This window comes from Flavobacterium sp. AED, from assembly GCF_000812945.1.
GTDB lineage: Bacteria > Bacteroidota > Bacteroidia > Flavobacteriales > Flavobacteriaceae > Flavobacterium.
In genome coordinates, this window is record NZ_JSYM01000001.1 from 1,095,760 (window position 1) to 1,153,430 (window position 57,671).

The following is a 57,671-nucleotide window of genomic DNA, read 5'->3' on the forward strand; positions in this document are numbered from 1 at the left end:
TACAATGTGAGAATGGGTGATCCGGAAACGGAAGTGGTTGTTCCAAGATTGAAAACAGATTTAGTGGAATTATTTTTGGCAGTAGCCAATGAAAAACTAGATGAAATCACACTGGAAATTGACGAAAGAAGCGCTACTACAATTATGGTAGTTTCTGGCGGATATCCTGAAGATTTCGAAAAAGGAAAAGTGATTTCAGGATTAGAAAATATTCAAGATTCTATTGTTTTTCACGCAGGTACAAAATTAGAAAATGGAAATGTTGTTTCTAATGGGGGAAGAGTTTTAACTGTAACTTCTTATGGAAATGATTTCGAAGAGGCCATAAAAAAATCTTACCAAAACATAGATAAACTAAATTTTGATAAGATGTATTTTAGAAAAGATATTGGAAACGATTTAAAATAGTTTCCAATTATCGTTCACTTTTTTTTAAATATTACTTTAAAAAAGAGTGAGCGGTAGTATCTTGATTTTCTGTTCCGTTTGCTTCAAAAATTTTCAATTGTTTGATCCAATATACCATTGCAGACGCACAAATAATCATGAAAATCCAGTTGATAGTATTAGCAGCAAACCAAGATTTAAGTTCCAATGAACGTAAAAAATCTAGAGGAGCAAATAAAATATTTACAAATAAGTATTGTATTCCTTCGAAAAATGCTTTCATAATGTATAAAATTAATTTTATTAGTTGTTTTTAAAGGGCTCTGGAAAGTAGAAAGGTCTTATTTAGTAAGAATCTTTTTGAACTTGCAGGGTTTCCTTTTTAAACAAGTATTATATTTACAATCACAAAAGTATAAAATATCCTTATGATAACAAGTGTTTTTAAAAAATCTACACCATTAAATTTTTCATTGGTAGTAATTTTAATGCTGGTTTTCTTTTTAATATATCAATTTCAAGATTTATCTTGGACTAATTCCATTTTTTTGATTTTAAAAAAAGTGGCATTGTTCTGTGTTTTATTGGCTTCTGTTTTTATTACAAATTTCGTTGTAAAGAAAAACGGACTCAGTAAAGACAGTACATACACCATTTTTTTCTATTTTTTATTGTTGCTTTTTTTTCCTTCGGTATTAGACAACACGAACCTAATTGTTTCAAATTTCTTTATACTATTAGCCCTTCGCCGATTGATTTCATTGCAATCACTTAAAGCTTCCAAAGAAAAAATATTTGATGCTTCATTGTGGATTTTTTTAGCCTCATTATTTCATTTTTGGAGTATTATTTTTATTGTATTGGTTTTCATATCAATAATTTTCCATGTTTCCAGAGATTATAGAAACTGGTTCTTGCCGTTTATTGCCTTTTTTACAGCGGCAATTCTTTTCCTGTTATATGCGGCAGTATTCAATGTAAACGTAATCGAATATACAACAAGGAGTGTAACGACGGATTTTAGTATTGATTATTTTACTAATAATTACCAAAACGCTGCTTTTTCGATCTATGCTACTATTGCATTATTTTTCGTTATTTCCATGTTTGCAACATTGTCTAACAGACCACAACTTTTACATGTTTCTTTCAAAAAAATAATAGCTTCCTTCTTTATTGGAATCGTAATTTTCTTGATTTCCTCCAATAAAAGCAATGATTTATTGCTGTTTACCTTTGCGCCATTAGCAGTGATGGCAACAAGTCATATTGAAATTGTGCAACTAAAATTGAAACAGGAAATTGTATTGTTTGTTTTTATTCTATGCAGTCTTTTTGCATTTTTCTCTCAATTATAGTTTATTCCCAAAAGCTAAATCTCCCGCATCGCCAAGTCCGGGAATAATGTAACTGTGTTCATTTAGTTTTTCGTCTAATGCAGCAATCCAAAGATGACACGTATCGGGTAAATGTTGTTTAAGGTGTTCAATTCCTTCTGGGGCGGCAATTACAACTGCAATGTGAATTTCCTTTGGAGTTCCTCTTTCCATTAATTTATTAAAAACAGCAACTATAGATTGTCCGGTAGCAAGCATGGGATCAATCAATAACACATTTTTGTTGTTTATATCAGCGATTGCTTGGTATTGAACAACAATGTCAAAATAATCATCATTATTAGGATGGTGCCTAAAGGCCGAAATAAAACCGTTTTCTGCATTGTCAAAATAATTTAAAAAACCCAAATGCAAAGGCAATCCTGCGCGTAAAATGGAGCACAGCACCAATTGATCTTCAATTTCGGTAGTTTTCTTGATGCCAAGAGGCGTTTGAATTTCGATGTTTTTATAATGCAATTCTTTACTCAATTCATAAGCCATGATTTCACCAATACGTTCAATATTTCTTCTAAAACGCATGCTGTCGTTATGAACATTGACATTTCGAATTTGTCCTAAAAAATGGTTCAGAACACTATTGTTTTCTGATAAAATATGGATTTGCATGGTTTTAATTTTGGAATTAAACTTCTAAAGTTTTTTTTATCTATAAAAGTATAAAAAAGTATCTTTGCCTTTTAATATATAAAGATATGTTTTCAAAATTAGCTTATTCCGTTTTCGAACAAAGTATTAAAGATTATCACCAATTTGATAATGTTGATCAGCCTATAAATAATCCGTTTCCTAAGGACAAATTTGAACATTTATTGTATCATAAAAACTGGATTGACACAGTGCAATGGCATTTTGAAGATATTATCCGTGACCCAAATATTGACCCGGTTGCTGCTTTGACTTTGAAAAGAAGAATCGATGCTTCTAATCAAGAGCGTACAGATATGGTGGAATATATTGACAGTTATTTTCTTCAAAAATACAGCCATGTAGTAGTAAAAGAAAGTGCTAAAATCAATTCAGAAAGTCCTGCTTGGGCTTTTGACAGATTATCAATTTTAGCCTTGAAAATTTATCACATGAATGAAGAAGCGACTCGTGCAGCAGCTTCACAAGATCACAGAGATAAATGTCAGGCAAAATTAAATATTCTTTTAGAGCAAAGAACTGATTTGTCAACCGCAATTGATGACTTAATAAAAGACATTGAAAATGGTGATAAATTCATGAAAGTGTACAAGCAGATGAAAATGTACAATGATGATGATTTGAATCCTGTTTTGTACCAAAACAAGAAGTAATTGTTATTTTAAATTGTCCCAAAAAATCAAACATATAGCCGTCATGAGACTTTCCGCAATGGGAGATGTCGCCATGACGGTTCCTGTTTTACGCGCTTTTGTAAACCAGCATCCAGAAGTTAAAATTACGGTCGTTTCCAGACCGTTTTTCAAACCTTTTTTTGATTCCATCCCCAACGTTTCTTTTTTTGCTTTCGATGAAAAAGAACGGCACAAAGGGTTTCTGGGATTGTTGCGTTTGTTCCATGATTTAAAAGCACTTCATATTGATGCTTTCGCCGATTTGCATAATGTTTTGCGGTCTAAAATCGTCAGAAATCTTTTTGCTTTAAGCGGAAAAAAAGTGGCCTCGGTTGATAAAGGAAGAGCAGAGAAAAAAGCATTAACCCAACCCGAAAATAAAGTTTTCAAACAACTTCCAACGATGTTTGAAAGACACTGCAAAGTATTTGAACAACTTGGTTTTACAGTTGATTTATCTCATCCGATTTTCCCCAAAAAACAAACTTTAGATATTGAAATCATTAGTTTGACTGGAGAAAAAAACCAGAAATGGATAGGAATTGCTCCTTTTGCACAATATGACTCTAAAGTGTATCCTTTGGATTTGATGCAAGAAGTCATCAACCAATTAGCCAAAAATGCGGACTGTAAAATACTGCTTTTTGGTGGTGGAAAAAAGGAAATAGAACTCTTAAATTCGCTTTCTTCCAACAAAGAAAATGTCATTACTATGGCAGGGCAACTCAAATTTCAACAAGAATTGCAACTCATCAGTAATCTTGATGTGATGCTTTCTATGGATTCCGGAAATGCGCATATTGCTGCTATGCTTGGTGTGAAAGTCATTACGCTTTGGGGTGCAACACATCCTTATGCGGGATTTTCACCGTTTAATCAACCTTTAGAAAATGCGTTGGTTTCGGATAGAAATTTGTTTCCTAAATTACCGACTTCGGTGTATGGAAATAAAAAAGTCGAAGGGTATGAAGATGCCATGCGAACGATTGCTGTGGAGAAAATAGTCCTCAGTGTTCAGTAAACAGACTCCGTTTATTATGTTGTGTTTAATAGGCAACAGTTAGTTGAAATTCTAAGACGTGAATACAAGTATCAAACAAGAAAATAGCAGGTGAAAACAACCGGAAAAGTAAAAACGTACAGTCCACAGGGTTTTCGGGATAGATTTCTTGAAAATGATAACTCCAAAGACTATCTTTTTAAATCAAACTCAGAACATTTCTTTTGCCTGAAATTGGAAGAAATTAATCAACTTAAATTTCCTGTACCACCATCCAAACACATTTGTCACACGTTACTATTCATTACCTCTGGAACCCACAAAATAAAGATTGGGTTCGAGGAATATACGACACAATCCAATGAAATTATAGTAATTCCGGCGGGACAGATTTTTTCAATAGACTCCATAATTACGGAAATAGAGGGGTTTATTTGTCAGTTCCATCCCAATATTCTAATAGGAAAATACGGGAATCCAGAAATGGTAAATGATTTTGATTTTTTAAAAATTTGGGGCAACCCTGACCTTTATTTTCCAAATAAGGAACCTCAGTTTATCATACAGCTGTTAAATCGTTTACAGGTTGAATATACGGAATCAGGTGTCACAAATTTGGATATTATACAGCCTTATTTGATTGCTTTACTTTGTGAAATCAATAAAAACGGATTAAAAACAGATAAAAATGGAACAGCTGCCACTGTGCTCACAACTAAGTTTAAAGAACTTATTTATGCTCACATCAATCAACAGCATCAGGTTAATTATTATGCTTCAATACTTAATGTCACTCCAAATCATCTCAACAAATCTATAAAATCCGCTACAGGAAAGTCACCTACCAAATGGATTGAAGAATCCATTTTACTGGAAGCTAAATATTTATTATATCAAACCAATCTGAGTGTCAGTGAAATTGCAATGCAGGTAGGTCATTATGACCAGTCTTATTTCAGTCGCATATTCAAAAAAAACGAAGGTGTATCACCAATGCAGTATCGAAAAATGATTGATAAATCCTAACTATTGATTATGGAATCCTACTATCCTCCTGGGTAATGAATGAAATTTGCATGCTATAAAAAAAGCAAAAATGATTTATATTTTTAAAACATCAGTAGATACAAAATTGAAATTTGAGTTAGCAACAGTCTTATTAAATGGGTTGTTACCAACTGCCAGCTGGAATTTTGATCTTGAAGACTGCGATAATATTTTAAGAATAGATAGCGAAACTGAAATAATGGAATCGATATTAAATAATGGAACTTTTGACTGTATAGAATTAGAAGAATAATCGCATTAGCAAAATAAACTTTACTCCCACACTTTATGGATACGGTACTTCACCAAAACAAAACATTTGAAAACATTGATTATTCAGAACAAAAAATAACGGACAGTGAATTTTTTAAATGTGAATTTGTAAACTGTAACTTTTCAAAAAGTGATTTAAGCCATAATGATTTTATGGAGTGTAGTTTTAAAAACTGTAATTTTTCTTTAGCTGTACTTTATAACACAGGATTGAAAAATATTCAATTTATTGGGTGTAAATTAATGGGTTTGGATTTTACAATATGTAATAACTTCTTATTTTCTATGAACTTTCAGGATTGCATTCTGGACTATTCAACTTTTCTGCAAAAGAAAATGAAAAAGACCAATTTTGTGGATTGCTCCTTACAAGATGTAGATTTTTCAAATGCTGATTTAACGATGGCTTTGTTTAAAAATTCCGACCTCTCGAACGCTACTTTTGCAGGGACAATTCTTGAGAAAGCAGATTTTCGTACTGCGAAAAACTATTCTTTTGACCCAGCAGATAATAAAATGAAGAGAGCAAAATTTTCACAGGGACAGCTTGCGGGGCTATTAGATAAATTTGACCTTGATATTGAATAAATATACAAATGAATCTACCAATAGAAAAATACTTTGGTTTCCGATAGAAATCAGTTTCCAAAATTGCCTACTTCGATTTATGGAAATAAAAAGGTGTTGGATTATTAAGATGTCATGTGAACGATTGCTGTTGATTCTATCGTAAAGGCTTTAAATGTCTGTAAAAGAATAAATTAAAAAATTATACATAAATATGGTGTTTTAATTTTTTCAAGATTCTATTATTTTATGTAAGAATAATTTTAACTTTTTTATAACTAAAAAATTTGAAATTTTTAGTGAGAATAATACTATTTTTGGTTTAAGTGCGTTAAGTTTTACACTCAAAACTAACCTGATGTGAAAGAGGATTGCTTTTTTCGGTGAAGTTGCTTTTATAAAGCTTGAATGCTAATCCAATAAAAATAGAAACTATTTATGCCAAAAATTACAGCAACAATTGCAATTTTGTTCTTATTTTCTTTTTCAGCGTTTTCTCAAAAAGCAAACCTTTCGGGTGTTTTAACGGATGGTAGCGAAAAAAAACCTGTTTACAATTCAGTTATTGCTTTATTAACTCCCATAGACTCTATTTTATACAAGTTTACCCGATCGGATAAAGAGGGAAACTTTAATCTCAAAAATGTAAAAGCAGGAAACTATATATTGATGACAGCGCATAGCCAATATGCCGATTATGTAGATGCCATAATCGTTAATGAAAATGAGAAAAACTTAGGAACAATTGCTTTGATAAGCAAAATAAAACTGCTGCGAGAAGTAATTATAAAGACGGGTTCCATTAGAATTAAAGGAGATACTACCAGTTATAGAGCGGGTGATTTTAAGGTTGATGCCAATGCCAATGTAGAAGAATTACTAAAAAAACTACCAGGGATACAAGTAGATAAAAATGGTGTCATAAAAGCCATGGGGGAAACTGTAGAAAAGGTATTGGTTGATGGCGAAGAATTTTTTGGCGATGATCCTGGCATGGCGGTAAAAAACTTACGAGCAGATGCGGTAAAAGAAGTACAAGTTTTTGATAAGAAAAGTGATCAAGCCGAGTTTACAGGAATTGATGATGGCAACACAAAAAAAACAATTAACCTAAAATTAAAGGAGGATAAGAAGAAAGGGTATTTTGGCAAAATAGACGCTGCAAACGGACCATTAACAAATGTAGATTCTAGATACAATACGAATCTTATGTTTAGTGATTTTAAAGGCAAAAGAAAACTATCTGCTTTTTTATTAAATGGTAATACGGGTCAAGATGGACTTGGTTGGCAAGATAGCGAAAAATTTGGTGGACGAGAGAATGATATAAGTATGAGTATGGATGATGATGGAAATGTAAATTATGAATGGACAGGTGGCAATACTGATGATGAACCTTATGTTGACACTCAAAATGGTTTTATCAAAAACACCAATGCAGGATTGCAGTACAGCAACAAGTGGAATGATAAACAAACATTGAATTTATCGCCAAAATATAATAAGCAAATTTACACCAACAATAATAGCAGGATTACCCAAACACAAGTAGGAGAAACCCAATTAAACGAAAACACATCAACGATAAGTAATGTAAACAGAAGTAATTTTAAACTAAATGCTACTTACGACGTAAAATTAGATTCTATAAATTCCATAAAATTTACCGCGAAAACCAATTTTTATACTACCGATAGCGATGAATTTACAAACGGACAGACTACGGGAAATGATGGATTGTTAAAAAACAAACAGGAAAAAACATTTACTACAAATTCGGATAAGGAATCATTGTTTGCCAGTATTTTGTATAAACATAAATTCGCCAAAGCCCGTCGAACATTTTCTGTAAATAGTAGTTGGAATATTTTGAATACGAATGTAAATAATTTTTTGAAGTCTTTTAATGAAAGTTATGATGGAGGTGTTTTTTCCTCTAGGGATGATGTGGATCAAAACAAAATTGGAGAGAAAACAAGTCAAAACCTTACTGTAAACGTTGCCTATACGGAGCCTATTGGTAAGAAATTTGCATTGCAATTCGCCCATCAAGTAACTTATAATAGTGGCGAAAGCAATTATTTAACGTATGGTTATTCAGATGTTACAGGCAAGTATGATTTGATTGTAAATTCTTTATCAAACCAGTTTAAACAAACAATAACAACAAACAAACCCAATATAAAATTGAGTTACAATGCCAAAAAAATAAATTATAGTTTTGGAAGTGGTTTCGGTTTTACTTCGTTTGATTTGCAAGATCAAACTTTAAACAAAGAATACAAGCGCAGCTATACTAACTTTTTTCCAGCTGCAAATTTCTCTTATAAATACAAAAGCAATAGTAACCTGCGTTTCAATTATCAAGGTGCAACCAAACAGCCTACCATCGATCAATTACAGCCTTTGAGGAACAATCAAGATTTTTTTAATCAAATTGTAGGTAATCCAGATTTAAAGCAATCCTTTACCAATAGTATAAACCTATCAAACAGTAGTTATAGTATTTTGACAGAATCGCAATTTTACCAGAGTATTTCTTTTAGAACTACTTCTAATTTAATTTCTTACAACAAAGATATAGATCCAGAAAGTGCTAAAACAATTACCAAACCCATAAACACAAACGGTAATTTTTCTGGAAATTTTTATTTTGGATATGGATTTAAGATAAAAAAAATAGATTTACAAGTTAATCTTAATCCATCTGTTAACTATAACAAATCAGTACTTAGTATTAATAACAAAACTAGTAATTCTAATACTTTAAATTCAGGATTTTCAATTTATTTATATAAATCAAAAGAAAAGAAATACGAATTTAGTTTAAGTAATAATTTTTCAAATAGCAGAAACAGTACTTCTCAAAACGAGGAAATAAAATCATTTAATACCAATAATTTGGGCTTGGATATAGGGGTTTATTTCAGAGAAAAATGGAAACTATCCACAGACTACAATTTATATTCTAGGCAAAAAACAATCGATTTTCAAACCAATCTTACCAATCAATTGTGGAATGCAAGGCTGCAACGTACTTTCAAAAATGATGAGTTTACGGCTTATATCATGGTACGAGATATTTTGAATCAAAATATAGGCATAAATAGATATGTTCATGAAAATGTAATAGGTGAGGAACGAAATGATAGGCTCAAAAGATATGCTATGATAGGCTTTACCTGGAATTTTAAAAACAAAGGCGAAACAGCAAAAAAATAAATTTGTAACTGTTCTGAAATAAAACATACAAATTTGACAACGTCATTTTGCTTTTTTTAACGCAGAATAAAAGCAAAGAACGAGACAAAACGAGTTCACGGAATAACAATAAATAGTAACATATGAAATCAATACTTTTTTTTATTACTGTACTAATTTTTACAACTACATCAAAAGCACAACAATTTATAGATAAAGCTGTAATTGAATATGAAGTAAATACCAATCTCAAAAAAACGATGAGCAATGATAGTTGGGATGAGATGATGAAAGACAACCTGTCGGACCTAAAAATATCCTATTTCACCTATACTTTTGCTGACAACAAAAGTATTTACAAATTTGATAGATGGAGCCCAAAAACAAGAATACCAAAACATGAAAAAGATGCAGATGAAGAAAACACTTGGTATTTTGATTTTAAAACAGGAAAAATGAATATGCAAAAACAAATAGTAGGAACTAATTTTGTAATAGCAGATAGCATACCAAATATACAATGGAAAATCACAAATGAACATAGAGAAATAGCCGGTTATAATTGCCGAAAAGCCGTAGGCAAAATAATGGATGACGTATATGTATTTGCTTTTTACACAGACGATATTACCATTTCTGGCGGTCCATGTTCTATAAGCGGTTTACCGGGTATGATTTTGGGACTTTCAATACCAAGATTATACACCTCATTTATCGCGACCAAAATAGATTTAAATAGCAGCACCACATCTGACATAAAACCCATTACAGCCAAAAAAACCTATGACTTAATGGGGCTAAAATCGTTGATAGAAGAAAAAACAAAGGATTGGTACACCTATGGCGAGGATAAAGAAGAAAACAAAAGACAAAAAAATCTTTTTTTGTGGAATGCTTTTCTATAATTGGGTAACAACTTGATTTTGAATAGTGTTACGGAAACAGAATTTTTTTCAGTTGTAGCTTTTGTTTGGTCCTTTAGTTTGTGGGCACAGAATGCGCTATCGAGGTGGCGACATATCCAAACAGGTCGGGTGAAATTACATATTAGTTTTTTTAGCAGAACCAATTAGAGTTACATCTATTAATTCTAAAGATTTTACCATGTCTTTCACAGTCTCTTTATATTTCTTAAAATGATTTGTTTCAATGTGTGCTTTGTAGGCATCTGTATCGGCATAAATTTCAAGTATTGTGATTTCTGAAGGATTACTTTTATTCGCAACAGCATAATATGTTAACACACCAGGTTCTAGATTAACTGCTTTAGTCATCTGTTCTTTTAGTGCAGTGTTATATTTTTCCAATTGTAATGGGTCAACTTTAATTTTTGCTAATCTAACCATTTGAATTTTTTCTTGCATCATAGTGTTTTTGCTAAATGAAAGGGTTAATATAAATAGGGCAACCAAAACAGTTAGCAATTTAACTCGATTTAATTGTATTTTACTAATAAGTTTAATGGTTTTCATGTTTACTATTTTTAGTTTAAATTATTATTTTCAACGCATCAATTTAGGTTTCTTGTAGCTTGTTTATATGTGTGACTCTATAACACAAATCTATCCTAAATCTTATAGATTATAATCTGCTAATATACTAAAAATCAAAACCTCCCTAAAATTAAAACCTTCCCTTTTCAGAGAAGTTTTCGTTATAATTGAAACGTTTTCTAAACGTCATCATAATCTACATAAATAGTTTCTGACGTTGGGTGCGCTTGACAGGTTAAGATTAAACCATCGGCGATTTCTTTATCGGTAAGAATAGAGTTTTTAGTCATTTCGGCAGTTCCTGAGGTAACACGAGCCAAACAAAGCGTGAATGAAACTAACACCAAAACGGTTGCTACTACATATTTCATAAGATTAAGTTTTAGGTAATAACAACCTACTTTAAGTGCTGTTTGAAAAACGTTTCCAGCTTGTCAAATGGAATAATATTCACTTTATCATACAAATCCACATGAACAGCGTTAGGGATAATCAATAACTCCTTTGGTTCGGAAGCCATTTCATATACATCTTCGCTCATATATCGTGAATGTGCATTTTCTCCAGCAATTAACAGGATTGGTCTTGGAGAGATTTCTTTTAGATAAGTTAGAATTGGCATATTCATCAACGAAATTGCAGAAGTATTTGCCCAAGCACCGTTTGAATTAATTGAACGAGGATGAAAGCCACGTGGCGTTTTATAATAATCGAAATACTCTTTTACAAACTGTGGCTCGTCTCCTGCTAAAGTATCCTTATTAGGTTTTGCACCATATTTAGGTGCTCCGGTTTCAGCATCTTTCCATCGTTGTATGCTCAACAATTCCAACATTTTAGTGCGTTCTTCAAGTGTCGTTTTATCATAATAACCTTTTGAGGAAACTCTAGGAATATCATACATACTTGTTGTGGCTACAGCTTTTACTCGTTTGTCTACAGCTACAGCGTTTAACGCAAAACCACCAAAACCACAAATTCCAATGATGCCAATTTTATTTCTATCCACGTTTTTCTGTAGCCCTAAAAAATCCACCGCTGCACTAAAATCTTCAGTATTGATTTCTGGGGATGCAATATTACGAGGTTCTCCACTACTTTCTCCAGTGTAAGAAGGGTCAAAAGCCAAGGTAATAAAACCACGTTCAGCCATTTGGTTGGCATACAAACCTGATGATTGTTCTTTTACGGCACCAAAAGGTCCACTGATTGCTAATGCTGATAAAGTCTTAGTTCCCATATTTTTTGGTAAATATAAATCGCCCGAAAGTCTGATACCGTATCGATTTTTGAAACTCACTTTTTGACGTGTTACTTTATCACCCAATTGAAAAGTATAGTGTTCTACCGTTTCTGTTGTATTCATTTTTGCTGTATTTTCTGTTTTTAATTTTTGACCAAAAGCCTGTCCAGCTATCATAAGAATAGAAAGGGCTAAAATTGATAATGTTCTCATATTTATTTTATTATTTAGAAATTGATTTGATGAATTTAGCAGGCACACCACCTACAATAGAATTGTCAGGAACATCTTTTGAAACTACTGCACCTGCTGCCACAATTGCGTTTTCACCAATGGTTACTCCTGGTAAAATAGTTGCATTAGCTCCAATCCACGCATTTTTTTTGATGTGAATTGGTTGCGGAATGAGTGAATGTCTGTCTTCGTGCGAAATGGGATGTCCTTCTGATAATAAACTGACTTTGGGAGCAATAAGTACATTATCTTCTATAGTAATACCACCCAAATCCAAGAAAACACAGTCAAAGTTGATAAATACATTTTTACCAATTTTGGTGTGTTTTCCGTAATTGATGTGAAAGGGAGTAAACACAGTTGTGCTTTCATCGATTTCGGTGTCTGTAATTTGGCTCAACAAATCCCTTATTTCTTTTGGATTTGAAGAGTTGTTCATTTGAACGAGTACTTTATTTGTTTCAAATGAGGCTTCTATCAGTTTATAAGCTTGCGGATCGTTAGGTGATATAGTTTTACCTGCTTTTAACTTACTGAATATGTTTTCTGTTGTTGTTACTTCCATTAGTTCTTAAACTATTTGTTTATGAAGCAAAATTAAAAATAAAGCCTCGCAGTAACTTTACTGCGAGGCTCAAATAATCTTTCTGAGAAGCTCAATTTTTAATTAAAAATCAAATATCTGTTGGTGATATTCCGTATTGTTTTTTGAATGCGGTAGAAAAATGCGAAGGGTTTTTAAAACCTACTTCCACATAAACATCCTGAACTTTTTTGCCTTCGTCTTTTAGTTTAATGTATGCAGCTTCAAGCCGTCTTTTTATCAGCCATTTTTGAGGTGTATGATTGCTGATTTTCTTAAAATCTCTTTTGAATGTCGCCAAACTTCTCCCAGTAAAAGACGCAATCTGTTCCATTGTAAGTTCATCTGTATAATTTTCATTCAAAAACTCTAATATGTCCACTTTCCAAGGTTCTGCAAAGTCAAATAAGATGGGATAAAGTTGTTTATTGCTGTTCAACAAAGCATAAATTCCTTCCAATAATTTCAAATGTGTAACACCTTCCGTTGGTTTTATGTTACTATCAAAATAGGGTGTAAGCGATTGAAACAAACTTTCTATAGCTGGCGAAGGTTGTAATTTAAAAACATAATCATCTGAAACAGCTATGTTTTTCGGGATTTCTGCTTTATCCATTTTACTGTAAAATTCACGCAATATACTTCGTTTAAACGTAAGCGAAATGCCTTTGTATAACGCTTCGTCTTTGCTGTTTTTGTACATTTTCAAACGGTGGTCTCTTCTGATAAATGCACAATCACCTGCCTGTAACGTTATTTTCCTATTTCTATCTTCAATAACTTGTTCTCCCGAATATAGATAGACCAAAACGTGTTCTGGAGTTGCGTGAATACATTTTTCGCTGTAATCTGAAAAGCAGGATAAAAATATACCAGAATAAGATATGGTTTTTAAACTATCGTCTTGTTGCACATTCATAATTTGCTGATGTTAGATTATTAACGAACAAATTTAAGGTTTTTGCTTTAGTCTGACTTTATTGTAAGGTTCATTTTGTCTTTCTGTAAGGCTCACTTTAAAATTGTGTCTGGTCAAGTTGTAATGGTTTGCGGTGTCGCTTTACAAAACCTCCCTAAAATAAAAAAACTTCCCTTTTCAGAGAAGTTTTCGTTATAATTTTTTTTACGTTTTCTAAACGTCATCATAATCTACATAAATAGTTTCTGACGTTGGGTGCGCTTGACAGGTTAAGATTAAACCATCGGCGATTTCTTTATCAGTAAGAATAGAGTTTTTAGTCATTTCGGCAGTTCCTGAAGTAACACGAGCTAGACAACTGCTGCATATTCCGCCTTGGCAAGAATAAGGAGCATCAAGACCTTGTTTTAAAGCTGCTTCAAGAATCGTTTGTTTTTGTGACATTTCAAAAGTCGTTTCATCATCATCTACCATAACAGTAATTTTCGAATGACCTTCTAATGATTTTTCGATTTTATGTTCTTTAGAAGAAGTTGTAAACAATTCGAATTTTATGGCTGATTCTTTGATGTTTTTTTCTTTTAATACACCAGAAACGGTATTAATCATTTCCTCCGGGCCACATAAATAGAACTTATCAAATTCCAGTTCCTTGTGTTTGTTATTCAAAACAAAATTTACCGCCGATTTATCTATTCGACCAAATAATGCATTTTCTGCTTTGGCTTGACTGAAAACATAATGCACAAAAAGACGGCCTACATATTGCAATTGCAAATCGTGTAATTCTTGATGAAAGATTGTTTCCTCAGGAGATTTGTTACCATAAACAAGGACAAAAGAACTTTTAGGTTCACTTTTCAATACTGATTTCAGGATAGAAAGTACGGGTGTGATTCCGCTTCCGGCTACAAAAGCCACATAATTTTTTTGTCGGTCAGCTTGTGGTTCAAAAGTAAATTTCCCTTCTGGTTTTCCTACTTCCAGTGCATCACCTGCCTTCAATTTTGTATTGGCAAACTGAGAAAAAGCACCGTTTTTTACTGCTTTTACAGCAATTCGCAATTCCCCGCTTTCTGGAGCGGAACAAAGAGAATACGCACGGCGAATTTCCTGATTGTCTAAGGTAAGTCGAAGATTAATATATTGACCAGCAACAAAAGTATAGTTTGGTTTTAATTCCTCGGGAACATTAAAAAGTATGGAAACCGCATCTTTGGTTTCACGTTTTACTTCTTTTATAATAAGTTTTAAAAAGGATGGCATGTGATTAATTTTTTACAAAAGTAGGAAACGACAAATAAATGGGGATTATAATTGCCGATTTTTTTATATTAGATGTAACATTTCAAGAATTTTACTACCAATTACGAAACCAAACTATAAACCATGTTCAAAAAATTTATCTATCTCGAATGGAAGGCTTTCACGAGATCAGCTTCCTTCGCAACAAATTTAGGTTTAAAAATCTTGATGCTTTTTGTGGCGATTTATTTTGCTTTAGTTTTTTTGGCTTTGGGAATTGGAGCCTTTTATATTATTAAGAAAATGAATCTGGAACCATTGGTAACCGTTAATAAATTCCTGATTTACTACTTTTTATTTGATTTAATTATTCGTTTGCTCTTGCAAAAAATTCCGGTAATGAACATTCGTCCTTTATTGGTTTTACCGTTTATGAAACCTACAATTGTTCATTTTTCGTTAGGCAAAACCATGTTGTCTTTTTTTAATTATGCACATGCTTTTTTCTTTTTGCCTTTTTCGGTCGTATTAATCATGGAAGGATATGATGTGGTGAGCGTATTGCTTTGGCATTTAGCCATGATTTCGTTGATTTACATCAACAATTTTCTAAATATTGTATTGAATAATAAAGACAATTTGTTTGCCATTTTCGTGGGAATTATTCTTGTTTTGGGTGGCTGTCAGTATTATCATGTTTTTGATATTACTACTTATACCACGGTTTTCTTTGAGGGTTTATTTCACACAAAATGGATGTTTTTACTGCCAATTTTCGCTTTGATGGGGTTGTATTCTGTTACGTTCACCTATTTCAAAAACAACTTGTACCTTGATTCGGGACTTTCAAACAAACACCAAATCGCCAAAACGGAAGATTTAACCTGGTTGAATCAGTTTGGAACTTTAGGAACATTCTTGAAAAATGATATTAAACTCATCAAAAGAAATAAACGATCTAAAACTACAGTGATTATGAGTGTGGTGTTTTTATTCTATGGTTTTTTATTCTTTACCAATGGAATCAAAGCCTACAACAATCCCATAATGCACATTTTCGCAGGTATTTTTGTTTCAGGTGGCTTTTTATTCACTTTCGGACAATTTGTACCTAGTTGGGACAGTTCGTATTATCAATTAATGATGACGCAAAATATTCCGTATCGAGGATATTTGAGTTCAAAATGGTGGTTGATAGTTATAGCAACCGTTATTTCTACGATTTTAGCATCATTCTATTTGTATTTTGGATGGCAAGTGTATCTGACAATTGTTGTGGGCGCCATTTATAATATTGGAGTCAATTCCCATTTGGTGCTTCTAGCGGGTGTTTATACAAAAACGCCAATAGATTTGGATTCCAGTAAAGGCGCTTTTGGAGATAAAAAAGCCTTTAACGTAAATACCATGTTGATTTCGTTGCCAAAATTGCTATTGCCATTGGGACTTTATTGGATTGGTTCCACATTAATGAGCCCTAATTTAGGATTAGCAATGGTTGCCATTGCCGGAATAATAGGTTTTGCTTTGAGAGATAAAGTTTTCACACAAATTGAGAAAATTTACAAAACCGAGAAGTACAAAACCATAGCGGCATACAAACAAAAGAGTTAACAGTCAATTTTCATAAAGCGATTAACCAAATCAACAAATAACCGATTAAACTTTTTTAAAAATGATACAAGTAAACGATCTTTCAAAAATATATAACCGCACAACGGTTCTTAAAATCGAAAATCTGGAAATCCCAAAAGGGCAAAGTTTTGGATTGGTAGGAAATAATGGCGCCGGAAAAACCACATTTTTCAGTTTGCTATTGGATTTAATCCAGCCTTCAACCGGGCACATTATCAATAATGAAATTCAAGTGAATGCTAGCGAAAACTGGAAACCTTTCACCGCTTCTTTTCTGGACGAAAGCTTTTTAATTGGCTACTTAACCCCCGAAGAATATTTTTATTTCATAGGCGATTTACGCGGACAAAACAAAGCGGATATTGATGCCTTGCTGGTCAAACACGAGGAGTTTTTTAATGGTGAAATCCTGAAAAACAAAAAGTATTTGCGGGATTTATCCAAAGGAAATCAGAAGAAAGTGGGAATTATTGCCACGCTTATAGGAAACCCTGAAGTGGTAATTCTTGACGAACCCTTTGCTAATTTAGACCCAACAACAGTCAATAGATTGAAAAAAATCATCAAAGAATTAGCCGAAAATCCGGATGTCACAGTGCTGGTTTCCAGTCATGATTTAATGCATACGGTGGAGGTTTGTAACAGAATTGTGGCGTTAAACAAAGGCGAAATCGTGAAAGATATTCAAACATCTGCTGAAACGTTGCAAGAACTGGAACTGTTTTTTGCAGTTTAAAATTTAATTTGGGCGTGACCCGGAAAGAAAAATTCCGGGTCGGGCTTTTCGCTCTCAATCTTTTTTATTCTTGAAAAAAGAATAAAAAAGGATTTCCGCTACTATCCCTCACGCAAAAGCAAAACCGGCAATCAAAAAGAAACCTAATAATTTCCTCGATATCAAAAAGAAACGTATTTTTACAAGTCATTATACTAAATAGTATTTTTAGAAGTTAATTGATAAAAAACGTTTACCATTGAAAACCAACACATTCAAACATATATTTTCGCTAGGATTTTTATTGTTTTTGGTAGCGTGTTCTACTAAAAAGGACACTTTTTTGGCGAGAAAATCCCATGCTTTGAGCACGAAATATAATATTTTATATAACGGGCAAATAGGTTTAGACAAAGGTGTTAATGGTATAAAAGCAAATAGTAAAGATAATTTTTGGAAGCGTTTGCCTATCGAAAGAATGCAAATGGAGGAGGATATTTCACCAGATGGAAAATCTAAAAATGCCGATTTTGAATTGGCCGAGACCAAAGCCACAAAGGCAATTCAAAAACACTCCATGAACATTGGAGGAAGAGAAAGAAACAGTCAGATTGATGAAGCGTATTTACTGCTTGGTAAATCCCGTTATTACGACCAAAGATTCGTTCCGGCACTAGATGCATTCAATTATATTTTATACAAGTATCCCAATAGCAGCAGAATTTATGAAGCCAAAATTTGGCGTGAAAAAACCAATATGCGGCTTGGAAACGATGCTTTGGTAATAAAAAACATGACTAAAATGCTGAAGGAAAAAAAGCTAAAAAAACAAGTTTTTGCTGATGCGAATGCTCTTTTATCAGAGGCTTTTTTAAACTTAGAAGAAAAAGACAGTGCTTTAGCAAAATTAAAAATAGCTCAGAAATACACGAAAGTAAATTCCGAAAGAGCGAGATATCGCTTTATTCTTGGGCAATTGTACGAGGAATTAGGCAAAAAAGACAGCGCCATTTACAGCTATGAATCCGTTATAGCTATGAATAGAAAATCCGAAAGAAAATATGTTATTCAGGCTTACGCCAAAAAAGCGCAATTATTCGATTATAAAACGGGAGATACCACTGCGTTTTTAAAAACATACAATAAACTAATTGCCGACAGGGAAAATAGACCGTTTCTAGATGTAATTTATAGAGAAAAGGCGGTGTTTTATGATAAAAACAACAAACAAAAAACAGCTTTAAATTTTTACAATGCTTCGCTGAAAAAAGCAACAACAGACCAATATTTGATTGCTTCAAATTATAGGGATTTAGGGAATATGTATTTCAAAAATGCCGATTATCCGGTTGCCGCTAAATATTATGACAGTACTTTAGTAAAGCTGGATGTTAAAACCAGAGAATTCATTCACATTCAAAAAACCAGAAAAGATTTAGACGAAGTAATACAACTCGAAGCTATTGCTAAAACGAACGACAGTATTTTGCATGTGGTTGCTCTGTCAGAAACAGACCGGGTTTTATATTTCGAAAATTATATCGACAAGTTAAAAAAGGAGGATGAAGCCAAAAGAATTTTAGACGAAAAACTCAAAAAGAAACAAGAAAATATAGAAAGAAATGCAAAAACGGCTTCTATTGATGCGGCTTCTCCTAATCAGGAACCAGGAAAACCAGCGAAGAAATCATCATTAGCGCCACCTACTATGGCCAGTATTTCGGGACAACAGTCAGCGAGTGTTTTCTATTTTTATAATCCTACGACCATTGCTTTTGGAAAATTAGAGTTTAAAAAAATATGGGGGGACCGCTCTGCAAATGGGAATTGGAGATTGTCCGCTAACAAAACTGATTTTGCTGTGAATGATTCCATAGGTGGGGACAAAGCAAAATTGGAAGACAAATTAGCAACAGATAAACCGGTTGAAAAATACACCACCGATTATTACCTAAAACAGCTTCCCACAAAGCAAACCGCGATTGACAGCATTGCAAAAGAGCGTAATTTTGCCTATTACCAACTTGGGATTATTTATAAAGAAAAATTCAAAGAATATCAATTGGCCAGCGCTAAATTGGAACAGTTATTAAAAAACAATCCAGAAGAAAAATTCATTCTTCCGACACTCTATAATTTATATAAAATTTATCAAATTACGGATGCTGCCAAAGCGGAGGAAATCAAAAATAGAATTTCGGCCCAGTATCCAAATTCTCGTTATGCACAAATAATAAACAATACAAATTCGGTAGCTGTAGATAATGAATCACCGGAGAAAGTCTATAATAAATGGTATAAACTGTATCAAGAGGAACAATATACTGTAGTGTTAGCAAAAATTGACGATTTGATTAATCAGTTTTCCGGAGATGAAATTGCTCCTAAATTTGAACTGTTAAAAGCAACTACTCTTGGAAAACTTAGAGGGTTAACAGCATATAAAAATGCGCTACAGCAATTAGCGGATAATTATCCTAACAGTGAAGAAGGCAAAAAAGCAGTAGAAATCCTGACCACTCAAATTCCGTTTTTGGAAGAGAAGAACTTTAGTACAGTTGATGCCAAGAATTGGAAAATTATTTATAAAGCAGCAGCAAGAGATGATAAAACTACAAAAGCAATCGAAGAAAAAATCAAGCTGTTTATTGCTAGTGAAAACATTCAAAAACTAACGTATTCCTTTGATATTTATACTGAAAAAGAAAATTTCATTACCATTCACGGAATTAATTCGGAGGTTTATGCAAAAGATATTGCACAAACAATGAAAGAGAATATTAAATATAAAATTGATGAACCTGCAATAGTTGTTTCTGCTGAAAACTATAAAGTAATTCAAATCAAGAAAAACTTGGATGCGTATTTAGCACCTAAAAATCAATAATCATGTTTGATAAAAAGCCAAAATCATACACAGATCTTTTGGGTAAAACCAATAGAATAGTGGAGGGAACCACCATAAAAGGTGATATTATTTCTCAGGCTGATTTTAGATTGGATGGAGAATTAATTGGTAATTTTCAATCCAGTGGAAAAATAGTTATAGGACCAGCAGGAAGTGTTACCGGTGATATAGTTTGCAAAAATGCTGATATAGAAGGAAAGTTCAACGGTAAAATTCATGTCACCGAAATATTAAACGTGAAATCGAAAGCAAGTATTCATGGCGAAGTTTCAGTAGGGAAGCTATCGGTGGAGCCGGGTGCTGATTTTAGTGCTTCTTGTACAATGAAGACCAATATAAAAAATCTAATGCCGCACGATGGACAACAAACCCAACAAAAAACAAGCTAGTAAGTGGCTCGCCTTGATTAATATCCCGATTCAAATGGGAGCAATCATCTTTCTGTTTTCCTATCTGGGAAATTGGTTAGACGAAAATCATCCCAGCCCTAAAGTGTATTACAATAAAATTTTAGTGATGGTTGGTGTTGCGTTAGCGTTATATAATGTGATCAGACAAGTTAACGAAATCAATAAATCGCAATGATTTTTTTTTAATATAAAGATCAGTACGAATCAATAGTAGACCAAATAGGTTTGTGATAAATTAAATTTAAAATAACTTTGCCCCTAGTGCCTTCTCGGCAAAAACCGAACCCAATGAATTTAAAAAATTACAAACCGCTCTTAAACCTATTGTTACTTGCCGGATTAGCTTACATCCTTCACAAAGTTGTTTTTTATGCTTTTGACATAAATGACAAAGCTTTTCACTATTCGATAGAAACCCTTTATTTACTGTTTTTAGGTTTATCAATACTAGTCTTTATTGTTTTGTTGAAAGTCAAAGAGCGTAGTTTTGACAACATAGGAATGTCGTTTCTATTAAGTACAAGCGTTAAGATGATTTTTTGCTACTTGATTCTAAGACCTTTATTACAGGTTTCAAACCAAAATAGCACAATAGAGAGAAAGAATTTTTTTGCGATGTTTATTCTCTTTTTAGCAATTGAAACCGTTCTAACGATACGCATACTAAACGAAAAGCAATAAATATGATGTTTATGTATCAAATGCTTCAAAAAATAAATTTTTATATGCTTTTGAATATTAATAAAAAATGTACATTTGCACCAAATTTCAGAAACGTAATAAATTAAGATAATTAACTGTTATGGTGATTTCAAACAAACCACTTAGATTTATATTAGTAGCTTTAGTAGCATGTCTTCCATTAATTAGTTTTGCAAATCCTGAAGTGGATACTGTGAAAGTAAAAACAGAAGTTGCTCATGAAGTGTCAGAAGAAGCTCATGCTGAACCAACAGATGTAAAATCTAAAATCAAGGAATTTATCAATCATCACCTTTTGGATGCTCATGATTTTACATTTTCTGTAAATGAAGAAACTGGTGAGCATTATGGTTTTTCATTACCAATTATTCTTTGGGATAATGGATTGCAAGTTTTTTCTTCTTCAAAATTCCATCATGGTGAAGAAACGGCTGAGCACAATGGTAATTATTATGTGTTACACCACGAAAAAATATATAAAACAGATGCTTCTGGAGAATTAACAGAAGGAGAAAATGGTCATCCTACAAATGCTAGACCGATAGATTTCTCAATCACTAAAAGTGTTATTGGTATAATGTTGGTTTCCTTGTTTATGTTTTTGTTGTTTTCAAGTTTGGCAAAATCATACGCTAAAAATAACGGAATCGCTTCAGGATTAGGACGTATTTTTGAACCTCTTGTTTTGTATGTACGTGATGAAATTGCAATTCCAAATATTGGAGAAAAAAACTATAAAAAATACATGAGCTATTTGCTTACTATATTTTTCTTTATTCTTTTTCTTAATATTTTAGGATTGATGCCACTTGGATTTAATGTAACTGGAAATATTGCTATTACAGTATCGTTGGCAATTTTAACGTATATCATTACAACCTTAACAGCTAATAAAAATTATTGGGGACACATTTTCTGGATGCCAGGTGTGCCAACTCCAATGAAATTTATCTTGGCACCTATAGAATTGTTAGGAACAATAATCAAACCATTTTCATTAATGATACGTTTGTACGCTAATATGTTAGCTGGACACGTAGTTTTAATGAGTATCATTGGTTTAATGTTTATCTTTAAAAGCTGGATTGGTAGTACGTTATCTTTTGGATTGGCGTTTGCGCTTTCTATCCTTGAAATATTGGTTGCGTTTTTACAAGCTTATATTTTCACAATGTTATCTGCACTTTATTTTGGAGCAGGAAACGAAGAGCATCATCACGACGAGGCTCATTAAAAAAGTTTAATCGTTTTTTGTTTAACCGTTTCAACGAAAAAACAAATCATAGATTAAACCATAAAAAAGAATGTTTAATTTTTAATATATATATTATGCAAATTCCAACTATTGTAGGAGCAGGATTAATTGTAATCGGAGCAGGTTTAGGTATTGGTAGAATTGGTGGTTCAGCAATGGACGCTATTGCTCGTCAACCAGAAGCTTCAGGAAAAATCCAAACAGCTATGCTTATCGCAGCTGCACTTATTGAAGGTATTGGTTTCGCTGCGTTATTCGCATCTTAATTAAAACTAAAAAAAGCAATAGTTGCAACGGTTGGTTGTGACTATTGTTTTTAAAATTAAAACATAAAAAATTTATAATTATATATAATGGATAAGTTAATAAATGATTTTTCGTTTGGTTTGTTTATTTGGCAAGTTTTAATATTTGTTGGATTAATATTCTTATTAAAAAAATTCGCTTGGAAACCAATTCTTGATGCAGTAAATGATAGAGAAGAAGGAATTAAAAATGCATTACTTTCTGCTGAAAACGCTAGAAAAGAAATGCAAAATCTTCAAGCAGACAACCAACGTATTTTACAAGAAGCAAGATTAGAGCGTGACAACATGCTTAAAGATGCTCGTGAAATGAAAGAGAAAATGGTTGCTGATGCTAAAAACGAAGCACAAGCTCAAGGTTTAAAAATGATTGAGCAAGCGAAAGCAGCAATTGAAAGTGAAAAAAATGCAGCAATGGCTGAATTGAAATTACAAGTTTCAACTTTATCATTGAGTATCGCAGAAAAAATATTGAAAGACGAATTATCTAACAAAGAAGCTCAAACTAAATTAGTTGAGAAAATGTTAGGTGACGTAAAGTTAAACTAACAATTATGGCAAGTACAAGAGCAGCAATTCGTTATGCAAAAGCAATTCTAGACTTAGCAAACTCAAAAGGTGTTGCCGAAGTTGTAAATAACGATATGAAATCTATTGCTTCGACAATTAATGGTAATTTGGAATTGAGTACTTTTATTCAAAATCCTACCATGAAAGTGGAAGTTAAAGAAAAAGCACTGTTAGAAGTTTTTGCAGGTATCAATGGTGTAACTCAAGGGTTATTTCATTTATTATTTGAAAACAAAAGATTCGAAATTCTAGAAGCGATTGCTTTAGAATACAGTAAATTATCTGATATCATGAATGGTGTTGAAGTGGCGCAAGTGACTACAGCTATTACAATGGATGCAGCATTAGAAGCTAAAGTTTTGGCTAAAATTGCAACATTATCAGATAAAAAAATTACAATAGAAAATATAGTAGATGCTTCAATCATTGGAGGATTTATTCTAAGAATAGGCGACAAGCAGTACAATGCTTCAGTAGCCAACAGATTACAAGTATTAAAGAGAGAGTTAAGTAATTAGTTTTATTACACATTTAAGTGTCTAAATTATAAATTAAGATGGCGGAAATCAAACCTGCTGAAATTTCAGCAATATTAAGAAAGCAAGTAGAAGGTTTTGAATCTGGTGCTACACTAGAAGAAGTAGGAACAGTACTTCAAGTTGGAGATGGTATTGCTCGTGTTTACGGGCTTTCGAATGTTCAATATGGAGAGTTAGTTGAATTTGACAATGGATTAGAAGCTATTGTTTTGAATCTTGAAGAAGACAATGTGGGTGTGGTACTTTTAGGACCATCTACAGGAATCAAAGAAGGTTCAACTGCAAAAAGAACACAACGTATTGCTTCTCTTAAAGTAGGAGAACAAATGGTAGGTCGTGTAGTTAACACTCTTGGTTTTCCAATTGATGGAAAAGGACCAATTGGTGGAGATTTATACGAGATGCCTTTGGAAAGAAAAGCTCCTGGAGTTATCTTCCGTCAACCAGTTACTGAACCATTACAAACAGGTATTAAAGCAGTAGATGCTATGATCCCAGTTGGTCGTGGACAACGTGAGCTAGTTATTGGTGACCGTCAAACAGGTAAATCAACTGTTTGTATCGATACTATCTTAAATCAAAAAGAATTTTATGATGCTGGGAAACCAGTATTCTGTATATATGTTGCAATTGGACAAAAAGCGTCAACTGTAGCAGGAATTGCTAAAATGTTAGAAGAAAAAGGAGCAATGGCGTATACCATTATTGTTGCTGCTAATGCTTCTGATCCTGCTCCAATGCAAGTTTATGCTCCTTTCGCAGGTGCTGCAATTGGAGAATATTTTAGAGATTCAGGTCGCCCGGCTTTAATTGTTTATGATGATTTATCTAAACAAGCTGTTGCGTATCGTGAGGTTTCTCTTTTATTAAGAAGACCACCGGGACGTGAAGCATATCCTGGAGACGTTTTCTACTTACACAGTAGATTATTAGAACGTGCTTGTAAAGTAATTGCAGATGATGGAATTGCTAAAGACATGAACGATTTACCAGATTCATTGAAATCAATTGTAAAAGGTGGTGGTTCATTGACTGCTTTACCAATTATTGAAACTCAAGCGGGTGACGTTTCTGCTTATATCCCAACAAACGTAATTTCGATTACAGATGGTCAAATTTTCCTTGATGGAGATTTGTTTAACTCTGGGGTTCGTCCAGCGATTAACGTAGGTATTTCAGTATCTCGTGTTGGAGGAAATGCACAAATTAAATCAATGAAAAAAGTAGCAGGTACTTTGAAACTGGATCAAGCACAATTCCGTGAATTGGAAGCGTTTGCTAAATTTGGTTCTGATTTAGATGCCGTTACTTTAAACGTAATTGAAAAAGGAAAAAGAAACGTTGAGATCTTGAAACAAGGTTTGAATGATCCTTATACTGTTGAAGATCAAGTTGCGATTATCTATGCTGGTTCTAAAAACTTATTGAGAAATGTTCCTGTAAATAAAGTAAGAGAATTTGAGAAAGATTTCTTGGAATTCTTGAACAATAAACACAGAGGTACTCTTGATGCTTTGAAAGCAGGAAAATTAACAGACGAAATTACAGATGTAATCGAAACTGTAGCAAAAGAATTATCAGCAAAATATAACTAAAAAAGTTTTAAATTTTAAGTAGTAAGTAGTAAGGTTTTCTTTATTACTTATTACTTAACAATTACTACTTAATACTTACAAAAACAATGGCAAATTTAAAGGAAATCCGTAATAGAATTACTTCCGTTTCATCTACGATGCAAATTACATCGGCAATGAAAATGGTTTCTGCAGCAAAGCTAAAGAAAGCACAAGATGCAATCACAGCAATGCGCCCTTATGCCGAAAAATTAACGGAATTATTGCAAAATCTTTCTGCGACACTTGAAGGGGATGCAGGTGGAGAGTTTACAACACAACGTGAGATTAAAAAAGTATTGGTTGTAGCCATAACTTCAAATAGAGGTTTGTGTGGTGCATTTAATACGAATGTTATCAAGGAAGCAAAAAGCCGTTCTGAGTTTTATGCCGGAAAACAAGTTGATATTTTTGCTATCGGTAAAAAAGGAAATGATGTTTTGAGCAAAACATTGTCAGTAGTAGATAATCAAAGCACTGTCTTTGACGATTTAACTTTTGATAATGTAGCTAAAATTGCGGACCTATTAACGGAGAAATTCGTTTCTGGAGAATACGATAAAATTGAGTTGATTTACAACCAATTTAAAAATGCTGCAACACAAATCGTTCAAACAGAACAATTTTTGCCATTAGCACCAATAAAATCTGATCTTACAGCTTCAACTGGCGATTATATATTTGAACCTTCAAAAGAAGAAATCGTGTTGACCTTGATTCCAAAATCATTGAAAACGCAATTGTATAAAGGAATTCGCGATTCATTTGCTTCAGAACACGGAGCGCGTATGACAGCCATGCACAAAGCAACTGATAACGCAACTGAATTGAGAAATCAATTGAAATTGACTTATAATAAAGCACGTCAAGCTTCTATTACTAATGAGATCTTAGAGATTGTTGGTGGTGCGGAAGCATTGAATGGATAATAAATTATTGATTCAAAATATATTCTAAGAGCCAACCATGTGTTGGCTCTTTTTTTGTTTAATTTTATAGTTTAAAACACAATAGGAAGAATGCAATTAGAAATTAGAGAACTGACCACGTTAGACGAAATGCTTAGCAATATAGAAGTAATGCGATTTTTATATCCCACATTTACTTTAGAAAAATATGGAACCTATCTGGTTGAGATGATTCCACATAATTACAAGCAAGTAGCTGTTTTTGAAAATGAGGTTTGTGTGGCTGTTTCAGGATTTTGGTCGGGAACAAAACTTTGGTCGGGAAAATACATCGAGATAGACAATTTTATTGTTCATCCCGAACATCGCTCTAAAGGTTTGGGGAAAATGATGACCGATTATATAGATGCAAAAGCCAAAGAGACAGGCTGTACCATGATTGTTTTGGATGCTTTTACGGGAAATTTTACGGCTCACCGCTTTTATTACAACCAAGGATATGTGCCAAAAGGATTTCATTTTCTTAAAATTTTAAACGAAGACGGATTAAGTTAAATCCCAAAAGATGAAACGATGTAAAAGAATTTTGCTCTTTTTTATACTTGTAATCAGCTTAACTTTTTGTGCTATGAAACAAGAACTTCAAACTGAATTTCCACAAGAAATCAAATCAGTTTATTTACAGAAATGGATTGGTGGACAGAAAGAAACCGATAGCGGAACTGATTTTTACATTGAATTCAAAAAACGGCTTTCTAAGGAAATTAAGCTAGAGAAAATCTATTTTAGAAATCAGGAATCAAACCTTGAAGGAGTTGCTGAAAATACTTTTGTAGCACATTTTCACCAACAAAATAGCATTCCAGATTTAATCTTGGATAGTGATTCCTTAAAAGAATATGGGAACAAAGCACCTGTTATACTAAAACCCAAATTTGATTTAAAACCTAACGAAGCAGTATTGGAATATAAGAAAATGGATCACCCCCTTTTTTTTTAAATAGTAAATCCCAAAGAAAAGCCAATGATTGCGTATCCATCGATAAATAAACCAAAGAATTAGTTATTTTTGTTTTATAAATATAAACAGATAAATCATTTTGGGATTATATAAAAGCCTTTTCAAACAAACAGCAATTTATGGACTAGCTACGGTTATACCTAGAATGTTCAGTTTTTTACTAGTTCCGCTTTACACTGATTTATTGCCAAAAGCCGAGTATGGAAAAGTCTCCATAATTTTCGCTTGGATGATTTTTTTCAATGTTATTCTTGCTTACGGAATGGAAACCGCTTTTTTTAGGTTTTATAATAATGAAACGAACAAGAAGTCCGTTGTAGAAACTACTATGGTTTCGATTTTTTGGACCTCCATTTCTTTTCTATTTGTTGGGCTTTTATATCGAAATACCTTGTCTCAATGGTCAGGAATAGATGCACAATATATCACCTATACCATTTGGATTTTAGCATTGGATGCTTTGGTGATTATTCCGTTTTCAAAATTGAGAGCCTATCAAAAACCGATGGTTTATGCTGCAATCAAAATTGGTAATGTTTTAATTAATCTTTCTTTAAGCGTTTTCTTTTTACTCTTTTTACCCAAAATTGCGGAATCACATCCTAATGGATTTTTAGGTTCTTTTTATATAGAAAATTTCCAGATTGGCTATATCTTTTTAGCTAATATCATTGCCAGTTTATTAACATTTGTAGTCTTGTCACCGGATTACATCTTGCTTAAATGGAAGTTTGATGCTGCTCTTTGGAAACGAATGATGCGTTACGGATTGCCTATAATGGTTGCCGGAATTGCATTTGCCATCAACGAGCAATTTGATAAAATTCTATTAGGGAAATTATTACCGGCAAATATTGCCGAAGCTGAAGTTGGAGTATATTCTGCCTGTTATAAATTAGGGTTATTTATGGTTTTGTATCGAACCGCTTATACATTAGGAATTGAACCATTCTTTTTCAGCCATGCTTCTAATGCGAATGCACCGCAAACGTATGCCACAGTGACTAAATATTTTGTCATTTTTGGCTCTTTTATTTTATTGGGAGTAATTGTCTTTGCCGATGTTTTAAAACAGCTTATGATTCGGGATACTTCCTATTGGGAAGCCATGAAAGTTGTTCCGCTGATTATTTTAGCCAATTTTTTCCTCGGAATTTACACGAATCTTTCCGTTTGGTACAAACTCATCGACAAAACCTATATTGGGGCTTATATCTCCATTGTTGGCGCAATTGTCACATTGCTGTTGAATTACCTGCTTATTCCAACGATGAGTTATTATGGATCGGCAATCGCAACAATAGCTGCTTATGGGAGCATGATGTTTATCTCCTATTATTTAGGGAATAAATACTACCCAATACCGTATGATGCTAAGAAAATAGGCGGATATCTTGGTCTTTCAATAGGATTTTCGGCCATTTCATTCTATGGTTTTAGAGAAAATTATTTTGTTGGAATCCCATTACTACTCGCATTCATGTATTTCATATATTACAACGAAAAAGAAATGTTAACCAGAATTTTGAACCGAAAAAATAACTAGAATTTAATTTAAATTTTTAGGAGCTATTTCCTGCTTTTTGCTATATCTTTTCTTTTTTAAAGAAAAAAAGAAAAGGATGCCGCTTCAATCAGGGCTATAATCCAAAATAATATGTACGGACAAGTCGCGACTTGTCCTTTCCTTTCTAAATAAATAACAATGACAATAAAAATTATCAATAAATCAGAACATGCTTTGCCAAACTATGAAACCATAGCTTCGGCAGGAATGGATTTAAGAGCAAACCTAACAGAATCAATAACCCTAAAACCATTGGAAAGAGCCATTGTAAAAACAGGTCTTTTCATAGAATTACCAATAGGGTACGAAGCACAGGTTCGCCCAAGAAGTGGTTTGGCTGCCAAAAAAGGAATCACCGTTCTCAATTCTCCTGGAACAGTTGATGCTGATTATCGAGGAGAAATAGGAGTGATTTTAGTAAATTTATCCAATGAAGCTTTTGTGGTCGAAAATGGGGAACGCATCGCACAACTAATCATCGCACAACACGAACGTGCTGAATGGATTGAAGTTCCGGAATTAAGTGAAACTTCGAGAGGTGAAGGCGGTTTTGGAAGTACAGGAGTGAAGTAATAATCAGTGTTCAGTCGCAGTTAGCAGTTGTGAAACGAGATGATATTTTGCAACAAATTTCAAATAAAAATTGGTTTAATCTGTGGCCAAATAATATAAAAAAAATCTTCGCAAAGTTTGCAGCGTTTTCTGCAAACTTTGCGGTAAAAAAATAACAAATGAAAATAATAGTACCAATGGCTGGGCGAGGTTCCAGATTAAGACCACATACATTAACTATTCCTAAACCATTAATTCCTATTGCAGGCAAACCGATTGTACACCGCTTGGTCGAAGATATTGCAGCTGTTTTAAATCAAGATATTGAAGAAATTGCCTTTATTATTCATGAAAGTTTTGGAACAAAAGTGGAAGAGGATTTAATCGCAATTGCTCAAAAATTAGGAGCCAAAGGGATAATTTACTATCAAAACGAAGCACTTGGAACAGGTCATGCCATTATGTGTGCTAAAGATTCTTTGAGTGGACCAGCTGTTATTGCTTATGCCGATACTTTAATTCGTGCTGATTTCGATTTAGATCAAAATGCGGACAGTGTTATTTGGGTAAAACAAGTAGATCACCCGGAAGCTTTTGGTGTGATAAACCTAAACGATGCGAATGAAATAGTCGAACTGGTTGAGAAACCCAAGGAGTTTGTTTCGGATCTTGCGGTTATTGGAATTTACTATTTTAAAGATGTTGCTGTTTTAAAAAATGAACTTCAATTAGTATTAGATAATAATATTATTCACGGTGGAGAATATCAAATTAACGATGGAATAAAACAAATGATGGCAAAAGGCATGATATTTGTTCCCGGTAAAGTAGCGGAGTGGATGGATTGTGGAAACAAAGACGTTACTGTGGAAACGAATTCCAGAATGCTAGGGTTCTTGCATAACGATGGAATACATTTAGTGGACTTTGATGTTAAGTTAGAAAATTCAACCATCATTCCGCCCTGTTATATTGGTGAAGATGTGGTTTTGATCAATGCAACTGTTGGACCTAATGTATCATTGGGAAAAGGATGTCATGTGTCAAACAGTACCATAAAAAACAGTTTGGTACAAACCCATTCCCATATTAAAAATGCAAATCTGGATAATGCCATGATAGGGAATCATGCCAGTTTTGACGGTAATTTCACAAACATAAGTATTGGAGATTATTCGGTGTTAGAATAATTGCATCCAGTGATGAAATGGCAAGAAACATTCAATGAAAAAAGGAGCTTTCATAATTCTATTTTTGGTTTTGCAATGCAATTCAACTTTGTTATTGGCGCAAACTGAACCGGAAGAAATTAAGCAGGAGAAAGATCAGTTTCAGGAATTTTTTTATGAAGCGTTGCTTCAAAAGGGGATTGAAAATTATGATAAAGCGATTAAAGCTTTGGAACAATGTGTAAAACTTCAACCCAATAATGCCACAGTCTATTTCGAATTAGGGAAAAACTATCTGGTATCAAAGGATTATGGAAATGCGTACAATTCATTTGAACACGCCACACAAATTGACCCCAAAAACAAATGGTTTTGGGTGGGAATGTATGATGTGAGTTATGAAACCAGCAATTACAATCAAGCGCTGATTGCCATAAATAAATTAATACCATTTGACGAAAAATATAAAGAGGATTTAACATCGCTTTATATGGGGACCAAGCAATTTGATAAAGCGCTTGATCTCATTAATGAATTGAATGCCACTTTTGGAAAATCGGAAAGAAGGGAATTATATAAAATGCAGATTTTATCGGAAGGGAAATTTCAAAATGTTGAAGAGTCCAATTTAATAGCGCAAATCGATAAAAACCCAAAAGAAGAATCCAACTATATCGCATTGATTAATTTGTATTCCAAGAATAATGAAACTGAGAAAGCATTTGAAATAACCAAAAAGTTAGCGGTGGCAATTCCAAATTCTGAATGGGCGCAAGTGAGTTTATTCAAAGTTTATTTGGATAATAATGAAGCTCCAAAAGCTATAAATGCGATGAATATTTCCTTGGCCAGTGCTAAAATAGATTTAAAGATAAAGCATAGGATGCTGAATGAGTTTTTGATATTTGTGGATAAAAATCCTCAATATTCTCCTGATTTAGAAAAAGCAATTGCCTATTTCGATACTGATGCAACAGTTGATGTAGCTAAAGAAATTGGAAAATATTATCATAGTAAAAAGCAATGGGACAAAGCCATTACGTTTTATGAACGTGCTTTAAAGAATGGTTCGGCTGAAGATATCGAAACGAATTTGCTTTTGCTTCAAGCGTATACTGAAGTAAAGCAGTTTGATTTGGTTGCCAAAAAAGCCATGACAATGATTGAAACATTTCCTACGCAACCGCAGTTTTATTATTATGCAGGTTTAGCGAACAATCAATTGCAGCAATATAAAAAAGCGGCAGCAATACTCGAAATGGGTTTGGATTATTTGGTAGACGACATAACATTAGAAACAAATTTCAATATCCAGCTTGGAGAAGCGTATAACGGTTTGGGAGATTTCAAGAAAAAAGAAGTGTATTTCTCCAAAGCCAACGAATTATTAAAACAAAAAAAATAATGAAAAAAATTTCAATATTACTGGTACTTGCAGTCTTTATGGCTTCGTGTAAATCGAAAGCTATTGTGGCAGAGGCTAGTGTAAAATCAAACTATTTGACCGCTGATAAAATAATAGAAAATCATTACAACAATAAAAACAATTTTTCTACATTATATATTAAGTCTAACGCAAGATATGCTGATGATAAACAAACTCAAAATGTTACTGCAGAAATAAAAATAAAGAAAGACCAACAAATTTTGATTAGTATTCGATTTTTGGGAATTACAATGGCAAAAGCATTGATTACGCCAACTGCAGTAAACTATTATGAAAAAATAAATGGCAGTTATTTTGAAGGCGATTTCAGAGGATTGAGTCAATGGCTGGGAACTGATTTAGATTTTAATAAAATCCAAAATATGTTGCTTGGTGATGCTATTGATGATTTGAATAAAGGAAAATATACCGAATCATTAGTGGAACAAACCTATAGACTGGATGATGTTTCGAATGACAATACAAAAAAATCGTTCTTTTTTGATACTGAGAAATTTTTGGTCAAAAGACAGGAAATAAAACAAACTGCCGAAGATAGAATGATTCAGGTAGCTTATTCAGATAACAAGGTGTACAATGAAGCGACATTGCCTTCAAATGTTTCTATAAATACGTTTCAAAAGAAAGGTAAAACAGAAATTAATTTAGATTATAACACAATAACATTCAATGAGGAACTTTCTTTTCCTTATAGTGTTCCAAATGGGTACAAAAGAATTATAATTAAGTAAATTTGCAAAAAATATTTTTTTAATATGCCAAAATTTCTCCTAAGCCTAATTTTTATAAGCATGACTTCATTACTATGGAGCCAGGAAACACAACAAGAAAAATTAGAAGAACGAAAAGCCCAGATTCAAAAAGAAATTCGCGAAAATGAAAAGCTATTACAAACCGTAAAGAAAAAAGAAAAAACGGCTGTAAATGTAATTGTTATTCAAAGCAATAAGATTAAGCTTAAAGAAAAACTGATCAATACTACTGAAAAGCAAACTAAGCTTTTGGGGAATGACATGTATATTAATCAGGTAAAAATTAATAAACTCAAGAAAGAACTGGTAATTCTAAAGGAAGATTACGCTGAGATGATTGTAAAGTCGTATAAAAGCCGTTCTGAGGAAAGTAGAGCGATGTTCTTATTGTCTTCCGAGAATTTCTTGCAAGCGTATAAAAGAGCGCAGTATATGAAGCAGTATACGAATTACAGAAAGATGCAAGGGGAAGAAATAAAAACGAAAACAGGAGACCTTGTCGTGTATAACGGAAAGCTGAATGTACAAAAAACGGCGAAACAAAAACTTATTGCTGAAAATGAAAAAGAGCGCTTATCATTAGAAAAAGAAAGACAAGAGCAAGAAAAATTAGTCAAATCCATTAAGAAAGATAAAAGCAAGATTCTTGCTGAAATCAAGAAAAAACAACAAGAGTCGAGACAAATCGATAAACAAATTGACCGATTAATTCGTCAAGCAATTGCTGAAGCCAATAGAAAAGCGGCGATGGAAAGAGCGATGGAAAAAGCAAAAGCGGAATCAAAAGCGGATGCAAAAACAGAAACAAAAGCTGAAATAAAAACACGAGCTAAAGAAATTGCAGCTACGTCTTCAGTATCTTCATCAAAAATTGAACTAACTGCAGAAACGAAGTTAATCGCTGATAACTTTAGAGCCAATAGAGGGAAGTTACCATGGCCGGTAGAAAAAGGTTTTGTGTCATTAGGATATGGAGATCAGGCGCATCCTGTATACAAAACATTGGTAATTCACAATAGTGGAGTGGAAATTACAACTGATGCTGGCGCTAGTGCAAGAGCCGTTTTTGGAGGGGAAGTAACCAGTGTAATTGTTTTATCACCTATAAATAAAGCGGTAATGGTACAACATGGAGATTTCTTTACAGTGTATCAAAATTTAAGTTCTGTGTTTGTCAACAAAGGCGATAAAGTAAGTACCAAACAGAGTTTAGGAAAAGTTAGAACGAATAGTGAAGGTAAAACGATAATCAAATTTTTAATTCTTCAAAACACTACCTACAATAATCCTCAAAGTTGGTTGTATAATATGTAATAATTGATTGGAATCGAAGTAGTTTCAGTTCTTATATTTAACTAAAAAAGCGAATCAAATTATTATTTTGATTCGCTTTTTTTGTGCCAAATAACTTGATTATTGTTGTTGCTGTTGCTTTTGTTGCTGCTGCAGTAACTCTATGTAATCCAATTGTTCCTGAAGTTCTATGGAAACTTCCTCGAGTTGCACATCGTTTATATCTTCAAATTGTCTTCCGTCTTCGTAGCCTATTGAAACGCATACAGAAAGTGTTTGTCTGGAAAGTCCCTTGAAAGTCCCTTTTACCGGAGTACAATCATAGAAATTACGACCTACTGACAGTTTCACGTGATTGTCCATTGTCCAGATATTATTTGTAGGATCAAGACCAAGCCAGCCCTGTTTTGGAGTATAAATTTCTACCCAAGCATGCGTGGCACCTTCACCTCTGAGTCCGCTTTCGTTCGGGCAGATGTAACCGCTTACATAGCGCGATGGGATTCCTGCCGTACGTAAAAGTTGTAATAGTACATGCGCAAAGTCCTGGCAAACGCCTTTTCTAATTTCTAAAATCTCGTCGACTGTGGTTTCTATATTAGTGATTCCTTTGGTGTACTTGAAATTTGTAAAAATGTATTGATTGCACTGCTGGGCAATTTCTATAATGGGTTTATCAGTACAGTTTATTTCGTCCAGAATTGCATTGATTTCGTTTTGTTTTTTGATGGTTTCGGGATAACAAAGGCGCAGTAAAAGAATACTTTTTTCTTTTTCTTTTACCAAATCCTTTACAGTAGTATGATCTATTTCTGGTATTTTAAGCGAATGATTGACACGAACTAACATTCTCGATTCGATAGTCATTTCAGTATGCGCTTCCAATGTATTGAAATTACCCACTCGATTACCGAAGTAATCCTGAGAAATTTCCACCTCGGGATTATTCGTTATTAAAAGCTGATATTGAAGTACATCTTGGTTATCAAAATGGTGTGGGAATAAACGAATCTCATTTATGCTTTCTTTTATGGGCCAGTTGTATTGGTATTTTGTGATGTGAACTATTTTGAAAATTGCCATTTTATATTACGTATAAGAGAAAAATAATTTAGAAAAATCTGTCGAAAACTGTATCAATTGTGTTCTGGTATTGTTAAGTACATCTTCTAATTCTTTGTTAGTCAGATGATGATAATCCGTAAATTCTACTGAACTTTTAAGTCTTCCAAATTGATTGTGCAATGTTCTTGCTTCGCTCAGATTGTTATCTTTAAACAAGTTGTTCAAATAGGTGTCTATTAATTCTAAAGTGTAAATCACTGAATGTGCAAAATCTCTATTGAAGATGACTTGTTGCACCACTTTACGATTGTGCGGAATATTACTGTAACTTTTTAAATACAATTCGTATCCAGAAAGAGAAAGTAATAATCTTCTCCAATACAATAAATCTTCATTTCCATCGAGATTATACTGAATAGGAGCGTAGTACGCTTGAGTTAGCGAAATAGTTTGCAGACATCTTTCTATATGTTTACCAATACTTGAAAAACACCAACCCAATCCTCTGGGCATTGTAACCTGAAGAATTCCATTGTACAGCAAGAAATCTTTGTTGAGTTTTGAGATAATATTACTCGCATCAGAAGTTTCTAATTTTTTTGGCAAGTCAGGTGAATTCATGAAGTGATACAAAGAATTGATGTGCTCCCAAAGTTCTTTTGTAATTTTATCTTGGGATCCTCTCGCATTTTCCCGTGCTTTGATAACGAGATTCTTTACTGAATTATGGTTTGGACTATCACAAATAATATACTTTAGAACAAAATTTGTGTCGTATTGCATTTGATTTATTTGTTCCATGGGCAAATCAGTGTAGTATTCCAATAACGGTTTGTACCCTTGAGAATCATTTGTTTCTTTATCAAAAGATAAGATATAAAAGGTATTTAGAGTAAGTAACATTCCATCTGTTCTTTCCATATATCGGTTGAGCCAAAACATTCCGTCTGCAACTCGGCTGAGCATATTTACTTTCATTTTGTTTATTTTTTAAAAAGGTTTCGCACTGTTAGACCTTTAATTTATTTTACTATCCAAGTATCTTTACTTCCTCCGCCTTGTGAAGAATTAACGACTAATGAGCCTTCGGTAAGAGCGACTCGGGTTAGTCCACCAGGGACTATTTTTACGCCATTGGGGCCACACAAAGCATAGGGTCTTAAATCAACATGACGTAGTTTTAGTTCTCCGTCGATAAGGCAAGGAACGGTGCTAAGTTGAATGATGGGTTGTGCAATGAAATTACGTGGATTACCAACAATGGCAATTTTTGCGTTATCTAATTCCTCTTGTGTAGCCTTATTTCCCATAATCATTCCATAGCCACCACTCTGATTAGTTTCCTTGATAACCATGTTTTCCATATTGGCAAAAACCATTTCTCTTTCATCCAGATTTTCCATTCGGTACGTTGGAACATTTTTTAGGATTGGTTCTTCGTTCATGTAATATTTTATCATGTCCGGGACATACGCATATACCGCTTTATCATCGGCGACACCGTTTCCTACTGCATTTACCAAAGCTACATTTCCTTGTTTGTAAGCGCTAATAAGTCCTGGAACGCCCAGCGTACTATCTGGTTTGAAAACTAAAGGGTCAAGATATTCGTCATCCAAGCGTCTGTAAATAACATCTACTTGATGAAGTCCTGAAGTAGTTTTCATATAAACTTTATTGTTGTTTACCACTAGATCCCTTCCTTCCACCAAAGGAATTCCCATTTGTCGGGCTAAAAAAGTATGCTCATAATACGCCGAGTTGTAAACTCCGGGGGTTAATAAGACTACGTTTGGGTTAGCAATATTTCTTGGAGACAGCGAAACCAAAATATTATGAAAAATCATCGGATAATTACTGACCATACTCACATGATTGGAGGTGAGCATTTCCGGAAAAATACGTTTGGTTATTTCTCTATTTTCGAGCATGTAACTCACGCCACTTGGGCAACGCAGATTATCTTCCAATACATAAAACTCTCCTTTTGCTCCCCGAATTAAATCTATCCCTGCAATATGCACATGAATGTTGTGAGGTACTTTAATGCCATGAACTTCTTGGATATAATGCGGACAAGAGGCTATTAATGAAGCTGGAATTATGCCTTCTTTTATAATAAGCTGTTCGTTATAAATGTCTTCCAAGAATAAATTGAGTGCTTTTAGCCTTTGTTTTATTCCGGATTCTACTTCGTTCCAGTCTTGTTGGGTAATGATTCTTGGGATGATATCAAAAGGGAAAATCCTTTCAATGCCTTGATTGTCGTCACTATAAACGGTAAAAGTAATCCCTTGATTCATAAAAAAATCGGAAGCCTGCCTATGCTTATCATTCAGTTTTTCGTGATTTAAACTTTGTAATGTTTGCAATACTTGACGGTAAGATTCCCGAACTCCTTCATTAGAAAACATTTCGTCCCAACCATTTGGGTTTAAATTAGGCATCAATTTCATCATAACACATATTGTTAAAAAATTAAATTTTTTTGCATTTTATTATAAAAAATGCATCTTTAAAGCTAAAATACCAATTTAATTTTTATGTAAATAAGGATTACGTGACTATTTAATAATTTTTATAGCATTCTTTTTTTGGCAATTGTTTTTTGACAATTATTTTGTTTTACAATGTTGTTTTTTTTGATTTCGCAGTAGAATAAATATTTTTTGATTGACAAACCCCTTTAAATATAGCACTTGAGAATTTATTATTTAAAAAATAACAATAAATAGTTTATAAAAAGGAGGGGTGTTAAAAATAAAAAACAGAAAAAGGTAATTTTTGTTGATGAAAAAGAGGCGTCAATTTTAGGGTGTAAATTGTACGGCTGTTTTTAATTCGAAGAAAAAGAAAAATCCCAGTTATTAATTAGATTTAATAACTGGGATTAGGGTTTATTTTTATGTGAATAATCGTGTTTCGATTATTTATTAAAAGAAGATTTTATAGCTTTCATTACACTTGGAGTTGACCATTGACCAGCCACAATAATACGTCTGATGGTGTATAGGGGGTCAATTGAATCTCTTTTGGTGGACAAGATAAATGCCATTTGGTATCCGCTCTTTTTTATTTCTGGGATTGCTTCCTTGTTCCACAGGCCAAAAGGATAAGCAAAATAAGTTACCGGTTTACCAATGATGTCTTCCAATTTCTTTTTGGGTTTTACCAATTGAGTCTCCCAGTCTTTTCCAGCGTATTTAGTCACCATGTGGTGATCCCAAGTATGTGCTGCAACTGTATTCCCGCTGTCAGATAAACTTTTAATTTGCTCTTTTGTCAAATAGTTAGGACGGTTAATGGAAACGGTCATTACAAAGAATACTCCTTTGAAACCGTATTTTTTCATTTCGGCAGCACCTAAGCTGTATTGTTCTCCGCGTGTATCATCAAATGTAATCATTACTGGATTTGTCGGTAACGGGGCATCATGAACTAAATATTCATATAATTGATCGGGTAAAATGCTATGATATCCTTCGTCTGACAACGCTTTCATTTGTTGTGCAAAATTAGCTGGAGATACGGTATAGGTTTTTGTCATTTCACCGGCATTGGCGCTAAGCTCCTTAATATTATGATAACATAATATAGGTACTTCCTTTTTGGAAAGAATGGTTGCCAAATCAGCCATTTCTTTCTTGGGAGCAACTTTTTGAACAGGTACATTAACTTCGGTTGTCTCCTTTTCTATCTTAGTTGGTTTAGAGTTGCAACCAGCTAATAAAAATAGGCCTATAGAAACTAAAAATAAGATATTTTTCATAATTGAAAAGCGAATTATTGGTATTGAATGTAGATAGGTTTAGGAGTAAATTTCATCAGCTCTTCTGGTGTGTACATTACCCAATTTTTTTTAATGTCATTTTTATAAAACAATTTAAAACCAGTAAATTGAACAGGTTCTCTATAAATATAACTTAGATAAGTAGATCTTTTCAAGATTCTGTCGCCAAAACCATCCATATCCATTACAATCTGTACTTCAGGTACTTTTTTTATATTCTTATAGTTAGTTACCATCCCTTGTGTAAAACGATGTACTACGAGTATTTTTGGAGTCAGCTTGTTTTTACGAACTAGGTTTGCCAGAATATCAACCGCATCATTGATATCAGCAGCATCGAAAGTGCCTATTTTTGAGCCGGGACGATGCCCACCCTTCATCGAAAATTCAGGGTCAATTCCTAAATGGACATTGGGCATTGACAGGTATTTTTCTAATGTTGTCACTTCATCTTTTACATTACTATGACCTACTTGGATGTCTAGAAATACCAAGGCATCTATAGGCTTAGCCCAACTTAAAATGGTGTCAATTTGTTTAAAAGGCATACGCATTCTGTGTTTATTGTCTTTTCCAGGTGCACCTTGGGCAGTGATGGCAATATAATGCAAAGCAGGAATTGTTTTCACTGAAGGATCTACTGCCTGCCATTTGGCTACTTCTCCTTGTAATTTTTTAATCATTTCGTTTCTGGGAAGTTCACCTAAAATCCCCATTCTTTTGGAATATAGATTTCCGTAATAGGCAATGATTCTATTGTATGGCAAAAGTGCTCCAGGCAAAGGATAAGGTGTTTTTACCGGCCATTTTCCTGTAGTATCATTATTGCTTAACGCTAGCATTCTCTTGTTATAGTCAGTAGTGTCAATAGTCAGAGCCATCTTTTTGACTAAGGTATCAGGCTGTTTTGTTACTGTTTTTTCTTCTCCGTTTACTGTATCAGCGGCTTTACCGCGATTACAACTGGATACAAAAAATAAAAAGGGAAGTATAAGTAATGCGAGAGCTGGCTTTTTCATAAATAAACAGTGTTTAGTTTTCAATGCAAATATAAAGTATTTTGTTTGTGGCTTGTCAATTATAATACCGCCTAAAGGCTATATTTTTTACATAATTCACGGATTCAGATTTAGAATTTGAGTTGTTTTGATTTTAATGATAATTAGATTGTAAAGAAGATTTATTTTAGGCTAAAACGAGTAAAATTCTTTTTTATGCGAATACCCAACATAAATTAAATTAAAACGATTAAAAAATAGTTTATTAATAATTGCCTAACGGGATTTTTACAGAATAATTAGTTGTTTTTAAACCGTATTTATATAAATTGCGAATTGCAAATACAATTAATTAAAGTGGTATGTCAGAAATAGATGCAGAACGAGCGCGGTTAAAATTAAGGCACGATAATAAAGGCTGGAAAAAGTGGGGACCTTATTTAACAGAAAGACAATGGGGAACGGTTAGGGAAGATTATTCACAAAACGGTGATGCCTGGAATAATATTACCCATGATATGGCACGCTCCAAAGCATATCGATGGGGAGAAGAGGGTATTGGTGGAATTTCCGACAATAAACAACATATTTGTTTTGCTTTCGCTTTTTGGAACCACAAAGACCATATTTTAAAAGAACGGTTTTTTGGTCTGACCGGAAATGAATCAAATCATGGTGAAGATGTTAAAGAATTATATTTCTATCAAGATGCTACGCCTACGCATTCGTATCAAAAGATGCTTTACAAGTATCCTCAAGCTGCTTTTCCTTATGAAAAACTGGTTAACGAAAGCAAAAAACGAACACGGCTTCAACCGGAATATGAATTACTGGACACTGGGATTTTTGATAAAGATGCCTATTTTGATATTTCTATTGAATACGCAAAAGCTGATGAACAGGATATACTAATTAAAGTTACAGTAGAAAATAGATCAAATGTTGCTGCTCCCATGACGGTTTTGCCAACACTTTGGTTTAGGAATACGTGGTGTTGGGGGTATGAAAAATATAGTCATAAACCAATATTAACGGGTATTGGAAACTCTATTATTGAAGTAAGTCATCGTTTAGTAGGGCATTTTAAATTATACGCTGAAAAAGCAAAGGAAGTTTTATTCTGTGATAATGAAACAAATTTTGAGCGGTTATATAATTCTCCCAATCCGACGCAATACACCAAAGATGGTATAAATGACTATATTGTCAATAAACGCAAAGAGGCTGTAAATCCGAATCATATAGGTACTAAAGCTTCGGTAAAATATGACGATGTAATTCCTGCGAATGGCAAAAAGGTCTATCGCATGCGATTTACGAATCAAACTCCAAGTGATGCTTTTGCCGATTTTGATACTATTTTTGAAAAACGACTTGTAGAAGCCGATGAATTTTATGCCAGTCTTCAAAAAGGAATTGAAGAAGAAAAATTAAGGTCTGTGCAACGCCAAGCGTATGCTGGAATGCTTTGGACGAAACAATGGTATTATTATAATGTGTTTGAATGGATAAAAGGTGATCCATCCATGCCAAAACCTGATTTGAATAGGAAGAATGGACGAAACAGTTCTTGGAAACATTTGTATACGTCCAATATCCTATCGATGCCAGATAAATGGGAATATCCTTGGTTTGCCGCATGGGATTTAGCATTTCATACGTTGCCTTTAGCTCGTCTTGATCCTGATTTTGCAAAAAGACAATTGTCAGTTATCTTGAGGGAATATTACATGCATCCAAATGGTCAAATACCGGCTTACGAATGGTCATTTTCTGATGTAAATCCACCAGTACATGCTTGGGCAACTTGGAAGGTTTATGAAATTGACAAAGAAATGAATGGCGGAAAGGGAGACATTGTTTTCTTGGAACGCATTTTCCATAAACTGCTATTAAATTTCACTTGGTGGGTGAATTTGAAAGATGAAGGCGGGAATAATATTTTTGGGGGTGGATTCCTTGGAATGGATAATATTGGAGTTTTTGACCGTTCAGCAGCCTTGCCAACCGGTGGGCATTTAGAGCAAGCAGATGGAACAGGTTGGATGGCTATGTATAGTTTAAATATGTTGCGTATAGCTTGTGAAATCTCTCTTGAAAACCCTGTTTATCAGGATATGGCTTCTAAATTCTTTGAGCACTTTTTACATATTGCAGGCGCCATGCAATCCATTGGCGGTGATAAATTAAATCTTTGGGATGAAGATGACCAGTTTTATTACGACATGCTTCACAAAGAAAATGGAGATGCTGAGCTTTTAAAAGTACGTTCCATGGTGGGGTTAATTCCTTTATTTGCGGTCGAAGTTTTAAATGCAGATTTGCTGGAAAAATTACCGGATTTTAAACGTCGTGTCGAATGGGTATTGAACAACCGTCCTGATTTAGCCAGTTTAATCTCCAGTTGGTATCATCCCGGAAAAGGCGAAACCCGTTTGCTTTCCATTCTTCGTGGTCACCGAATGAAAATGATTATGAAGCGAATGTTTGATGAAACAGAGTTTTTATCCGATTTTGGAATTCGTTCGTTGTCCAAATATCATAAAGAGCATCCTTATAAATTTAATTATGAAGGAGGAACGGTGCAAGTAGATTATACACCAGCCGAGGCTACTGGGGATATGTTTGGTGGAAATTCAAATTGGAGAGGTCCTATTTGGTTTCCAATGAATTATTTGATTTTAGACTCTTTAGAAAAATTCTCGAGTTATTACGGAAACGACTATGAAGTTGAATTCCCTACAAACTCAGGGCAAATGATGAATATAAAACAAGCAGCGGAAGGAGTTTCTAAGCGATTATTATCTCTTTTTATTCCGGATGAGAATAAGAAAATTCCAATGTATGGTGAATACGAGAAGTTTCAAAACGACCCTGTTTTCAATAAAAATCACTTGTTTTTTGAATACTTTGACGGAGATACCGGTAAAGGGTTAGGTGCCAATCACCAAACAGGGTGGACTGGACTAATCTCAGAAATTATCCGACAGTTATATGTGAAATAAAAACGAATCTATTTATTAAAAACAAAAAGACCATCAGCAATGATGGTCTTTTTTATATTCGGTTTAATTAATTACTTCTTAACGCTGTATTTTTCAGTTCTGGCATCTTTGATTACCCCTTTCCAGTTTAATCCGAAACCAAAATCATACACATTCCCGTTAGCATCTATATAAGGAGTCATGTCGTGAGGAACGTCTTCCATTTGTTTTTCAACGGTAGTCATGTTCAATGGCATTTGTAAAGGCAACAATCCAGAAGGCTCCGTTTTTCCAGAAATAATATCCATTAAAGCTTCTACTTGTACACCAAATTCTCCCACTATTGCATCAACTTCTTTTTCAAATTCACCAAAAACCATTGGGTTTGAAATATTTACAGATACCAATACCGGCTTTCCATTCATCGCTTTTTTAGTTTCCAGAATCGTATTTAAATCCGGATAGGAATTTGATTTAGACGTTTTATTCAAATACGATCTGTTTGTAATCGTTGGATCAACCACTGGATCTCCGGCAGCAATACTTTGCGCTCTGGCATCGACTGCTGTATAGTCTTTTAATTGTAAACTGATTGGAACGTATCCATTTCCTCCGGCTTCTCTATCGGCTTTACTATATCCGCCGCTTATTGGACTTTTGATAAATACGATGGCAAAATCAGCTTTAGCAGGATCATCCGTTACGGTATAATATTTTTTAATCAATTCTAAATTAATAGGGTACTCGATTTTTTCAGGAGATGGTTGACCAAAAAAGTTGATACTCGCAGGAGTAACTCTTTTCGGGATATATACGGTCTTTCCTTTTGCGATTGGCAAGGTCTTGTTTTGATTTTTAATCATCACAATAGATTTCAATTGTGTGTCATAACCTGCTTTCATAAATTCAGGTTGACCTACAATTGCTTTGGTCTCATTAGCATCTAAATAAGAATTTTCAAATAATCCCACTCTAAAAATATTCAAAAGTAAACGAACCGCTGATTGCTCAAAACGCTTGCGCATAAAAGTTTCGCCATGTTCTTTAATGCCTATTTGGTACGCTTCAAGTACTGGCTTGATGTCGTTATTTCCACCAAATTGATCCACCCCGGCCATCATAACTTTGTAATGTCTTTCGGCAATACTTAATTTTTCAACACCCCATGATTTACCAGCAAAGACATCAGGTGTAGGTCCTTCATTGGCTGTAATTAACCAATCCGTACAGACCACCCCGTCATAACCGTATTTATTTCTCAATAAATCAGTAACGATGTATTTACTAAATCCGTTTCCAACATTCTCACCGTATTTTTTATCCTGATTATAGGAGATAGTGTAATAAGGCATAACCGCCGATGCTTTTTTAGTTTTTCCTTTCAATTTAAAAGCGCCTTCTAAAAAGGTTTTTAAATGGGTTTCAAAGTTATTACCTGGATACACGGCAAATTTTCCATAAGCAAAATGTCCATCACGACCTCCTTCTTCCGGACCTCCACTTGGCCAATGTTTTACCATTGCGTTGACACTTTGATTTCCCCATCCATCATAAACAGCAATTGATTTAGGTGAGGTTTGAAATCCATCTACATAGGCTCTTGCCATGTCTGTGGCTAATTTTGGGTCTTCGCCAAAGGTGCCTACAAAACGATTCCATCTTGGTTCTGTCGCTAAATCAATTTGTGGAGATAAGGCTGTAGTAATTCCTAAGGCTCTGTATTCCTTGGCTGCAATAGATCCAAATTTCTCTGTAATAGCGGGGTCAAATGTTGCTGCCAATCCTAATTCCTCAGGCCATTGTGATATGGAACCACCCGATCCTGCATTGTATTCAGAATCTTTATTGGCACCATTTCTTGGGTCAGAACTGTTATTGGATGGAATTCCCATCCCAATCCCTTCCACTAATGCTTGTATGTTGTTATTCCATTCTGCCGCAATTACCGGGCTTTGAACCGAAGTCATTAGCACATGGCGTAAATTGTCATTGGTTAAAAATGCAATTTGTTGATCGGATAAATCCGAAGGTTTTGCGCCACTTTTAGAAAATGGTTTTTCATTATACGTTCCGGTAAACATTCCTGCTTCCTGTGCCGGCACAGATTGATGTCGGCTATATAACATTAATCCGGCCATTTGATCCACTGTCATTTTGGTGGCAAGATCTTTGGCACGTTCCGCTACCGGTTTTCTCCAATCTTCATAAATATCTAACTTCCCGTTTTTATTCAAGTCTTTAAAAGCTAAACCATCTACTTGTATGATTTTAACTCCTGATTTGGGTGAATAGCCTAATGTTTGGCCTCCTTTATTTTGAACAATAGAGTAAGAACCTTTAGGCGTTTCCGTCCATTTTTTTTGGGCATAAGTTTGCGTTCCAACAAGTAAAATTAACGCAGGTAGTACAATTCCTTTTTTCATATTTTTGGGTTGTTTTTTAGATAAATGAACAGCTAAATTGTATTCGCAGGCTAATCTGTCTTCTTGTTTTTAATTGGTAATATTTCACCCAATTATTATTCAGATTTCTATATGAGCTTTACGAAAACGATTTCAAATATAATAAATAATGCGTCACATCAACACAATGAAATAAAAATATTTTAAAAAAAATAGTTTCTGAATACGCTATAAATGCGTCATTTAACACTCTTTTGTATCCTTAATAAATAGTTGACAAGGACAAAAGCCTGACATTATCGTCAAGCTTTTTCATTTTTTCTACTTTTGGTAATACTATTGATTTACAAGTTGTATCTAGCCCCTAATGTCCAATTGAATTTACCGTCAGATATAGTCTTATTAGCAAATCCTCTAACATCAAATTTTTTATTTATTTTATAAGTAATGGTTTCGGAAATACCGTAAGTATTATCCAGATCAAGACCGTAAAGTTGAGATACAAAACTAAAATCACCTTTGGTTATAGTTGTATTAAAAGCTAAAAAATTAGCTTCAAAATCATTGTTCTTGCCTTTACCATGTAAATAAAAAGTACCTATCGAAACGCTTTTGGATAACTCATAACTCGCGATTAATTCTTGGGCAAAGAAAGTGTCAACGACATAATCTTTACTGATTTGTAATGCTGGTAAATGGACTCCTATATTTACTTTTAATTTTTTGTCAACTAATTTATATCGGGAGATAAAAACAATTCCTCTGGGAGTTAGATTACTTAATCGTATCGTAGACAATAAGTGAAACGAAAGTCGTTTGTTTTCATTTGTTCCTGCGTTAATTATTAAATGAGGATCTTTAGAGGTAAAGGTCGGGATAAAAGAGAATCCACCTGTACTCGCCTCAAAATTGGCGTATTGAGCATGCAAAAATGTGCTAAAAAAAAGAGATGTAATGATTACAAGTAAAGTTTTGTTCATAAAATAAAATTAGATGTATTTTTTTTTTCGAAATAAATTACAAATGTATAACAATGTGTCAATCAAACACAATGAAATAAAAATGTTTTAAAAAAAACGTTCAGAACTAACTAAAAATAAACATTTTAAGAATATTTTGTGAAAAAAAAGTACTGTTTTAAAGCATGCTACAAACAAAAATTCTAGTATTACAAAAAGTGGTTACTAAAAGGAGTATTTGAAAACTGCTATTCCGTTAAACTGGTTTTTTAGTTATTTTTACACGATTCTAATCAACCTAAAATGAATAAATTTTCAGCTTTACTTATCGCATTGATTTTTCCCGTTTTTCTTTTCGGTCAAGTTAAAAACGATTCATTATTAAAAGAACTGGATAATAGCGTCAATGAATATGGGTTGTATTTAAATAGAAAAGAGGCCGATATAAATAAACTTAAAGGGCTTTTAAACTATACTGCTACAGACCTGCAAAAATTAGATATTTATGGCAAATTGTATGTTCAATATAAAGCATACCAGTCGGATTCAGCATTAATTTACGCTAGGAAGAGTTTATTAATTTCCCAGAAATTAAAAAATACAAACAAAGTATACGAAGCAAAATTAAACGTTGCCTCCATAATGGGAACTTTAGGAATGTATAAGGAATCCCTTGATATATTGGAAACAATAAACATCCATTTGACACCAAATTTAAAGGGAACCTATTATTGGACGAATCGGATTATCTATGGTTATTTGAATGATTATGGGGCTTCCAGTCAAGAAAAAAAGGAATACGGTGCGCTGACAAAAAAATATAGAGATTCAGCAATGCTTTATTTTCCGCCAAAATCCATAGAATTTGGTATTGCCAAATCAGACCAATTATTGGAACATGGGCATGCGGATAAAGCGATAGCATTGCTGCAGGTATTCTTTTCAAAAACAGCAAAACAAGATCTGGACAGAGCTGTTATCGCCTATATTATTTCAGAAGGGTATCGATTGAAAAAAGACAAAGAACAGGAAGAAAAGTGGTTGATTGTCTCTGCAATATCGGATTTACAATTGGTAAAAAAAGAAAATATTTCTTTGCGTAAATTGGCTTTCATCCTATATGAACAAGGAGATATAGACCGGGCCTATAAATACACTAAAAGATCATTAGAAGATGCTCTTTTTTGTAATGCCAAATTGAGAACCTACGAAATATCAAAAATGTTGCCCATTATCAATGAGGCTTATGAGAATAAAAATGAAACCAACAGAACGCAGCTAATCATTTTTTTAATTTGTGCCAGCATCTTATCCTTGTTCTTATTAGTTGTTTTGATGCTGCTTTTTAAACAAATGAAAAAATCAGCAAATGCCCAAAAAGAAATAAGTTTAGCCAATACAAAACTGTCAATATTGAACAAAGAATTAAATGAAATCAATGAAAAGTTGAATCAAACCAATGCAACACTTGCCGAAGCGAGTTTGTTGAAAGAAATTTATATTGGCCGCTACATGGATCAATGTTCGGATTATATTGCAAAACAGGAGGAATACAGACGAAAATTGAATGTAATGGCTACCTCGGGGAAAATGAATGAACTCGTAAAAGCAGTGAAGTCAAATACTCCTATTGAGAAAGAATTAAAAGAATTTTATGCCAATTTTGACCAAACCTTTTTACAATTATTTCCGAGTTTTATTGATGAGTTTTCGAAATTGTTAGTAGACAAAGAGGTACTTCATTTGAAACAAGGTGAGTTTTTAAACACGGAGTTAAGAATCTTTGCGCTGATCCGTTTGGGTATTAAAGACAGTACAAAAATTGCAGAATTTTTAAGGTATTCCGTATCGACGATTTACAATTATCGTTCCCAAATAAAAAATAAATCGGTAGGGCCTAGGGAAGAATTTGAATCCAAAGTCCTTTTGATTGGGTCATCTGGCAAAAACTAAAACGGTTTACCTCGCGATTACTTGTTGAAAACAATTCTTTATTGCATTTTTATTTTATAAATCTACCACTTTTTCTGCATATAAATTAATTTTAAATTATTGATTTACAATTAATTATAAAAAATATAATTTACTTTTTTTCTGCCTGTAAAATTTTAAGCAGGGAAAGAATCTACTTTTACTATATCGAAATTTTTGAAATATAAGGCAATGTTCCAACGTGTTTAATAAATCGATTTCGTCCAAAAAACCACTAACTAAAAAAATTAAAATGAAAGTAGTATTATCAAAGGGAATGGCCATTGCATTGTTTTGCTTTGGACTAGTATCAACAAACCCATCTGCAGCGCAGGAAAAAAAACCGACAGTTGAGCGCAAATGGTGGAAGGAAGCCGTTGTATATCAAATTTATCCAAGAAGTTTCAAAGATACTGATGGAGATGGCGTAGGAGATTTGAAAGGGATTATTCAAAAATTAGATTATATCAAAAGTTTAGGAATAGATGTGGTTTGGTTGAATCCAATTTACGGTTCACCAAATGCGGATAACGGATACGATATTTCTGACTATCAATCTATTATGAAAGAATTTGGAACCATGGAAGATTTTGATGCATTATTAAAAGGAATGCACGAAAGAGGTTTGAAATTAGTAATGGATTTAGTTGTCAATCACAGTTCAGATGAGCATAAATGGTTTCAGGAAAGCAGAAAATCCCGAGACAATCCATATAGAGATTATTACCATTGGTGGCCAGCCGAAAAAGGAAAACCCGCTTTCCGCCCAGGTGCTTTTGAAGCAGATGGCAGCGGTTGGAGATATGATAAACAAACGGATTCGTATTATTTACATTACTTCAGCTATAAACAGCCTGATTTGAATTGGGAAAATCCAAAATTGCGTCAGGAAATTTATAGTATGATGAATTGGTGGTTTCAAAAAGGGATTGATGGATTCCGTATGGACGTGATTCCATTTATCGCAAAAGACACTACTTTTCCGGTAATCACTCAAGCTGATTTAGATAAAAACTACCAAGGACGTTGGGATGTTTTTATGGCTAGCGGACCTCATTTGCACGATTATTTGAAAGAAATGAATAAAGAAGTTTTGAGTAAATATGATGTAATGGCATTAGCAGAAGGTGCTGGAATGACACTGAAATCAGCTCACGATTTTGTGGATGCCGATAGAAAAGAATTGGATATGGGGTATCATTTTGAAGGAACTAACTTAGGGTACATTCCGGGTTATTTCAAAAAAATGAATCCAAATTGGAGTTTAGTTGATTTCAAAAAGATTTATTCTGACTGGGATGCAGTTTATGATCAAAAAGGATGGGGAACTATTTATTTAGGGAACCACGATCAACCTAGAATGACTTCTCGTTGGGGAAATGACGCACCAGAATTTAGAGCTGTTTCATCAAAAATGTTGACCACTTTTTTACTTTCAATGAAAGGAACGCCTTATTATTATAATGGAGATGAAATAGGAATGGTGAATGCCAAATTCAATAAAATTGAAGATTATAGAGATATTGAAACGATTGCAGAATATGAAAAAGTAAAAATTGCCGGAGGTGATTTAAAACAATTCATCGAAGATCAAAAAACTGGTGGAGCAAGAGACAACGGAAGAACTCCTTTTCAATGGGATAGCTCTAAAAATGGAGGTTTTTCAACAGCGGAACCTTGGTTAAAAGTAAATGACAATCACGCTACTTTGAACGCAGCAGCTCAAGAAAAAGATCCAAATTCAGTCTTGAATTACTTTAGAAAAATGACCAAACTTCGCAAATCGAATCCCGTTTTAGTTTATGGGAAATACACTCTTTTAGACAAAAATAATCCTAATGTGTATGCTTACACCAGAGAATTAGATGGTAAAAAAGTATTGGTGTTATTAAATTTTTCTACTAAAAATGCAGTGGCAAATACTGGAATTAATTTAAAAAATGCAAAAGTGCTGATTAATAATTATGCAACGGTATCAAAAAAAGCAACACTAAGACCTTATGAGGCTCTTGTTTTAGAGTTGAAATAAGCGACTGTAATTTTTCTAATAATTTACTATGTTGTCTAAGTTTTAAAAAAGGACGATATAGTAAATTATTTTTTAATAAAAAACTTCCTTTATGTTAAGAGGAAGTAAATCCAAAGCTTTGCTCAAATCTTGCGCATAGAAAAGGTTTCAAGATTTATTTCCTGAAACCATAATTTTAATGACTTTGGATTGATTACACCAACTCCTATACATCTATAGCATCATAAACAACTACTTTTTCCCATAAATGAGAACAGTTTTTTATAAAAGCCAGATGAAGTGGGTGGTCCTGGTATGTTTTTTGTCCGGCTTCATCATCAAAAAACATGAGTTCTGAAACACTCCAAGAGGTGTCTACTACCTCACGTTTTTCCGTTGAGGCTAAAACGCCTACATGAATTTGACGAATAGTTGGAATTGCCGCTAAGGTTTTCAAACCGGAAATCAATTGCTGTTTATCAGCCTCTGATTGGGGGTTCTTTAACCAAAAAAATACATGATGCAATAAGGGTTTCTTCTTTGGACGCATTGCAAAGCCCATAATACCAGCAACTCCAAATAAAGCTGCAGAACCAATAAATCTTCTACGTATCATCAATTTATTTATTTTAAAAGGTAAATATCGAAATTTAAAAAATAAAAAAGGACAAAATGACTCCTTAATATTTTATTCCTAAAATTTTTAAAACAATTAATTCCCCAATTCTTTTTCGTCGTTCCAGTCAAATATTGATTTGCGTTTAGTAATCAGTTCAAGAATGCTTTCAGCTGTTCCGTTTTATGAGAGTTAGGATTTAAATGAACCATGCCATTTCACACCTATTTTCAAACAGAAAGAAGGTTACGCCCTAAATGAATATACAATAATGAATTAATTAGACCTTCTGGGGAATAGTTGTAGCCAGCCTTCCTTTTTTTAATTATTTTTATACGGTTTTAACAAAGAAGTAATGGAAGCAATTTTAAGAAGACAAATTGAGAAAATAGTAAAATTAACGGATGATGAATTTCAATTGGTACTCTCGTACTTTTCGGTGGGTAAATATAAAAAACATCAATACATTGTGCAACAGGGAAATTCCGTTCCGGATGTACATTTCGTAGTAAAGGGTCTCTTAAAATCTTTTTATATAGACAAATCAGGTAAGAATCATATTCTGCAATTTGCCATGGAAGATTGGTGGATAACGGATAACCAGGGTTTTTATAATAAACAGAATGCCACGCTCAATATTGATTGCTTAGAAGATGCACAAACCTATTCTATCACTCTTGATAACAGAGAAAAGCTATGTGTCGAGTCACAGAAAATGGAATTCTTCTTTTTGCAGAAAATGACAGCCGGTAATATTGCGCTTCAAAACCGTATTCTCTCGCTTATGAGCAAGAATTCAGAGGAACGATACACGCAATTTATCCAATTATATCCGGATTTGATTCACCGCATTCCTAAAACTTTGATAGCATCCTATCTGGGTATTTCAAGAGAAACATTGAGTCGTCTATCACATTGACGTGATATAGGTCACAAATTTTATGTGAGGTATGTCCTTTATAATCCATGGAATGTTTTCGAATTTTGTACTTCATAAAATTTTAAAATAGAATTATGGAAAATATAGCGTTAGTAGTTGGAGCGACCGGAATAACAGGCAGTAATCTCGCAGAAAGACTTATTGCTAAAGGCTGGATAACTTTTGGTTTAGCCAGAAACCCTCGAAAAGATATAGAAAACCTTCAGCCTGTTGCTGCAGACCTTTTGGATTTGGAGAATTTAAAAACAGCTTTAAAAGACATTTCTCCCACACACATTTACATTACAAGTTGGATGCGCCAGGACTCTGAAGCTGAAAACATACGAGTAAACAGCTTGATGGTTAAAAATCTTCTGGAGGTATTATCTCCTAAAAAATCAGTGCAACATGTAGCGCTTGTTACGGGACTGAAACATTATCTTGGGCCGTTTGAGGCTTACGCCAAAGACGGATTTTTGCCCGAAACGCCACTTAGGGAAGAGCAACCCCGTCTGGAGATAGAAAATTTTTATTATGCTCAAGAAGATGAAGTTTATGCCGCTGCCATGCGAGATGGTTTTACATGGAGTATCCATCGACCGCATACGGTTATAGGTAAAGCGGTAGGTAATTTAATGAATCTTGGCACTACGCTCGCGGTATATGCCAGCATTTGTAAAGAAACAGGAAAGCCGTTTCAGTGGCCGGGTTCAGCAGCACAATGGAATGGACTTTCAGATGTTACGGATGCCAGAGTATTAGCGGAACATTTAATATGGGCTTCCACTACAGAAGCGGCTCGTAACGAAGCATTCAACGTGGTAAATGGAGACTTTTTTCGCTGGAAATGGCTGTGGAAAAAATTAGCAGAATCGTTCGGAATTGATGCAATAGGCTTTGATGGTACGATACATACTCTTGAGGAACAAATGGTAAATGAAGCTCCGGTTTGGAAAAATATTGCCGTTCAACATGCTCTTGCAGAGTCTGATTTAAGCAGATTGGCATCTCCCTGGCATACTGATCTTGACTTGGGACGGCCAATAGAAGTGATGACTGATATGTCTAAAAGCCGTAGACTTGGCTTCACTATTTTTCAAAGAACTGAAGACTCGTTTTACGATTTGTTTGAACAGCTTCGGGTGGAACGATTAATCCCCTAAAGGAAGTTTTCTTTTAGCTATTTATAAAATCTTACTAGAAAAGGTTTCAAGAGAGTATCTTGAAACCTTTTCTAGTGTTGCTCCACTTACTATTGTCTTATTTCATTGCAGGCATACCTCCCTGATTGTTTTGATCTCCTTCTTTAAGGTCATCATTACTAACTCCTTTCTTTTTGGCTCCGGTGAACTTCATTGAACCAAAATTATAGCTGAATGTAACTCCAAAAGAACGTATTGGAAATTTAAAGGTACTGGTTTGGCTGAATCCCTGTCCACTTGAATTCTGTTTAAATTCTAAATCTTTTTTGAATGGCGAGACCATGTTAACTCCCAATGATGCCGTTTTGTTCCAAAACTGTTTTTTGACTCCAAACACCATTAAATTAAAAGCGGGACTGGTGCCTTGCAACGTTTTCTTAGAAGAATTTTGGATTACAAAAGCTTCAGCCGAAATGTCGTTTTTTAATTGAAGTGTCCCACTCACAAACGCAGAATATTGAATTGATGTGCCATTTGTGGATTGTTCTAAATTATATACTCCGGTTGGATCTGGTTTGTAAGTAAAGGCATTAAAGTTTCCACGTAAAGTCAATATCTTAAACGGATTTACGGAACCAAAAAGACTCATTCCAAAAGATTTATTGCTCCCAATGTTTTGATAATTGGTGATTGTCCCTGTCTCGTCTGATAAAGGTGTTGCAATACCTTCAATTAGGTCTGATGTATATTTATAATAGGCCGAAATATTCAGAGTACGCTTTTGTGAAAATGTGGAGTATCCAAATTCTACGGTTTGTGATACTTCAGGATCCAGGGTAGGGTTTCCTTGTGTTTGTGCTTGAATATTTGATTTATTGATAAATGGGTTGAGGTAGGTAAAGCTTGGTCTTGAAATACGTTTGCTGTACGTCAATTTTAAAGAAGAAGACTGTGACAATGCTTTCTGTAATGTAAAGCTTGGAATAAAGGTCCCATAGTCAATTTTGAATGGGCTTAAATCGGTTTGAAGCGCATTCGTAGGATCACCTTTGATGGCTGTATTTTCGAAACGAGCACCTGCCATTACGGTAAAACCTTTGGGTAAAGTTAGCGTTCCTACTGTATAAAGGGATGCAACATCTTGATCGTAATTGTATAAATTAGAACTGATAGGGTCATAAACAAATGCATTTTGTGCATCAGGAACGTAATTTTGGAAATCGCTCGAAATCTTTCTGATGATTGTTTTACCTCCTGCTTCCAGTTTGAATTTTTCGGTTACTGGTAGCGTATAATCCAATTGTAGCGTGTATTCATTATTTGTTCCGTCATTATTTGCTTTTTGATTGGTATAAAAACTGGAATATATATTTTGATAATCTGTATTGACTAAACTATGGCTCCATTGCGATGAAAATGTAAGTTCGTGTCCCTCTTTTGCAAATTTATGGCTATAGTTAAGATTCCAGTCAAATCCTCCAAAAGAGTTTTTCGCACTACTTTGTCCGGTATAAATGCTACTGTTCGCGTTATTTAGGTAATCAGTAAAGGTGTTTTCACTCGTGCCAGTTCGCTCAAATCCTCCGTCGTTATATCTAAAGGTGGTGCTTAAACTGTTGAAAGTATTAAAATCATATCCAGCAGTTACTGATGCTACTACGCCACTACGTTTTACTTCGTTAGTACCTTTACTCGTTTGCAAACTGTTGGCGTTACTATTGTTCAAAATTTGATTGGACTCAGAAGCGGACTCTTGTGGCCAGCCATTGTTGAATCCAACATTTGCCGAAAGGCTGAAACGGTTTTTATTATAATTAACGTTGGCATTAAAGTTGTTTTGTCTCGTGCCAATACCACCACTTACGGAGCCACTCACTCCGGAAACACTTTTCTGTTTGGTGATAATGTTTATTATTCCGGCAGATCCTTCGGCATCATATTTTGCGGATGGTGAAGTAACCACTTCGATGTTTTTGATTTGGTCAGCAGGTATTGTTTTCAACACATCCGAAAGGTTTGCGGAAGTTGCCCCCGATGGTTTTCCATTGATAAGTACTCGCACATTTCCATCTCCACGAATGGATACTTTTCCGTCAATATCTACATTTACCATAGGAACTTTCTGCAATACGTCTGTAGCATTACCGCCGCTTGCTGTCAAGTCTTTCTCTACGTTGTAAACAATTTTATCAATCTTGTTCGTCACTTGTTGTGTTTTCCCTACGACTACAACTTCTTTCAATGTATTTGTTTCAGGACTTAAAACTACCTTCCCAATTTCAAGATCCAACTTTGCATCTGTTGTAATTATTGATTTAATAGTTTTGTCATTGTAACCAATAAATGAAATGGTAACGGTATAGGTCCCGGCTTGAATTTCATTCAATTTGAAATTTCCGGTAGCATCGGTCAAAACGCCCGTTATGGGTTTAGTAGAGTTGATTTTGTAAAGGCTTACCGAAGCATAATCTACGGGTACCTTAGTTATCGAATCGATTACGGTACCAGAAATTTTTCCTTTTAAACTATTCGTTCCGGTAAAAGTTTGAGATTTTACAGATACAACAGCAAAAAACAACACGGTTAGAAGGATGATTTTTTTCATTTTAAGATATTTTAAGTTCCAAATCCATTTGAATTATTTCAATAAATTCGTTTGGATTACGGTACAAAGCAACATCTTAATAGGAACTTATGCCAACACATTCGACAGAGAGGGGGAGAACGTCGACGGAATTTTAACAATTCAATTTTTTGGGTCTACTGAATTTTGTTCGAAAATAATAAATAGGTTCATTTAAGTTTAGCTGATACAATTTGGGCATTCGCTTTTAAAAAAATCTACGTAAAAATATTGGCACGCAGATTCTGAAGTCGATTATATATTCTTATTTGGTAAAAATGACTGTTTCACAACATTTTCTGTTGAATCAAAATTTAAGACCAGCCTTGAAAAAATTTTATAAAATTGTCTTTGTATTGATCAGTGACAACAATGGTAATTTTATCAATTTGGACTGAATTTTTTGTAGCGGATTTTATTTTATCCAATGACACAATATAAGACCTGTGAATTCGCATAAATTTATTTTCAGGAAGCTTTTCTTCAAGTGATTTCATACTTGTCAGCGACAGCAGGGGTTTGTCTTCGCTGAGGCGGAATACTTTCACATAATCTTTCATGCTTTCTACATAAATGATGTCATCGACTGCGATTCTAACGAGTTGGTATTCAAATTTCAGATAAATATAAGCTACTTCAGTTTCGGGAATTGGCGGACTAAATTTTCGTATTTCCTGTTCCGGGTTTCGGATGAGTTCGAAATAACCCAGTGCCTTTGCCACCGATTTACTGAAATCAACAAAGCTAAAAGGTTTAAGGAGGTAATCAAGCGCATCTACCTTGTAACCATCAAGCGCATACTGATCAAAAGCTGTTGTAAATATGATTCTTAAATTCCCTTTTACACGGTACTGTTCTACAATTTTTGCGAGTTCAATTCCATTTATGTCGGGCATTCGAATATCAAGAAAAATTAGGTCAATATCCTGCTCATGGATTGCTTTTAATGCTTCGATGGCATTCGAAAACTGTCCCACTAATGATAAGGATGGTGTTTGTTCTATATAAGAAACTAGAATCTGTAACGCCAGCGGCTCGTCATCAACCGCGATACATTTTAATATCATGAGATTTGTAATTTTAAGATTACCGAGTATTCCATTTGAACGGTGTCTTCATTAGTTGTCAATTCGTACTTGCCGGGATAAATCAAATCGAGTCTTCGGCGGGTATTGATTAAACCAATTCCGTTGCTTTCTTCTTTACTTAGGGTTTGATTTTCAAATATAGAATTGCGGACTTCAATTTGCAGCAATTTTTCGGACTGTTCAATTCCGATGTAAATATAACTTGGATAAATACCGCTAATTCCATGTTTATAGGCATTTTCGATAAAAGGTAAAAACAACATTGGGGCTATAGCTACATCCTTGATATTAGTAGGCTTTTCAAATATTACCTGGACCTTATCCGTTATTCTGAGTTCCATAAGTTTAAGATAATCTTCTACAAAACCTATTTCTTTACCTAGTGATGTTAGATTGTTTCTGGTATCATAAAGTACATAGCGCATCATGTGTGACAAGGTGTATATGGCTTCCCGTGCCGGTTGGTTTTCTGTACCTGCCAAGGCATAAATGCTATTCAGAATATTGAAAAAGAAGTGAGGGTTGATTTGCGATTTAAGGAATGATAATTCCGAAGTGATTTTTTCTTTTTCAAGATTTTGACGCACTTGGGTTTCTGCTTGCAGTTTTTTGGCAACGCTTATCACTGTGCTTGCGCCCACCATTAATAAGGTTATTATGATTTCGCTTAAATTTGAAATCAAAGCACCATGCATATTGTCTTTTTTAGAAATTTTAAAATGTTGATTTAAAATAGCATCAAGGTTTATGAGTGAGTTGAAAGTATCACTAATGTACAGAACCGATAGTGTCAGAAGGCATATCGAAATAAAGAAGAAACCGTTCTTGCCTTGA

Annotated in this window: 52 protein-coding genes and 1 pseudogene (2 of these 53 only partly in view); 34 read left to right on the forward strand and 19 right to left on the reverse strand. The window is 33.9% G+C overall.

Annotated features, from left to right (window positions below; genetic code table 11):
• A protein-coding gene (purD, locus tag OA85_RS04910; RefSeq protein ID WP_039108371.1) for a phosphoribosylamine--glycine ligase crosses the window boundary here: on the forward strand, positions 1–408 show its final stretch. Its footprint begins 867 nt before the window's first position; only the last 408 of its 1,275 coding nucleotides appear in the window; its start codon lies off the left edge, out of view; it ends in the stop codon at positions 406–408.
• Positions 409–439: 31 nt separating this feature from the next.
• Here the strand turns inward: purD and OA85_RS04915 are convergent, their stop codons facing one another.
• Positions 440–670, reverse strand: coding sequence for a hypothetical protein (locus tag OA85_RS04915; protein WP_039108372.1), 231 nt, complete (start codon positions 668–670; stop codon positions 440–442).
• A gap of 145 nt (positions 671–815) precedes the next feature.
• On the opposite strand from OA85_RS04915, the gene OA85_RS04920 reads away from it, so the two are divergent.
• Entirely contained in the window at positions 816–1,745 is a 930-nt protein-coding gene (locus OA85_RS04920) for a DUF6427 family protein (RefSeq protein ID WP_039108373.1), read from the forward strand.
• On the opposite strand, the gene upp is transcribed toward OA85_RS04920, so the two are convergent.
• Complete coding sequence (gene upp / locus OA85_RS04925; RefSeq protein ID WP_039108374.1) at positions 1,740–2,393, reverse strand: uracil phosphoribosyltransferase; 654 nt, start codon at positions 2,391–2,393, stop codon at positions 1,740–1,742. The genes OA85_RS04920 and upp overlap by 6 nt on opposite strands.
• Before the next feature lie 86 nt (positions 2,394–2,479).
• On the opposite strand from upp, the gene OA85_RS04930 reads away from it, so the two are divergent.
• The 7 genes from OA85_RS04930 (at position 2,480) to OA85_RS04960 (ending at position 10,099) form a co-directional block, all read left to right on the forward strand.
• Complete coding sequence (locus tag OA85_RS04930; RefSeq protein ID WP_039108375.1) at positions 2,480–3,085, forward strand: DUF4254 domain-containing protein; 606 nt, start codon at positions 2,480–2,482, stop codon at positions 3,083–3,085.
• Between the two features lie 43 nt (positions 3,086–3,128).
• Positions 3,129–4,127, forward strand: coding sequence for a glycosyltransferase family 9 protein (locus tag OA85_RS04935; RefSeq protein ID WP_039108376.1), 999 nt, complete (start codon positions 3,129–3,131; stop codon positions 4,125–4,127).
• Positions 4,128–4,217: 90 nt separating this feature from the next.
• Entirely contained in the window at positions 4,218–5,132 is a 915-nt protein-coding gene (locus OA85_RS04940; protein WP_039108377.1) for an AraC family transcriptional regulator, read from the forward strand.
• A 70-nt stretch (positions 5,133–5,202) separates the two neighbouring features.
• The gene (locus OA85_RS04945; protein ID WP_039108378.1) at positions 5,203–5,406 is read left to right on the forward strand and encodes a hypothetical protein; all 204 of its coding nucleotides are present in this window, start codon (positions 5,203–5,205) and stop codon (positions 5,404–5,406) included.
• A gap of 173 nt (positions 5,407–5,579) precedes the next feature.
• Positions 5,580–6,014 carry a pentapeptide repeat-containing protein gene (locus tag OA85_RS17705; RefSeq protein WP_369699882.1) on the forward strand — a complete coding sequence of 145 codons (435 nt, stop codon included), beginning with the start codon at positions 5,580–5,582 and terminating at the stop codon, positions 6,012–6,014.
• A gap of 417 nt (positions 6,015–6,431) precedes the next feature.
• Entirely contained in the window at positions 6,432–9,215 is a 2,784-nt protein-coding gene (locus OA85_RS04955) for an outer membrane beta-barrel protein (protein WP_039108381.1), read from the forward strand.
• Between the two features lie 122 nt (positions 9,216–9,337).
• A complete protein-coding gene (locus OA85_RS04960) occupies positions 9,338–10,099 on the forward strand; it encodes a GLPGLI family protein (protein WP_052257145.1) in 762 nt (253 codons plus the stop codon).
• A gap of 135 nt (positions 10,100–10,234) precedes the next feature.
• On the opposite strand, the gene OA85_RS04965 is transcribed toward OA85_RS04960, so the two are convergent.
• From OA85_RS04965 to OA85_RS04990, 6 genes and pseudogenes are all read right to left on the reverse strand, one after another.
• Entirely contained in the window at positions 10,235–10,666 is a 432-nt protein-coding gene (locus OA85_RS04965) for a putative quinol monooxygenase (RefSeq protein WP_039108382.1), read from the reverse strand.
• 200 nt (positions 10,667–10,866) lie between these two features.
• A pseudogene (locus OA85_RS04970) lies at positions 10,867–11,010 on the reverse strand (flavodoxin reductase); the annotation flags it as partial.
• A 74-nt stretch (positions 11,011–11,084) separates the two neighbouring features.
• Positions 11,085–12,143, reverse strand: a complete 1,059-nt coding sequence (locus OA85_RS04975) for an alpha/beta hydrolase (RefSeq protein WP_039108384.1) — start codon at positions 12,141–12,143, stop codon at positions 11,085–11,087.
• A gap of 10 nt (positions 12,144–12,153) precedes the next feature.
• On the reverse strand, positions 12,154–12,729 hold the full coding sequence (locus tag OA85_RS04980; RefSeq protein ID WP_039108385.1) for a sugar O-acetyltransferase: 576 nt from the start codon (positions 12,727–12,729) through the stop codon (positions 12,154–12,156).
• A 109-nt stretch (positions 12,730–12,838) separates the two neighbouring features.
• A complete protein-coding gene (locus tag OA85_RS04985) occupies positions 12,839–13,666 on the reverse strand; it encodes an AraC family transcriptional regulator (protein WP_039108386.1) in 828 nt (275 codons plus the stop codon).
• Positions 13,667–13,879: 213 nt separating this feature from the next.
• On the reverse strand, positions 13,880–14,932 hold the full coding sequence (locus OA85_RS04990) for a ferredoxin--NADP reductase (RefSeq protein ID WP_039108387.1): 1,053 nt from the start codon (positions 14,930–14,932) through the stop codon (positions 13,880–13,882).
• Between the two features lie 123 nt (positions 14,933–15,055).
• Here OA85_RS04990 and OA85_RS04995 point away from each other — a divergent pair, with 123 nt between their 5' ends.
• From OA85_RS04995 to OA85_RS05090, 20 genes are all read left to right on the forward strand, one after another.
• Positions 15,056–16,525, forward strand: coding sequence for a DUF5687 family protein (locus OA85_RS04995; protein WP_039108388.1), 1,470 nt, complete (start codon positions 15,056–15,058; stop codon positions 16,523–16,525).
• Between the two features lie 61 nt (positions 16,526–16,586).
• Positions 16,587–17,282 (forward strand): ABC transporter ATP-binding protein, encoded by a 696-nt coding sequence (locus OA85_RS05000; RefSeq protein ID WP_039108389.1) that lies wholly within the window; start codon positions 16,587–16,589, stop codon positions 17,280–17,282.
• Between the two features lie 238 nt (positions 17,283–17,520).
• Positions 17,521–20,148 carry a tetratricopeptide repeat protein gene (locus OA85_RS05005; protein WP_039108390.1) on the forward strand — a complete coding sequence of 876 codons (2,628 nt, stop codon included), beginning with the start codon at positions 17,521–17,523 and terminating at the stop codon, positions 20,146–20,148.
• A 2-nt stretch (positions 20,149–20,150) separates the two neighbouring features.
• Complete coding sequence (locus tag OA85_RS05010; protein ID WP_039108391.1) at positions 20,151–20,558, forward strand: polymer-forming cytoskeletal protein; 408 nt, start codon at positions 20,151–20,153, stop codon at positions 20,556–20,558.
• Entirely contained in the window at positions 20,527–20,754 is a 228-nt protein-coding gene (locus tag OA85_RS05015; protein ID WP_039108392.1) for an AtpZ/AtpI family protein, read from the forward strand. Before OA85_RS05010 ends, OA85_RS05015 begins: the two co-directional genes overlap by 32 nt.
• Before the next feature lie 113 nt (positions 20,755–20,867).
• A complete protein-coding gene (locus tag OA85_RS05020; protein ID WP_039108393.1) occupies positions 20,868–21,260 on the forward strand; it encodes a hypothetical protein in 393 nt (130 codons plus the stop codon).
• A gap of 121 nt (positions 21,261–21,381) precedes the next feature.
• Positions 21,382–22,515: a F0F1 ATP synthase subunit A gene (gene atpB, locus OA85_RS05025; protein WP_039108394.1), complete on the forward strand. Its 1,134-nt coding sequence runs from the start codon at positions 21,382–21,384 to the stop codon at positions 22,513–22,515.
• A 95-nt stretch (positions 22,516–22,610) separates the two neighbouring features.
• Complete coding sequence (atpE, locus tag OA85_RS05030) at positions 22,611–22,802, forward strand: ATP synthase F0 subunit C (protein ID WP_007136870.1); 192 nt, start codon at positions 22,611–22,613, stop codon at positions 22,800–22,802.
• Positions 22,803–22,889: 87 nt separating this feature from the next.
• Complete coding sequence (locus OA85_RS05035; protein ID WP_039108395.1) at positions 22,890–23,390, forward strand: F0F1 ATP synthase subunit B; 501 nt, start codon at positions 22,890–22,892, stop codon at positions 23,388–23,390.
• A 5-nt stretch (positions 23,391–23,395) separates the two neighbouring features.
• Positions 23,396–23,929, forward strand: a complete 534-nt coding sequence (gene atpH, locus OA85_RS05040) for an ATP synthase F1 subunit delta (protein ID WP_039108396.1) — start codon at positions 23,396–23,398, stop codon at positions 23,927–23,929.
• 38 nt (positions 23,930–23,967) lie between these two features.
• Positions 23,968–25,545: a F0F1 ATP synthase subunit alpha gene (gene atpA / locus OA85_RS05045; RefSeq protein ID WP_039108397.1), complete on the forward strand. Its 1,578-nt coding sequence runs from the start codon at positions 23,968–23,970 to the stop codon at positions 25,543–25,545.
• 86 nt (positions 25,546–25,631) lie between these two features.
• Positions 25,632–26,492 (forward strand): ATP synthase F1 subunit gamma, encoded by an 861-nt coding sequence (atpG, locus tag OA85_RS05050; protein ID WP_039108398.1) that lies wholly within the window; start codon positions 25,632–25,634, stop codon positions 26,490–26,492.
• A 90-nt stretch (positions 26,493–26,582) separates the two neighbouring features.
• Positions 26,583–27,026, forward strand: a complete 444-nt coding sequence (locus OA85_RS05055) for an N-acetyltransferase (RefSeq protein ID WP_039108399.1) — start codon at positions 26,583–26,585, stop codon at positions 27,024–27,026.
• A 73-nt stretch (positions 27,027–27,099) separates the two neighbouring features.
• The gene (locus OA85_RS05060) at positions 27,100–27,471 is read left to right on the forward strand and encodes a hypothetical protein (RefSeq protein WP_039108400.1); all 372 of its coding nucleotides are present in this window, start codon (positions 27,100–27,102) and stop codon (positions 27,469–27,471) included.
• Between the two features lie 100 nt (positions 27,472–27,571).
• Positions 27,572–29,038, forward strand: coding sequence for a lipopolysaccharide biosynthesis protein (locus OA85_RS05065; RefSeq protein WP_039108401.1), 1,467 nt, complete (start codon positions 27,572–27,574; stop codon positions 29,036–29,038).
• A gap of 159 nt (positions 29,039–29,197) precedes the next feature.
• Positions 29,198–29,632 carry a dUTP diphosphatase gene (gene dut, locus OA85_RS05070; RefSeq protein ID WP_039108402.1) on the forward strand — a complete coding sequence of 145 codons (435 nt, stop codon included), beginning with the start codon at positions 29,198–29,200 and terminating at the stop codon, positions 29,630–29,632.
• 158 nt (positions 29,633–29,790) lie between these two features.
• Positions 29,791–30,801 carry a sugar phosphate nucleotidyltransferase gene (locus OA85_RS05075; protein WP_039108403.1) on the forward strand — a complete coding sequence of 337 codons (1,011 nt, stop codon included), beginning with the start codon at positions 29,791–29,793 and terminating at the stop codon, positions 30,799–30,801.
• A 34-nt stretch (positions 30,802–30,835) separates the two neighbouring features.
• Positions 30,836–32,185, forward strand: coding sequence for a lipopolysaccharide assembly protein LapB (locus OA85_RS05080; RefSeq protein WP_039108404.1), 1,350 nt, complete (start codon positions 30,836–30,838; stop codon positions 32,183–32,185).
• The gene (locus tag OA85_RS05085; RefSeq protein WP_039108405.1) at positions 32,185–32,958 is read left to right on the forward strand and encodes a DUF4292 domain-containing protein; all 774 of its coding nucleotides are present in this window, start codon (positions 32,185–32,187) and stop codon (positions 32,956–32,958) included. The genes OA85_RS05080 and OA85_RS05085 overlap by 1 nt, the downstream gene beginning before the upstream one ends.
• Positions 32,959–33,018: 60 nt before the next feature.
• The gene (locus tag OA85_RS05090; protein WP_231557078.1) at positions 33,019–34,293 is read left to right on the forward strand and encodes a murein hydrolase activator EnvC; all 1,275 of its coding nucleotides are present in this window, start codon (positions 33,019–33,021) and stop codon (positions 34,291–34,293) included.
• 99 nt (positions 34,294–34,392) lie between these two features.
• Here the strand turns inward: OA85_RS05090 and OA85_RS05095 are convergent, their stop codons facing one another.
• The 5 genes from OA85_RS05095 to OA85_RS05115 form a co-directional block, all read right to left on the reverse strand.
• Positions 34,393–35,355, reverse strand: coding sequence for a transglutaminase family protein (locus tag OA85_RS05095; protein WP_039108407.1), 963 nt, complete (start codon positions 35,353–35,355; stop codon positions 34,393–34,395).
• Positions 35,356–35,361: 6 nt separating this feature from the next.
• Positions 35,362–36,315 carry an alpha-E domain-containing protein gene (locus OA85_RS05100; protein WP_039108408.1) on the reverse strand — a complete coding sequence of 318 codons (954 nt, stop codon included), beginning with the start codon at positions 36,313–36,315 and terminating at the stop codon, positions 35,362–35,364.
• 44 nt (positions 36,316–36,359) lie between these two features.
• Positions 36,360–37,796 (reverse strand): circularly permuted type 2 ATP-grasp protein, encoded by a 1,437-nt coding sequence (locus OA85_RS05105; protein WP_039108409.1) that lies wholly within the window; start codon positions 37,794–37,796, stop codon positions 36,360–36,362.
• A 467-nt stretch (positions 37,797–38,263) separates the two neighbouring features.
• Complete coding sequence (locus OA85_RS05110; protein WP_039108410.1) at positions 38,264–39,106, reverse strand: polysaccharide deacetylase family protein; 843 nt, start codon at positions 39,104–39,106, stop codon at positions 38,264–38,266.
• 14 nt (positions 39,107–39,120) lie between these two features.
• The gene (locus OA85_RS05115) at positions 39,121–40,146 is read right to left on the reverse strand and encodes a hypothetical protein (RefSeq protein ID WP_039108411.1); all 1,026 of its coding nucleotides are present in this window, start codon (positions 40,144–40,146) and stop codon (positions 39,121–39,123) included.
• Positions 40,147–40,487: 341 nt separating this feature from the next.
• On the opposite strand from OA85_RS05115, the gene OA85_RS05120 reads away from it, so the two are divergent.
• Positions 40,488–43,130 (forward strand): glucosidase, encoded by a 2,643-nt coding sequence (locus tag OA85_RS05120; protein WP_039108412.1) that lies wholly within the window; start codon positions 40,488–40,490, stop codon positions 43,128–43,130.
• Positions 43,131–43,201: 71 nt separating this feature from the next.
• On the opposite strand, the gene OA85_RS05125 is transcribed toward OA85_RS05120, so the two are convergent.
• The gene (locus tag OA85_RS05125; protein ID WP_039108413.1) at positions 43,202–45,532 is read right to left on the reverse strand and encodes a glycoside hydrolase family 3 N-terminal domain-containing protein; all 2,331 of its coding nucleotides are present in this window, start codon (positions 45,530–45,532) and stop codon (positions 43,202–43,204) included.
• Between the two features lie 323 nt (positions 45,533–45,855).
• A complete protein-coding gene (locus tag OA85_RS05130; RefSeq protein ID WP_039108414.1) occupies positions 45,856–46,491 on the reverse strand; it encodes a hypothetical protein in 636 nt (211 codons plus the stop codon).
• A 282-nt stretch (positions 46,492–46,773) separates the two neighbouring features.
• Here OA85_RS05130 and OA85_RS05135 point away from each other — a divergent pair, with 282 nt between their 5' ends.
• A complete protein-coding gene (locus OA85_RS05135) occupies positions 46,774–48,423 on the forward strand; it encodes a DUF6377 domain-containing protein (RefSeq protein ID WP_039108415.1) in 1,650 nt (549 codons plus the stop codon).
• Between the two features lie 271 nt (positions 48,424–48,694).
• Positions 48,695–50,470: an alpha-glucosidase gene (locus OA85_RS05140; RefSeq protein ID WP_082014143.1), complete on the forward strand. Its 1,776-nt coding sequence runs from the start codon at positions 48,695–48,697 to the stop codon at positions 50,468–50,470.
• A gap of 205 nt (positions 50,471–50,675) precedes the next feature.
• On the opposite strand, the gene OA85_RS05145 is transcribed toward OA85_RS05140, so the two are convergent.
• Positions 50,676–51,065 carry a Dabb family protein gene (locus OA85_RS05145; protein WP_039108416.1) on the reverse strand — a complete coding sequence of 130 codons (390 nt, stop codon included), beginning with the start codon at positions 51,063–51,065 and terminating at the stop codon, positions 50,676–50,678.
• A 355-nt stretch (positions 51,066–51,420) separates the two neighbouring features.
• Between OA85_RS05145 and OA85_RS05150 the strand changes: the two genes are divergently transcribed.
• A complete protein-coding gene (locus tag OA85_RS05150; RefSeq protein WP_039108417.1) occupies positions 51,421–51,984 on the forward strand; it encodes a Crp/Fnr family transcriptional regulator in 564 nt (187 codons plus the stop codon).
• Between the two features lie 95 nt (positions 51,985–52,079).
• Positions 52,080–53,147 (forward strand): SDR family oxidoreductase, encoded by a 1,068-nt coding sequence (locus OA85_RS05155; RefSeq protein ID WP_039108418.1) that lies wholly within the window; start codon positions 52,080–52,082, stop codon positions 53,145–53,147.
• A 97-nt stretch (positions 53,148–53,244) separates the two neighbouring features.
• On the opposite strand, the gene OA85_RS05160 is transcribed toward OA85_RS05155, so the two are convergent.
• The 3 genes from OA85_RS05160 to OA85_RS05175 all read right to left on the reverse strand — a co-directional run.
• Positions 53,245–55,731: a TonB-dependent receptor domain-containing protein gene (locus OA85_RS05160; RefSeq protein ID WP_039108419.1), complete on the reverse strand. Its 2,487-nt coding sequence runs from the start codon at positions 55,729–55,731 to the stop codon at positions 53,245–53,247.
• Positions 55,732–56,063: 332 nt separating this feature from the next.
• Positions 56,064–56,816: a LytTR family DNA-binding domain-containing protein gene (locus OA85_RS05170; RefSeq protein WP_039108421.1), complete on the reverse strand. Its 753-nt coding sequence runs from the start codon at positions 56,814–56,816 to the stop codon at positions 56,064–56,066.
• Positions 56,813–57,671, reverse strand: the 3' portion of a protein-coding gene (locus tag OA85_RS05175; protein ID WP_197056055.1) for a sensor histidine kinase. The gene runs 200 nt beyond the window's last position; 859 of the gene's 1,059 nt are visible here — the last part of the coding sequence; its start codon lies beyond the right edge, outside the window; it ends in the stop codon at positions 56,813–56,815. The genes OA85_RS05170 and OA85_RS05175 overlap by 4 nt, the downstream gene beginning before the upstream one ends.

Coding starts and splice junctions, on each gene's coding strand:
- atpE (WP_007136870.1), top strand. CDS start 22,611: ATGCAAATTCCAACTATTGTAGGAGCAGGATTAATTGTAATCGGAGCA.
- OA85_RS05060 (WP_039108400.1), top strand. CDS start 27,100: ATGAAACAAGAACTTCAAACTGAATTTCCACAAGAAATCAAATCAGTT.
- OA85_RS05075 (WP_039108403.1), top strand. CDS start 29,791: ATGAAAATAATAGTACCAATGGCTGGGCGAGGTTCCAGATTAAGACCA.
- upp (WP_039108374.1), bottom strand. CDS start 2,393: ATGCAAATCCATATTTTATCAGAAAACAATAGTGTTCTGAACCATTTT.
- OA85_RS04920 (WP_039108373.1), top strand. CDS start 816: ATGATAACAAGTGTTTTTAAAAAATCTACACCATTAAATTTTTCATTG.
- atpH (WP_039108396.1), top strand. CDS start 23,396: ATGGCAAGTACAAGAGCAGCAATTCGTTATGCAAAAGCAATTCTAGAC.
- OA85_RS05020 (WP_039108393.1), top strand. CDS start 20,868: ATGAATTTAAAAAATTACAAACCGCTCTTAAACCTATTGTTACTTGCC.
- dut (WP_039108402.1), top strand. CDS start 29,198: ATGACAATAAAAATTATCAATAAATCAGAACATGCTTTGCCAAACTAT.
- OA85_RS05135 (WP_039108415.1), top strand. CDS start 46,774: ATGAATAAATTTTCAGCTTTACTTATCGCATTGATTTTTCCCGTTTTT.
- OA85_RS05080 (WP_039108404.1), top strand. CDS start 30,836: ATGAAAAAAGGAGCTTTCATAATTCTATTTTTGGTTTTGCAATGCAAT.
- OA85_RS05120 (WP_039108412.1), top strand. CDS start 40,488: ATGTCAGAAATAGATGCAGAACGAGCGCGGTTAAAATTAAGGCACGAT.
- OA85_RS05170 (WP_039108421.1), bottom strand. CDS start 56,816: ATGATATTAAAATGTATCGCGGTTGATGACGAGCCGCTGGCGTTACAG.
- OA85_RS05160 (WP_039108419.1), bottom strand. CDS start 55,731: ATGAAAAAAATCATCCTTCTAACCGTGTTGTTTTTTGCTGTTGTATCT.
- OA85_RS04990 (WP_039108387.1), bottom strand. CDS start 14,932: ATGCCATCCTTTTTAAAACTTATTATAAAAGAAGTAAAACGTGAAACC.
- OA85_RS05125 (WP_039108413.1), bottom strand. CDS start 45,532: ATGAAAAAAGGAATTGTACTACCTGCGTTAATTTTACTTGTTGGAACG.
- OA85_RS04915 (WP_039108372.1), bottom strand. CDS start 670: ATGAAAGCATTTTTCGAAGGAATACAATACTTATTTGTAAATATTTTA.
- OA85_RS05130 (WP_039108414.1), bottom strand. CDS start 46,491: ATGAACAAAACTTTACTTGTAATCATTACATCTCTTTTTTTTAGCACA.
- OA85_RS04985 (WP_039108386.1), bottom strand. CDS start 13,666: ATGAATGTGCAACAAGACGATAGTTTAAAAACCATATCTTATTCTGGT.
- OA85_RS05090 (WP_231557078.1), top strand. CDS start 33,019: ATGACTTCATTACTATGGAGCCAGGAAACACAACAAGAAAAATTAGAA.
- OA85_RS04955 (WP_039108381.1), top strand. CDS start 6,432: ATGCCAAAAATTACAGCAACAATTGCAATTTTGTTCTTATTTTCTTTT.
- OA85_RS05105 (WP_039108409.1), bottom strand. CDS start 37,796: ATGATGAAATTGATGCCTAATTTAAACCCAAATGGTTGGGACGAAATG.
- OA85_RS04995 (WP_039108388.1), top strand. CDS start 15,056: ATGTTCAAAAAATTTATCTATCTCGAATGGAAGGCTTTCACGAGATCA.
- atpA (WP_039108397.1), top strand. CDS start 23,968: ATGGCGGAAATCAAACCTGCTGAAATTTCAGCAATATTAAGAAAGCAA.
- OA85_RS05035 (WP_039108395.1), top strand. CDS start 22,890: ATGGATAAGTTAATAAATGATTTTTCGTTTGGTTTGTTTATTTGGCAA.
- OA85_RS05015 (WP_039108392.1), top strand. CDS start 20,527: ATGGACAACAAACCCAACAAAAAACAAGCTAGTAAGTGGCTCGCCTTG.
- OA85_RS05145 (WP_039108416.1), bottom strand. CDS start 51,065: ATGATACGTAGAAGATTTATTGGTTCTGCAGCTTTATTTGGAGTTGCT.
- OA85_RS04980 (WP_039108385.1), bottom strand. CDS start 12,729: ATGGAAGTAACAACAACAGAAAACATATTCAGTAAGTTAAAAGCAGGT.
- OA85_RS05000 (WP_039108389.1), top strand. CDS start 16,587: ATGATACAAGTAAACGATCTTTCAAAAATATATAACCGCACAACGGTT.
- OA85_RS04960 (WP_052257145.1), top strand. CDS start 9,338: ATGAAATCAATACTTTTTTTTATTACTGTACTAATTTTTACAACTACA.
- OA85_RS05140 (WP_082014143.1), top strand. CDS start 48,695: ATGAAAGTAGTATTATCAAAGGGAATGGCCATTGCATTGTTTTGCTTT.
- atpG (WP_039108398.1), top strand. CDS start 25,632: ATGGCAAATTTAAAGGAAATCCGTAATAGAATTACTTCCGTTTCATCT.
- atpB (WP_039108394.1), top strand. CDS start 21,382: ATGGTGATTTCAAACAAACCACTTAGATTTATATTAGTAGCTTTAGTA.
- OA85_RS05055 (WP_039108399.1), top strand. CDS start 26,583: ATGCAATTAGAAATTAGAGAACTGACCACGTTAGACGAAATGCTTAGC.
- OA85_RS04930 (WP_039108375.1), top strand. CDS start 2,480: ATGTTTTCAAAATTAGCTTATTCCGTTTTCGAACAAAGTATTAAAGAT.
- OA85_RS05010 (WP_039108391.1), top strand. CDS start 20,151: ATGTTTGATAAAAAGCCAAAATCATACACAGATCTTTTGGGTAAAACC.
- OA85_RS05150 (WP_039108417.1), top strand. CDS start 51,421: ATGGAAGCAATTTTAAGAAGACAAATTGAGAAAATAGTAAAATTAACG.
- OA85_RS04965 (WP_039108382.1), bottom strand. CDS start 10,666: ATGAAAACCATTAAACTTATTAGTAAAATACAATTAAATCGAGTTAAA.
- OA85_RS05115 (WP_039108411.1), bottom strand. CDS start 40,146: ATGAAAAAGCCAGCTCTCGCATTACTTATACTTCCCTTTTTATTTTTT.
- OA85_RS04945 (WP_039108378.1), top strand. CDS start 5,203: ATGATTTATATTTTTAAAACATCAGTAGATACAAAATTGAAATTTGAG.
- OA85_RS05085 (WP_039108405.1), top strand. CDS start 32,185: ATGAAAAAAATTTCAATATTACTGGTACTTGCAGTCTTTATGGCTTCG.
- OA85_RS04975 (WP_039108384.1), bottom strand. CDS start 12,143: ATGAGAACATTATCAATTTTAGCCCTTTCTATTCTTATGATAGCTGGA.
- OA85_RS04935 (WP_039108376.1), top strand. CDS start 3,129: ATGAGACTTTCCGCAATGGGAGATGTCGCCATGACGGTTCCTGTTTTA.
- OA85_RS17705 (WP_369699882.1), top strand. CDS start 5,580: ATGGAGTGTAGTTTTAAAAACTGTAATTTTTCTTTAGCTGTACTTTAT.
- OA85_RS05100 (WP_039108408.1), bottom strand. CDS start 36,315: ATGAAAGTAAATATGCTCAGCCGAGTTGCAGACGGAATGTTTTGGCTC.
- OA85_RS05155 (WP_039108418.1), top strand. CDS start 52,080: ATGGAAAATATAGCGTTAGTAGTTGGAGCGACCGGAATAACAGGCAGT.
- OA85_RS05110 (WP_039108410.1), bottom strand. CDS start 39,106: ATGAAAAATATCTTATTTTTAGTTTCTATAGGCCTATTTTTATTAGCT.
- OA85_RS05095 (WP_039108407.1), bottom strand. CDS start 35,355: ATGGCAATTTTCAAAATAGTTCACATCACAAAATACCAATACAACTGG.